The organism is Flavobacterium chuncheonense, assembly GCF_042686145.1.
GTDB classification, from domain to species: Bacteria; Bacteroidota; Bacteroidia; order Flavobacteriales; family Flavobacteriaceae; genus Flavobacterium; species Flavobacterium chuncheonense.
In genome coordinates this window covers 346029-403699 of record NZ_JBHUPC010000012.1, presented here as the reverse complement: position 1 = coordinate 403699, position 57671 = coordinate 346029, and the positions used below count along the sequence as shown (strand labels likewise).

Annotated in this window: 59 protein-coding genes (2 of these 59 cut by a window edge); 30 read left to right on the top strand and 29 right to left on the bottom strand. The window is 34.9% G+C overall.

Annotated features, from left to right (window positions below):
* Positions 1–169, bottom strand: partial view of a TIGR02757 family protein gene (locus ACFS5J_RS05740; protein WP_379811103.1) — the 5' end (the start) only. 596 nt of this gene lie to the left of the window's left edge; 169 of the gene's 765 nt are visible here — the first part of the coding sequence; its start codon is at positions 167–169; the stop codon falls past the left edge of the window.
* Positions 166–834 carry an ABC transporter ATP-binding protein gene (locus ACFS5J_RS05735; RefSeq protein WP_379811102.1) on the bottom strand — a complete coding sequence of 223 codons (669 nt, stop codon included), beginning with the start codon at positions 832–834 and terminating at the stop codon, positions 166–168. Before ACFS5J_RS05735 ends, ACFS5J_RS05740 begins: the two co-directional genes overlap by 4 nt.
* A gap of 118 nt (positions 835–952) precedes the next feature.
* Between ACFS5J_RS05735 and msrA the strand changes: the two genes are divergently transcribed.
* From msrA to ACFS5J_RS05710, 5 genes are all read left to right on the top strand, one after another.
* On the top strand, positions 953–1594 hold the full coding sequence (gene msrA / locus ACFS5J_RS05730; protein ID WP_379811101.1) for a peptide-methionine (S)-S-oxide reductase MsrA: 642 nt from the start codon (positions 953–955) through the stop codon (positions 1592–1594).
* Between the two features lie 51 nt (positions 1595–1645).
* Positions 1646–1957, top strand: coding sequence for a hypothetical protein (locus tag ACFS5J_RS05725; protein WP_379811100.1), 312 nt, complete (start codon positions 1646–1648; stop codon positions 1955–1957).
* 485 nt (positions 1958–2442) lie between these two features.
* Positions 2443–4098 carry an alpha/beta hydrolase family protein gene (locus tag ACFS5J_RS05720; protein ID WP_379811099.1) on the top strand — a complete coding sequence of 552 codons (1656 nt, stop codon included), beginning with the start codon at positions 2443–2445 and terminating at the stop codon, positions 4096–4098.
* A 7-nt stretch (positions 4099–4105) separates the two neighbouring features.
* Positions 4106–4285: a hypothetical protein gene (locus tag ACFS5J_RS05715; RefSeq protein WP_379811098.1), complete on the top strand. Its 180-nt coding sequence runs from the start codon at positions 4106–4108 to the stop codon at positions 4283–4285.
* A 68-nt stretch (positions 4286–4353) separates the two neighbouring features.
* On the top strand, positions 4354–5403 hold the full coding sequence (locus ACFS5J_RS05710) for an alpha/beta fold hydrolase (RefSeq protein ID WP_379811097.1): 1050 nt from the start codon (positions 4354–4356) through the stop codon (positions 5401–5403).
* A 43-nt stretch (positions 5404–5446) separates the two neighbouring features.
* Here ACFS5J_RS05710 and ACFS5J_RS05705 read toward each other — a convergent pair whose 3' ends face one another.
* From ACFS5J_RS05705 to ACFS5J_RS05680, 6 genes are all read right to left on the bottom strand, one after another.
* Positions 5447–5773, bottom strand: coding sequence for a DUF6787 family protein (locus ACFS5J_RS05705; protein ID WP_379811096.1), 327 nt, complete (start codon positions 5771–5773; stop codon positions 5447–5449).
* Positions 5774–5780: 7 nt separating this feature from the next.
* A complete protein-coding gene (locus ACFS5J_RS05700; protein ID WP_379811095.1) occupies positions 5781–6209 on the bottom strand; it encodes a DUF6146 family protein in 429 nt (142 codons plus the stop codon).
* A gap of 74 nt (positions 6210–6283) precedes the next feature.
* Positions 6284–6910: a DUF937 domain-containing protein gene (locus tag ACFS5J_RS05695; protein WP_379811094.1), complete on the bottom strand. Its 627-nt coding sequence runs from the start codon at positions 6908–6910 to the stop codon at positions 6284–6286.
* 41 nt (positions 6911–6951) lie between these two features.
* Complete coding sequence (locus ACFS5J_RS05690; protein WP_379811093.1) at positions 6952–7908, bottom strand: D-2-hydroxyacid dehydrogenase; 957 nt, start codon at positions 7906–7908, stop codon at positions 6952–6954.
* 37 nt (positions 7909–7945) lie between these two features.
* A complete protein-coding gene (gene serC, locus ACFS5J_RS05685; RefSeq protein ID WP_379811092.1) occupies positions 7946–9022 on the bottom strand; it encodes a 3-phosphoserine/phosphohydroxythreonine transaminase in 1077 nt (358 codons plus the stop codon).
* A 137-nt stretch (positions 9023–9159) separates the two neighbouring features.
* A complete protein-coding gene (locus ACFS5J_RS05680) occupies positions 9160–10218 on the bottom strand; it encodes an acyl-CoA reductase (protein ID WP_379811091.1) in 1059 nt (352 codons plus the stop codon).
* A gap of 62 nt (positions 10219–10280) precedes the next feature.
* Between ACFS5J_RS05680 and ACFS5J_RS05675 the strand changes: the two genes are divergently transcribed.
* The 11 genes from ACFS5J_RS05675 to ACFS5J_RS05625 all read left to right on the top strand — a co-directional run bounded on the left by ACFS5J_RS05675 (position 10281) and on the right by ACFS5J_RS05625 (position 27271).
* Positions 10281–10631: a 4Fe-4S binding protein gene (locus ACFS5J_RS05675; RefSeq protein ID WP_379811090.1), complete on the top strand. Its 351-nt coding sequence runs from the start codon at positions 10281–10283 to the stop codon at positions 10629–10631.
* A gap of 59 nt (positions 10632–10690) precedes the next feature.
* Positions 10691–11854 carry a hypothetical protein gene (locus ACFS5J_RS05670; protein ID WP_379811089.1) on the top strand — a complete coding sequence of 388 codons (1164 nt, stop codon included), beginning with the start codon at positions 10691–10693 and terminating at the stop codon, positions 11852–11854.
* Between the two features lie 110 nt (positions 11855–11964).
* Complete coding sequence (gene ychF, locus ACFS5J_RS05665) at positions 11965–13059, top strand: redox-regulated ATPase YchF (RefSeq protein WP_379811088.1); 1095 nt, start codon at positions 11965–11967, stop codon at positions 13057–13059.
* Positions 13060–13142: 83 nt separating this feature from the next.
* On the top strand, positions 13143–13679 hold the full coding sequence (locus ACFS5J_RS05660; protein ID WP_379811087.1) for an NADPH-dependent FMN reductase: 537 nt from the start codon (positions 13143–13145) through the stop codon (positions 13677–13679).
* 109 nt (positions 13680–13788) lie between these two features.
* Complete coding sequence (locus tag ACFS5J_RS05655; protein ID WP_379811086.1) at positions 13789–15642, top strand: DNA topoisomerase IV subunit B; 1854 nt, start codon at positions 13789–13791, stop codon at positions 15640–15642.
* A gap of 12 nt (positions 15643–15654) precedes the next feature.
* Positions 15655–18357 (top strand): DNA gyrase/topoisomerase IV subunit A, encoded by a 2703-nt coding sequence (locus ACFS5J_RS05650; RefSeq protein WP_379811085.1) that lies wholly within the window; start codon positions 15655–15657, stop codon positions 18355–18357.
* Between the two features lie 60 nt (positions 18358–18417).
* Positions 18418–18981, top strand: coding sequence for a helix-turn-helix domain-containing protein (locus tag ACFS5J_RS05645; protein WP_379811084.1), 564 nt, complete (start codon positions 18418–18420; stop codon positions 18979–18981).
* A gap of 80 nt (positions 18982–19061) precedes the next feature.
* Positions 19062–21587, top strand: coding sequence for a heavy metal translocating P-type ATPase (locus ACFS5J_RS05640; protein WP_379811083.1), 2526 nt, complete (start codon positions 19062–19064; stop codon positions 21585–21587).
* Between the two features lie 3 nt (positions 21588–21590).
* Entirely contained in the window at positions 21591–23861 is a 2271-nt protein-coding gene (locus ACFS5J_RS05635; protein ID WP_379811082.1) for a multicopper oxidase domain-containing protein, read from the top strand.
* A 163-nt stretch (positions 23862–24024) separates the two neighbouring features.
* Positions 24025–25479, top strand: a complete 1455-nt coding sequence (locus ACFS5J_RS05630; RefSeq protein WP_379811081.1) for an alkaline phosphatase PhoX — start codon at positions 24025–24027, stop codon at positions 25477–25479.
* A gap of 1 nt (position 25480) precedes the next feature.
* Positions 25481–27271, top strand: coding sequence for a cytochrome c peroxidase (locus tag ACFS5J_RS05625; RefSeq protein ID WP_379811080.1), 1791 nt, complete (start codon positions 25481–25483; stop codon positions 27269–27271).
* A 35-nt stretch (positions 27272–27306) separates the two neighbouring features.
* Here the strand turns inward: ACFS5J_RS05625 and ACFS5J_RS05620 are convergent, their stop codons facing one another.
* The 7 genes from ACFS5J_RS05620 to ACFS5J_RS05590 form a co-directional block, all read right to left on the bottom strand.
* Positions 27307–28077, bottom strand: a complete 771-nt coding sequence (locus ACFS5J_RS05620; RefSeq protein ID WP_379811079.1) for a TerC family protein — start codon at positions 28075–28077, stop codon at positions 27307–27309.
* A gap of 11 nt (positions 28078–28088) precedes the next feature.
* Positions 28089–28460, bottom strand: a complete 372-nt coding sequence (locus tag ACFS5J_RS05615) for a DNA topoisomerase IV (RefSeq protein ID WP_379811476.1) — start codon at positions 28458–28460, stop codon at positions 28089–28091.
* Between the two features lie 44 nt (positions 28461–28504).
* Positions 28505–28738 carry a DUF6095 family protein gene (locus ACFS5J_RS05610; protein ID WP_379811078.1) on the bottom strand — a complete coding sequence of 78 codons (234 nt, stop codon included), beginning with the start codon at positions 28736–28738 and terminating at the stop codon, positions 28505–28507.
* On the bottom strand, positions 28738–29205 hold the full coding sequence (locus ACFS5J_RS05605; protein WP_379811077.1) for a hypothetical protein: 468 nt from the start codon (positions 29203–29205) through the stop codon (positions 28738–28740). The genes ACFS5J_RS05610 and ACFS5J_RS05605 overlap by 1 nt, the downstream gene beginning before the upstream one ends.
* 12 nt (positions 29206–29217) lie before the next feature.
* On the bottom strand, positions 29218–30036 hold the full coding sequence (gene murQ, locus ACFS5J_RS05600) for an N-acetylmuramic acid 6-phosphate etherase (RefSeq protein ID WP_379811076.1): 819 nt from the start codon (positions 30034–30036) through the stop codon (positions 29218–29220).
* A gap of 119 nt (positions 30037–30155) precedes the next feature.
* The gene (locus ACFS5J_RS05595) at positions 30156–30866 is read right to left on the bottom strand and encodes a ZIP family metal transporter (RefSeq protein WP_379811075.1); all 711 of its coding nucleotides are present in this window, start codon (positions 30864–30866) and stop codon (positions 30156–30158) included.
* A gap of 1 nt (position 30867) precedes the next feature.
* Entirely contained in the window at positions 30868–31632 is a 765-nt protein-coding gene (locus tag ACFS5J_RS05590; protein ID WP_379811074.1) for a class I SAM-dependent DNA methyltransferase, read from the bottom strand.
* A gap of 138 nt (positions 31633–31770) precedes the next feature.
* Here ACFS5J_RS05590 and ACFS5J_RS05585 point away from each other — a divergent pair, with 138 nt between their 5' ends.
* From ACFS5J_RS05585 to ACFS5J_RS05575, 3 genes are read left to right on the top strand one after another with little or no spacing between them, the layout of a single operon-like run.
* Complete coding sequence (locus ACFS5J_RS05585; protein WP_379811073.1) at positions 31771–32940, top strand: THUMP domain-containing class I SAM-dependent RNA methyltransferase; 1170 nt, start codon at positions 31771–31773, stop codon at positions 32938–32940.
* A 20-nt stretch (positions 32941–32960) separates the two neighbouring features.
* Entirely contained in the window at positions 32961–33200 is a 240-nt protein-coding gene (locus tag ACFS5J_RS05580) for a hypothetical protein (RefSeq protein ID WP_379811072.1), read from the top strand.
* Between the two features lies 1 nt (position 33201).
* Complete coding sequence (locus tag ACFS5J_RS05575; protein ID WP_379811071.1) at positions 33202–33768, top strand: RDD family protein; 567 nt, start codon at positions 33202–33204, stop codon at positions 33766–33768.
* Between the two features lie 64 nt (positions 33769–33832).
* On the opposite strand, the gene ACFS5J_RS05570 is transcribed toward ACFS5J_RS05575, so the two are convergent.
* The 4 genes from ACFS5J_RS05570 to rlmD form a co-directional block, all read right to left on the bottom strand.
* On the bottom strand, positions 33833–34864 hold the full coding sequence (locus tag ACFS5J_RS05570) for a glycosyltransferase family 9 protein (protein ID WP_379811070.1): 1032 nt from the start codon (positions 34862–34864) through the stop codon (positions 33833–33835).
* Positions 34865–34974: 110 nt separating this feature from the next.
* Positions 34975–35685: a DUF6048 family protein gene (locus tag ACFS5J_RS05565; protein ID WP_379811069.1), complete on the bottom strand. Its 711-nt coding sequence runs from the start codon at positions 35683–35685 to the stop codon at positions 34975–34977.
* Complete coding sequence (locus ACFS5J_RS05560) at positions 35657–36157, bottom strand: DUF6452 family protein (protein ID WP_379811068.1); 501 nt, start codon at positions 36155–36157, stop codon at positions 35657–35659. The genes ACFS5J_RS05565 and ACFS5J_RS05560 overlap by 29 nt, the downstream gene beginning before the upstream one ends.
* Positions 36158–36164: 7 nt before the next feature.
* Positions 36165–37580 carry a 23S rRNA (uracil(1939)-C(5))-methyltransferase RlmD gene (rlmD, locus tag ACFS5J_RS05555; RefSeq protein WP_379811067.1) on the bottom strand — a complete coding sequence of 472 codons (1416 nt, stop codon included), beginning with the start codon at positions 37578–37580 and terminating at the stop codon, positions 36165–36167.
* 71 nt (positions 37581–37651) lie between these two features.
* Between rlmD and ACFS5J_RS05550 the strand changes: the two genes are divergently transcribed.
* The gene (locus tag ACFS5J_RS05550; RefSeq protein ID WP_379811066.1) at positions 37652–38200 is read left to right on the top strand and encodes a DUF1697 domain-containing protein; all 549 of its coding nucleotides are present in this window, start codon (positions 37652–37654) and stop codon (positions 38198–38200) included.
* Between the two features lie 104 nt (positions 38201–38304).
* The gene (gene rocD / locus ACFS5J_RS05545) at positions 38305–39549 is read left to right on the top strand and encodes an ornithine--oxo-acid transaminase (protein WP_379811065.1); all 1245 of its coding nucleotides are present in this window, start codon (positions 38305–38307) and stop codon (positions 39547–39549) included.
* Positions 39550–39603: 54 nt separating this feature from the next.
* Here rocD and ACFS5J_RS05540 read toward each other — a convergent pair whose 3' ends face one another.
* From ACFS5J_RS05540 to rsfS, 8 genes are all read right to left on the bottom strand, one after another.
* Complete coding sequence (locus ACFS5J_RS05540; RefSeq protein WP_379811064.1) at positions 39604–40176, bottom strand: uracil-DNA glycosylase family protein; 573 nt, start codon at positions 40174–40176, stop codon at positions 39604–39606.
* Positions 40177–40188: 12 nt separating this feature from the next.
* Positions 40189–40962, bottom strand: coding sequence for a superoxide dismutase (locus ACFS5J_RS05535; protein WP_379811063.1), 774 nt, complete (start codon positions 40960–40962; stop codon positions 40189–40191).
* A gap of 5 nt (positions 40963–40967) precedes the next feature.
* A complete protein-coding gene (locus ACFS5J_RS05530; RefSeq protein WP_379811062.1) occupies positions 40968–41249 on the bottom strand; it encodes an acyl-CoA-binding protein in 282 nt (93 codons plus the stop codon).
* On the bottom strand, positions 41250–41900 hold the full coding sequence (locus ACFS5J_RS05525) for a phosphatidylserine decarboxylase family protein (RefSeq protein WP_379811061.1): 651 nt from the start codon (positions 41898–41900) through the stop codon (positions 41250–41252).
* Positions 41890–42693, bottom strand: coding sequence for a phosphatidate cytidylyltransferase (locus ACFS5J_RS05520; protein WP_379811060.1), 804 nt, complete (start codon positions 42691–42693; stop codon positions 41890–41892). Before ACFS5J_RS05520 ends, ACFS5J_RS05525 begins: the two co-directional genes overlap by 11 nt.
* A gap of 1 nt (position 42694) precedes the next feature.
* Positions 42695–43300, bottom strand: coding sequence for a lactate utilization protein B/C (locus ACFS5J_RS05515; RefSeq protein ID WP_379811059.1), 606 nt, complete (start codon positions 43298–43300; stop codon positions 42695–42697).
* Positions 43301–43400: 100 nt separating this feature from the next.
* On the bottom strand, positions 43401–45335 hold the full coding sequence (ftsH, locus tag ACFS5J_RS05510) for an ATP-dependent zinc metalloprotease FtsH (RefSeq protein WP_379811058.1): 1935 nt from the start codon (positions 45333–45335) through the stop codon (positions 43401–43403).
* An 8-nt stretch (positions 45336–45343) separates the two neighbouring features.
* Positions 45344–45715: a ribosome silencing factor gene (gene rsfS, locus ACFS5J_RS05505; RefSeq protein WP_379811057.1), complete on the bottom strand. Its 372-nt coding sequence runs from the start codon at positions 45713–45715 to the stop codon at positions 45344–45346.
* A 94-nt stretch (positions 45716–45809) separates the two neighbouring features.
* Here rsfS and ACFS5J_RS05500 point away from each other — a divergent pair, with 94 nt between their 5' ends.
* Together ACFS5J_RS05500 and ccsA are read left to right on the top strand one after the other, a co-directional pair.
* Positions 45810–46541, top strand: coding sequence for a biotin--[acetyl-CoA-carboxylase] ligase (locus ACFS5J_RS05500; RefSeq protein WP_379811056.1), 732 nt, complete (start codon positions 45810–45812; stop codon positions 46539–46541).
* A gap of 98 nt (positions 46542–46639) precedes the next feature.
* Positions 46640–49777, top strand: a complete 3138-nt coding sequence (gene ccsA / locus ACFS5J_RS05495; protein ID WP_379811055.1) for a cytochrome c biogenesis protein CcsA — start codon at positions 46640–46642, stop codon at positions 49775–49777.
* A gap of 30 nt (positions 49778–49807) precedes the next feature.
* Here the strand turns inward: ccsA and ACFS5J_RS05490 are convergent, their stop codons facing one another.
* Complete coding sequence (locus tag ACFS5J_RS05490; protein ID WP_379811054.1) at positions 49808–50182, bottom strand: potassium channel family protein; 375 nt, start codon at positions 50180–50182, stop codon at positions 49808–49810.
* A 106-nt stretch (positions 50183–50288) separates the two neighbouring features.
* Here ACFS5J_RS05490 and ACFS5J_RS05485 point away from each other — a divergent pair, with 106 nt between their 5' ends.
* Entirely contained in the window at positions 50289–50876 is a 588-nt protein-coding gene (locus ACFS5J_RS05485) for a glutathione peroxidase (RefSeq protein WP_379811053.1), read from the top strand.
* On the opposite strand, the gene ACFS5J_RS05480 is transcribed toward ACFS5J_RS05485, so the two are convergent.
* Complete coding sequence (locus ACFS5J_RS05480) at positions 50877–51374, bottom strand: GNAT family N-acetyltransferase (RefSeq protein ID WP_379811052.1); 498 nt, start codon at positions 51372–51374, stop codon at positions 50877–50879.
* Positions 51375–52183: 809 nt separating this feature from the next.
* Here ACFS5J_RS05480 and menD point away from each other — a divergent pair.
* The 6 genes from menD to priA all read left to right on the top strand — a co-directional run.
* Entirely contained in the window at positions 52184–53836 is a 1653-nt protein-coding gene (gene menD / locus ACFS5J_RS05475) for a 2-succinyl-5-enolpyruvyl-6-hydroxy-3-cyclohexene-1-carboxylic-acid synthase (RefSeq protein WP_379811051.1), read from the top strand.
* Between the two features lie 88 nt (positions 53837–53924).
* A complete protein-coding gene (locus tag ACFS5J_RS05470) occupies positions 53925–54269 on the top strand; it encodes a DUF2853 family protein (RefSeq protein WP_379811050.1) in 345 nt (114 codons plus the stop codon).
* 107 nt (positions 54270–54376) lie between these two features.
* Positions 54377–55234: a carboxylating nicotinate-nucleotide diphosphorylase gene (nadC, locus tag ACFS5J_RS05465; protein WP_379811049.1), complete on the top strand. Its 858-nt coding sequence runs from the start codon at positions 54377–54379 to the stop codon at positions 55232–55234.
* A 3-nt stretch (positions 55235–55237) separates the two neighbouring features.
* Positions 55238–56164: a YihY/virulence factor BrkB family protein gene (locus tag ACFS5J_RS05460; RefSeq protein WP_379811048.1), complete on the top strand. Its 927-nt coding sequence runs from the start codon at positions 55238–55240 to the stop codon at positions 56162–56164.
* A 43-nt stretch (positions 56165–56207) separates the two neighbouring features.
* Positions 56208–56753, top strand: a complete 546-nt coding sequence (locus tag ACFS5J_RS05455) for a chalcone isomerase family protein (RefSeq protein WP_379811047.1) — start codon at positions 56208–56210, stop codon at positions 56751–56753.
* A 93-nt stretch (positions 56754–56846) separates the two neighbouring features.
* A protein-coding gene (priA, locus tag ACFS5J_RS05450) for a replication restart helicase PriA (RefSeq protein WP_379811046.1) crosses the window boundary here: on the top strand, positions 56847–57671 show its beginning. The gene runs 1626 nt beyond the window's last position; the window shows 825 of its 2451 coding nt (coding positions 1–825); it begins with the start codon at positions 56847–56849; its stop codon lies off the right edge, out of view.

Sequence of the window (57671 nt, the reverse complement as noted above, 5' to 3'; positions counted from 1 at the left end):
TTTTGCGATTGCCCCAAGCAATAGTGGCGGCAAGGAAACCCGAAATTTCAATATCTTCTTTTAATGAAAATTGATGTGGTATTTGTATAGGATCACTTTCAATAAAATTAGGATGATTATAAAGGGCTACTTTTTCATCGAGAAATTCTTTTAATTCCGACTGTTTCATGCATGATCCATTATACTACCATCAACCATTACCAATTTGCGATCAGCCATATTGGCCAACTCTTCATTGTGGGTAACGATTACAAAAGTTTGCCCAAACTCATCGCGAAGTTTAAAAAACAATTGGTGCAAATTATCAGCAGAAACAGTATCCAAGTTTCCAGAAGGTTCATCGGCAAAAATTACAGCCGGTTTGTTGATTAAAGCACGAGCAACGGCAACACGTTGTTGTTCACCTCCCGATAATTCGCCAGGTTTATGATTAATGCGGTGCGAAAGGCCAAGGTATTCCAAAAGCTTTTTGGCTTCAACTTCCACTTCGTTTTTATTTCGATTGGCAATAAACGCAGGAATGCACACATTTTCCAAAGCCGTAAATTCCGGTAAGAGTTGGTGAAATTGAAAGATAAACCCAAGGTGTAAATTTCGAAATTTCGACATACTCTTATCGTTCATCCCCAGTATGTTTTCGTTGTTAATGGTCAATTGGGTACCATTTTCAACAGTAGGTTTGTCCAAAGTGCCCAAAATTTGCAGTAAGGTGGTTTTTCCAGCTCCTGAAGCTCCAACAATAGCTACGATTTCACCTTTTTTTATGTGTAAATCAACACCTTTTAATACGTGTAAATCGGCATAGTACTTGTGTAAATTGGTAGCGTTTATCATAATCTTAATTTGTACAAAGAAACAAAGTTTTTTTGTTATAATTACCTTAAATGTTAGTTAAACAACATCCATTTATCTTTGTACTTCGTAAATTAGTGGTAGTAAAAAAGGCATGATGATGAAAGCAATTATTATACTATCTTTATTTTTCTTTAGTTCCTGTGAATCGCAGGTAAAGAAATTTGAATCGAAACCATTTAAAGAACCTATAAAAGTAAATATGGAAGCAAACAGAGAGGTGGCTACTTTTGCTGGTGGCTGTTTTTGGTGTACGGAAGCTATTTTTTTAGAAGTCAAAGGAGTTGAATCGGTAACATCAGGTTATATAGGTGGGACAATTCCAAATCCTACGTATAAAGAAGTCTGCACGGGTACTACCGGACATGCCGAAGGAATTCAAATTGTATACAATCCGCAAGAAGTACAATACGAAGATTTGCTGGAGATTTTCTTTGGTACGCACGACCCAGCAACTTTAAACCGCCAAGGTGCTGATGTGGGGACGCAATATCGCAGTGAAATTTTTTATTATTCGGCAGATCAAAAGGATAAAGCTGAAAATTACATCCAGCTAATTGAAAAGGAGGGGTTGTATGCTAAACCAATAGTAACTCAGGTATCAGCAGCTACAAAGTTTTATCCTGCAGAAGACTATCATCAAAATTATTACAATGAAAATGCTACGCAAGGGTATTGCCAAATGGTTATTGCGCCCAAACTGGAAAAGTTGCGTAAATATTACAAATCCAAACTGAAATAATTTTGGCATTGCATTTGTAACGATTTGAGCAACAACTTTACAAAACGATAAATGAGAAACGAAATACAAACACCTACAGTCCAACAGCAAAAAGCAACGAAAAGAAACAAACTAATTTTGAGTATTTTATTTGATGCTATTGGTATGGTTTCGTATTTGATTCCGGTTGTAGCGGAAACTATTGATGTTGTTTGGGCGCCTATAGCAGGTTTGTTGCTGGTAACCATGTACAAGGGCACAAAAGGGAAAGTGGCCGGAATTATTGGTTTTATTGAGGAAATAATACCAGGTTTGGACTTCATTCCTACTTTTACTTTAACGTGGATTTATACGTATCTGATTAGCAAAGAAAATAACAATTGAAAAAGTGGCTTTTGAGCCACTTTTTTGTTGAGGTATTTCGTGAAATTTTCGTTGGAGAATGTTTCCAATTGACCAAATGGAATTAAATGTTCTTATTCGTATAAATCGGTATAAACTTTACCAGGATAATTGTCATTTTTTTTTTACGGTCATTAACAGCTTTGAATACATCTTCATTGAAATATTTTTAATAGATTTTATTTTTTAAAAAAAAGTTAAATAACTAATATTTAATCTATTATAAAAATTAAAATTACTAAATTTATATAACTTTTCCTGCTTTTAAATCTAAAAGAAGGAAAGTATACTTCCCTCTATCATAAACATTTAACAAATCTATATTTTATGAATTGGATTAAAATTAATGATTATGAAAAAAATAGTAGTATTATGTTTAATTCTTATTTCTATTGATACTAGAGCACAAGAATACATCACCCCCCCCCCCAAAAAAAAATAGCATTACAGCCAAAAATATCCCTGATATGAAGGCAAAAGAATTTGAAAAGATGATTGCAGAAATGGGAGAGGATCCATTCGGTGATAGCTATTATTTATTAGGAATTGATAATCATGAAAATGTAATAATTGTAAAAAACCGGAACGAAATTTTAATTAAAAAACTAGATAGTAATAGTTTTAAGTCTTTCAATAAAAAAATATCGGTAGATGCTAATCAAACTTTTTTAACCAATCAACAAAAAAGTCTTTTTATACGAAAGGAAGGAAGTGAAGAAACCTATAAACTATACATTAATGATTTTGCTCTAGATTCAACATACGCGGCCTATGAGCCAAAAGAAAGGGTTTTTAGTTTCCTTGTAGCAAAAGATAATTCATTTGCATTGGTTTTTGAAATAAATACCCCAACTAATGATGGTACCCTTTATAAACTGTATTTAAATAAAGAAAAGCAAATTGAAAAAATATGTGATTTAGAGGGATTTAATTGGTTGCAACAAATGGATGAAAATAAGGAGTTTGTTTACATTTTAAATTCTAAAAATGCAAATGAAGGTAGATTACTTAAACTTAACTTAAATACCGCTCAAATAGTAAATGTATATAAAGAAGAAATTAATAATAATTGCTATCAAAATTTGAATGCTAACAATTTTAAATTATTTTCAAGTGGTGAAAGAGCATTATATACAAGAACTGGACATAAAGGATTAACAAAAGAATTTATCGCACTTTGGGAAGTAAATACCAAAACAGGTAAAAAAATAAGGTTATCTCCTGAAGTAATGGGAAATGTTAATGAGTTTGACCTTACAGAAGATGAAAATCAAGTTGTATTTGTGGTTGACTTTGCAGGTAAAAGAACTTTATATTCCTTTGACTTACAGTTACGAAAACTAAAAACATTATACGATAAGTTCCCAATACTCAAAAGGAATAAGTCATTTTTGTTGAATAGGAGAACTAAGGAAATATATTTTATAAGCTATAATAATGGCATCATGCAATTAAATGAACTCGATATTATTTCGGGTGAAATATCAACATTAGTACAATCAGAAAAAGCACCAATTGAAGATCAGGTGCTATTAGAAGAATTCATTTTACCAGTTGAGGATAAAACGATAGGGGTTATGCCGGGAATTCCATGTTTCCTTTATTTGCCTAAAGAAACGACAAATACAAAATTACCAGTATTTGTTAATTTTCATGGTGGACCATCGGAACATAGGGAAGCACTTCCTAAGAGTCCTTTATTCAAAGGAACTGCAGATTTGGTAATGAACTACCGTGGATCAACCGGCTATGGCGTGACATATGAAAAAGCCGATGATGGCTTTAACCGCCACAAGCAAATAGATGATTTAAAATACTTATATGAATGGATTAAACAGGACCCTAGATTAGATGAAAATAAAATAATTCTATGCGGTGAAAGTTGGGGAGGGTATATGGTTATGGCAACGATGACGCGATTTCCAGATTTATTTTATGGTGGATTTTCAAAAAATGGAGTCTCTGATTTGACATCCATATCGACCAACGATTATTTAATTGGAACAATGCGCGCAGAAATTGGCGATACAAGTAATCCTGAAATGCTAGAATACCAAATTAAGAATTCCCCCTGTAACTACGGTGGTAAGATAAAAAAAACCATTATTAATAGTACAAGGTAAAGAAGATGTGAGAGTACCTATAGAAAATGCAAAAAAAATGATTCAATCAATAGAAAAAAACCAGGGAAGCGTTAGTTACATATTATTTGGAGGTGGACATCATGCAGGGAGTACAAATGAAGAGGATAGTTACATTAATTCTGCAATGTTGTTTTATTTCATGGGTTTGATTGACAATCAAAAATAATGGTTTTTGATTTCGTAACATACTTGACCAATTTTGTTTATTAAATTTAAGTACTAAAATTTATTGAAATGAATAAATACAATTATTTTACACTATTAGTTCTTTTTCTTTTTACATATTCTTGTAAACAAACTAAATATGAAATTAAAAGCGAAAGTAAATTTATTCAAGTTAAGGGGATTAAAACACATTACTTAGATTTTGGTGGAGATGGTTTACCTATTATTTTAGTGCATTCTGAAGGTTGGGATGCAACAACTTACAAAGATTTTGGTCCCAAGTTAACAAATAATAATAGGGTAATAGCAGTTACCAGACCGGGATATGGAGAATCAGAGATAAGTAGTTACAAAGTCGAAAATCAAGGAGATCACTTGATTGCTTTTGCAGATGTACTAGGAATCGATAAAGCTGTATTTATTGCAAATTCATCAGCATCGAAAGAATTGACATATCTGGCTGAAAACTATCCGAACCGATTGGCGGGAGTAGTGTATTTAAGTGGGCCAGTAGCTCCATGGGGTGATGTTTCACTGGAAGATCCATATAAAGCATTTGAAATGTACGGAAGAGCTAGTCCTGTTGCAAATTCAGAAAAAAATGATAGGGAAACTATAACGCTAGCTAGAATGGAATATCGTCCAAAACATTATGATTCCGATTCCATTCAAATTGACGTTCCTGCTCTTGTTATAGCGGCTAATAATGGTAGAGAAGGTAATGAAAAAGGGGTTGCGGCATTGGTCTTTGTGGGGTCTCCTTTGATGGATGAATTAAGGGAAACGTTTCCACCCTCTTCCCTGAAAAGGCATCTTGACCTTATAGCAAAAGATTCTGTTTACAGAATTACAGAATTAAATAAGATTCAAGACTCAATTGCACGGAATTACTTTTTTAAACTAGCTAGTGATACTAGTTTGCAAAGAAAAGTTCTCGAATTTCATTTGGAAAAAGTTTATCCTGTAACCCTAGAAGCACAAGACAAATTGATGAAGGCCTATGGTCAAAATTTAAAACTCGTTCGATTAGATGTTCCTCAGATAATCGGATATGAGTATAGAGATACCCCCGAACTTATTATTCTTCCAATTAAAAGTTTTTTAAAGGATTTAAATTAAAATTAGCGCCATCATAGGACCACATCTCTGTATAAAATATTTTTTAGGATTCTATTTTACTATCAATAAAATCAGCTATAAAGCCCAGTTTCATTCGGAATAACATCTTTTTTTCAAAATTCCAGAAAAAATGAAATTGCCCAAACAAGGTTCCAATTAGCACTAGAAGGACTTGATACACTGGGAAGATGATGAGTAAACGTAAGGGCCAATAGAGCCAAAGACTAAGATTTTCTTTTGTAATTCCTAAAAAACCAGTAACTGGTTTTGATAAGTAGGCTGCGGTTGAACCTGTAATAGCAAATACAATAAAGATAATTGTAAGTTGCCAATTGCTGTTGATATTCCAGCGGTCTTTTAATTTATTCATAGGGCTATTATCGAGCTTGGAATCCTCCAAGCTGTTGCTTATGCGTTTGTTGGAAATATACTAAATAATTGTAAAGCATGTAGTTTACTTCGTAACCGTAATCAATATTCGGTTGGTAATCGATAGCCATTTCATATAAATTGGCGTTGTATTGTGAAGGGGAGTATACTCTTCGGTTCCATTCAGTAACCCACACTCTGTTACGAGCTTCTAAGTAGGATTGCGAATAAAATCCTCTGGGACGGGCTTGTCTATTAAACCACATCGAAAATCCTGAGTCAATTATAAAAACTTCATATTCTATTTCGTCATTGGCAATACGAATGGTATCGCTTTCCAATTTAGGTTGAGTATTAGATACCTTAGTATTAGAAGTTGAGGTACACGAAAGAATAAAAGCGAATGAGACTGTTAATATGAAAAAATAATTTTTCATGGTTTTAATTTATGAGATAAAGATAAAAAAAAGCGCTGAAACTTTCAGCGCTTTTAACATATCGTAATGTGATGTTATTTTCCAAAAATACCACCCAAAAGGCCACCAAGTCCACCTTTTTTATCGGTAACAACCGAAATAGCATCGCTAACATCTACTTTTCCATCACCATTTTGGTCCAAAACAGAAGATAGTATATCACCTCCTGCATTATTCCTGCTAGTCATGTCAGTCAGTAATCCGCCTAGTAAACCACCCAAATCAGAAGTGCTTGACACGTTTTTGTTTTGCGTTTGCTTTCCAATATATCCCATGATTATAGGAGCAAGCATGGGTAAAACTTTTGCGATAATAGAAGTACTTACTCCAGTTTTAGAACTAATACCGTTTTCCACAGCCGATAGGTTGTCACCCAATAAATGATTTAAAATTTTGTTACCATCGGAAAAATCACCACCATTTAAAAAACCACCTAAATTTTCTAAAATACTTCCATTGTGCTTTCCATTGGTTAAAGCACCTAATAATCCAGAAGCATTATCGCCAGAAAGCATATTGCCTTGCATGGCACCTAACAATTCAGGTACACTTGATGATACAACATTAGTTGCTTCAGTTGTGCTAATTCCCGTTTGATTACTAATGTTACCTATAATTTGTTTGCCTAAGTCGCTTTGAATAAGATCTAAAATACCTGCCATTTTTTAATTTTAAGAATTGTTAATTTTTAAATATACAAATATTAATTAGTTTTCAACAGACTGATGATTTGATCGGCAAGTTCTGTACCAATTCTGTCTTGCGCTTCAATAGTAGCAGCGCCAATATGCGGTGTTAGTGAAATTTTTGGATGCATTAATATTTTCATTTCCGGTGTAGGTTCATTTTCAAAAACATCCAGTGCAGCAAATAGTACTTTTTCTTCGTCCAATGCCTCAACTAAAGCTACTTCATCAATAACTCCACCACGAGCAGCATTCACAATTCCGACATCTTGTTTCATCAATTGTAATTCATGGCGACCGATTACATATTCGCTTTGTGCTGGTGTATGTAAGGTTATGAAATCCGCATGTTTTAAAAGGTCTTCCATAGGCTCTGTCATTATGGCTACGTTTATAAATTGGCCGTTGTAGAAATCGACTCTTATAGCTGCTTCACCTACATATTTATCAGACGCAATAACTTTCATCCCTAATCCTAATGCAATTTTAGCAACAGCTTGACCGATACGTCCAAAACCAATAATACCTAAAGTTTTACCTCTTAGTTCAATTCCATTTGCGTACGCCTTTTTCAATCCGTTAAAATTGCTATCTCCTTCTAGTGGCATAGTTCTATTGGCATCGTGTAAAAAGCGAGCACCCGAAAACAAATGAGCAAAAACCAATTCGGCTACTGACTCTGAAGAAGCAGCTGGAGTATTGATAACGTGTAAACCTTTTTCACGTGCGTAATTAACATCGATATTGTCCATGCCAACACCACCGCGACCAACAATTTTTAGGCTAGGGCAGTTGTCGATGACGTCCTTTCGAACTTTTGTTGCACTTCGCACCAAGAGTATATCAATTTTGTGCGTGTTGATAAAATTGATCACTTGCTCTTGTGCTACTTTCGTGGTAATTACTTCAAAACCTGCTTTTTCTAACTTTTTGATACCGCTATCCGATAATCCGTCGTTTGCTAATATTTTCATTTTAATACGATAGAAAGGCTAATGCTTTTCTCTGATTTTAATTAATTATTCTTTTTTCAAATTCTTGCATGGTAGCTACTAATACTTCCACACTCTCAATTGGCATAGCGTTATAAATAGAAGCTCTATAACCGCCAACAGAACGATGTCCGTTTAACCCGCTAATATTTGCCGATTGCCAAAGTTGGTCAAAAGTTTCCTTATGCTCAGGATTAGCCAAGGTAAAAGTAACATTCATAAGAGAGCGATCGGCCTTGTTGGCAACCCCTTCAAAATAAGGATTGCGATCTATTTCGGTATAAAGTAAATTCGCTTTGGTTTCGTTTAGTTTTTCAATTCCTGCAATGCCTCCTTTACTTTTTAACCATTGTAAGGTTAATAAAGATGTATATATAGCAAATACAGGCGGTGTATTGTACATGCTTTCTTTTGCAATATGTTGTTGGTAGTTCAAGATATTAGGAATGGTTCGATTGTTCTTACCTAAAATAGCTTCTTTTACAATGATAAGTGTGGTTCCTGCTGGCCCCATGTTTTTTTGCGCCCCTGCATAGATTAAGTCAAATTTTGAATAATCCATTGAACGGGAAAAAATATCCGAACTCATATCACAAACTACAGGTGCTTTCGTGCTAGGGAAAGTTTTCATTTGTGTGCCGTAAATGGTGTTGTTCGAAGTACAGTGGAAATAGTCGGCATCAGTTGGGATAGTATAATCAGTTGGGATGTAGTTGTAATTTTTTGGTTTTGAGGAAGCAACAATCACTGTTTCTCCAAAATCTTGGGCCACTTTCATGGCGCCATTAGCCCATACCCCGGTATCTAAAAAGGCAGCTTTTCCGCCAACTTGCATTAGATTTTGAGGGACTCTTAAGAATTCTAAACTAGCACCTCCTTGTAAAAATAACACTTGATAACCTTTGTTTTCAAGGTTAAGTAATTCTAGTACCAATGCTCTAGCTTCTTCCATAATAGCAACAAACTCTTTACTACGATGTGAAATTTCAAGTATGGATAAACCTGTATTGTTTAAATTGAGAACGGCAGCCGCCGCTTTTTCAAATACTTCAGTTGGAAGAATAGAAGGTCCAGCACTAAAATTGTGTTTTTTCATCAAGTAATAGATTAGTTGTTATCGTTAGTAAAACACAAATTTCGGGAATATGGTTGTACTAACGACAATTTTTTCAATAATAATCATTGTTGAGTTATCAACAAAATTACGATATTTTAGATTTTTTTATAACAATTTTAAAGACTTGTCAAAAACGAAAGGGTATCTACTTCATCGGCATAATCCCAAAGTTTTGGTAACTGTGTTTGACCAAAACGAACAGAGTTTTCAATAATAGGGTCTGATACAATACATTGAATTTGATTGCGTTCCGAGGTAATCTTATTTTGTAAATTTTCAAGCGTATCGTAATATTCGTAAAATACCGATGAAATAGGAGATGAGTAACTTGAATCTTCTTTTAAGGTTAAAAAGCCATTATCAAGAATTTTAAAATCACTCATTAAAAATACCGCTTTGTTGTAGTCATAATTGTTAGCGTATTTTTCATATTTAACAATATCTTGGTATTCAAACATAGCTTGGAAAAAGGCTTTAAAATCATAACCTTTAGGAACAAATAGTTTAGAGACATTGCGACATCCCAGTCCAAAATATCTGAAAATATCCTCTCCCAAAAGAATTAAATCTTCAGCCGATTCGTTACCCGTTAATACCGCTATAGAGTTTCTGTTTTTACGAATGATACTCGGTTTGTCTTTGAAATAATATTCAAAATAACGTGCTGTATTGTTGCTTCCAGTCGCAATTACGGCATCAAAATTTTCTAATTTTCCTTCTACAAAGGTAATTTTTGAAGCCAATCGTTCATCAAGTTGGATAAGATATTCCGCTATAAATTTGATCAATTGTTGATCATTAGATGAAGTTTTAACTAGAGCGTTATGTCCTGCCAGGAGTACGCATATAAAATCGTGAAAACCAACAAGTGGGATATTTCCAGCCAATATTAATCCTATGTTTTTGGGTGTTTCTTGGTTAAAAGTGTAACGACTTAACCATGTATTTAAATTATCTTCCTGAAAAGCTGTAGCCCAAGATTGTATGGCGAAGTATACGTTTTCAGGTGTAAACCAACCGTTGTGCGATTGTGATAATGTTATTAATTCCGTAAATTTATCATAAAACAAGTCATTATTCTTTACTGTTTCAATTTGGGTAGTAGTGTTGAGTTGGAATTGACTTAAGAAACGGCCCAATTCAATAAAACTATTTTTTATTTCATTTTGTAACATTCTTGACTTGTTTTTAAAAGGTTTACATTGTAATTTTGTGCAAAATTAAAAATAAAAACGCTATGGCAATCAAAATAACGGATGAATGTATCAATTGTGGCGCTTGTGAGCCAGAATGTCCAAATACAGCAATTTATGAAGGTGCTGATGATTGGCGTTGGAAAGATGGTACAAAATTGACGGGTAAAGTAATTTTGCCAGATGGTACAGAAGTAGATACTGATGCCGCTCAAACACCTCTTTCAGATGATTTATATTACATTGTTCCAGGAAAATGTACAGAGTGTAAAGGTTTTCATGAAGAACCTCAGTGCGCTGCGGTTTGCCCTGTTGATTGTTGTGTGCCCGATGACGAACATATAGAGGCTGAAGAAATCTTATTAAACCGACAATCGTTTTTACATAACGAATAACATATAAAAGCATTCAATTTTGAATGCTTTTTTTTATATTTAGCCTTAAAATACAGCTTATGAAGAGAAAAATACTTTTATTCTTATTGTTTTTAGGGCCATTTGTTTTTTCACAGTCTCGTGAAATAAAAATCATAGTCATCGATATCGATACACAAACCCCAGTAGATGAGGTTACAATTACGGCGCTTAAAACCAGACAAGGTTTTTTAACCAATGCAGAAGGTATTGCAAATTTTGTTTTGGATAAACCTTCCGATTTGGAATTTTCCCATTCTTCTTACAAAGAGATTATCGTCAAATCGGCTACTTTAAATCAAAAACTAAATATCGTTTATTTAGAGAGTAAAACACAACAATTGGAGGAGGTGGTTTTAACCAAAGAACATCCCCAAGAAATTTTAAAAGAGTTGGTAGAAAATTCTATCCGAAAGATTACGGTTCCTGCTAATTTAAAAGTGTATTTGCGTGAATTTTATAAAAAGAACGATGAATATGTTTTTTTTAATGATGGCTTGTTGAATTTTCAAATTTTAGGCGATTATAAAAATCTAAAAACAGACATTTTAGTAGAACAGAATCGAACAATCGGTTTACTGGAAGGGGATATTGATCCGGATGTTTTAGGATATAATTTGAATAACATTATTGAAAACTATTACCAATTCAGATACCTTGGAGAAGTTTTGGATCAAAAAGCATTGAAACTCTATGATTTTCAAGTGAAGTCGTACCCTTTGAACCAGGATTTGTTAATTATCAAAGTGGTGCCTTATTTGGAATCAAAAGGGGTTTTGTCAGATTTTCAAGTGTTGTACAATACCAAAAAGAAAATCATTTTAGAAGTTAGTGCTGTGATTTCCCAAGTGCGTCTAAAGTTGATTGAAGAATTATCGCACAATAGGAATAAGGTGTTTAAACTTTCGTTTAAGAACACATTTAACGATGATAAAGGCTTTTATTATTTAGCCAATTCTAAAGAAATAATTGGCTTTTCTAAAAAAATAAAAAACGAGTACAATAAAATTGAAGTGTTGAACAATATGGTGGTAACCAATTTTGATAAAAAGCCTTTCAAGTACAATGATAATAATATTTTTAAGGATAAAACTTTAATCAATAAGAAGTCTACTGTGTTTACCAATTATTGGGATTTTGAATCGGGTTTAGTGCCTACAACAGAGGAAAAAACAATCTTAGATTTGTTGGATGTTAAAAATTAGTGGGCTTTTAAAAATGTGCGCTTAATTGAAGCTAATAATTAATTATATTTGCACACTCAAAAAAAGACATTAACCGTTAGCAGTAAAGTGCTAACCGTAAACTAATAAGAATGAAAGCAGGAATTGTAGGATTGCCAAATGTTGGAAAATCAACACTTTTTAATTGTTTGTCAAACGCAAAAGCACAAAGTGCTAACTTTCCGTTTTGTACAATTGAACCGAATATTGGAGTGGTAAATGTACCAGATCCAAGAATTGCGCGATTAGAAGAGTTGGTAAAGCCAGAGCGTGTTCAAATGGCAACTGTTGATATCGTAGATATTGCAGGTTTGGTAAAAGGAGCAAGTAAAGGAGAAGGTTTAGGAAACCAATTCTTAGGAAATATCAGAGAATGTAATGCTATTATTCACGTTTTACGTTGTTTTGATAACGATAATATCGTTCACGTTGATGGTAATGTAAATCCAATTCGTGATAAAGAAACGATTGATATTGAGTTGCAGTTGAAAGATTTGGAAACAGTTGAAAAACGTTTAGAAAAAACAAATCGTGCTGCTAAAACAGGAAATAAAGAAGCGCAAGCAGAAAAAGCGTTATTGGATAGAATCCGTGAAACTTTATTGCAAGGAAAATCAGCGCGTACAGTGGTAGCGCAAAATCAAGATGAGGAAGCCTTAATGGAAGAATTCCAATTGATTACTTTAAAGCCTGTTTTATACGTGTGTAACGTCGATGAAGCTTCTGCAGTTTCTGGAAACCAATACGTAGAACAAGTTCGCGAATTGGTAAAAGATGAAAATGCTGAAGTAATTGTACTTTCGGTTGGTGCTGAAGCAGATATTACAGAATTAGAGAGTTACGAAGAGCGTCAAATGTTCTTACAAGATTTAGGTTTAACAGAACCAGGTTCTGCAGTTTTAATTCGTGCAGCTTACAAATTGTTAAACTTACAAACGTATTTTACGGCGGGAGTGAAAGAAGTACGTGCTTGGACGATTAAAATTGGTGACACTGCTCCAAAAGCAGCGGGTGTTATCCATACCGACTTCGAAAAGGGATTCATCCGTGCTGAGGTAATCGCTTATGAAGATTTTTCAAATTTTGGTTCGGAAGCAAAAGTAAAAGAAGCAGGAAAATTACGAGTTGAAGGTAAAGAATACATTGTAAAAGATGGAGATGTAATGCACTTTCGTTTTAACGTGTAATGTATTAAAACACATAAGAAAAGGCGATTTCTGTTCAGATTTCGCCTTTTTTGTTTATTTTTAGTTTCAAATAGACTTAAAATATGAAAATTGTAGCCTTTGCTGGAAGTAATAGTAAAAATTCAATCAATAAAAAATTAGCAACCTATGTTGCGCATTTGTTTGAAAATACCTCGGTAGAAATTCTTGATTTAAACGATTATGTCTTACCTGTTTTTGGAGTAGATATTGAAAAGGAAATAGAACAACCCGAATCAGCGACACAGTTTTTAAATAAAATCGCTACAGCGGATTTATTGGTAGTCTCTTTAGCGGAGAACAATGGAAACTATTCAGTAGCTTTTAAAAATATTTTTGATTGGGCTTCACGTCAAGAAAAGAAGGTTTTTCAAGAAAAGCCAATGTTGCTGATGGCAACTTCACCGGGAGGTAGAGGAGGAGCTACCGTACTTGAAATTGCTAAAAATGCATTTCCTCGTTATGGTGCTCAAATTCAAGCTACTTTCTCCTTGCCTTCATTCAATGAAAACTTCGATTTACAATCCAATTCGATATCAAATCCCGAACTGGACAAGCAAATTAAAAACCTTGTGAAAACCTTTTGGGAACAAGAAAACTAAGTTTTTAAAAATCAGTTTTTTAAATAAATTATCTTAATAACTTTATTAAGCAGCTATTTCATTTTTTGTCGATTTCCTTTATATTAGCACAAAATCCGATACACAACATATGTTAGAGCAAAATCAATATACCGAAGACAATATACGTTCACTCGATTGGAAAGAGCATATCCGTATGCGCCCTGGAATGTACATTGGAAAACTAGGTGATGGTTCGTCTCCAGATGATGGTATTTATATCCTTTTAAAAGAGGTTATGGATAACTGTATCGATGAATTTGTAATGGGAGCAGGAAAAACCATCGAAGTAACCATTAAAGATAAGCTAGTTACGGTTCGCGATTACGGACGTGGTATCCCATTAGGAAAAGTAGTTGACGTAGTATCCAAAATGAATACGGGAGGAAAGTACGATTCCAAAGCCTTTAAGAAATCGGTAGGTTTAAATGGGGTCGGTACCAAAGCGGTGAATGCCTTATCCAATTACTTTCGTGTAGAATCGGTTCGCGATAACCAACAAAAAGCAGCAGAGTTTTCAGCAGGTAATTTAACTATTGAAGAAGAAATAGTAGATACAACTAAGCGTAAAGGAACAAAAGTGTCTTTTATTGCGGATGATACTATATTTAAAAATTACAAGTATCGTAATGAGTACATCATTAAGATGCTTAAAAACTATTGTTACTTAAATCGTGGTTTGACGATTTATTACAATGGTGAAAAATACGTGTCAGAATTTGGATTAAAAGATTTATTAGAAGAGAATATTGCGGAAGAAGATATGGTGTACCCAATCATTCACCTAGAAGGGGATGATATCGAGGTAGCGATTACCCATAGTAAATCACAATATTCGGAAGAATATCATTCGTTTGTTAACGGTCAAAATACCACACAAGGAGGGACACATTTAGGGGCTTTTCGTGAAGCAGTAGTCAAAACAGTAAAAGAGTTTTACAATAAAAATTTTGAGGCTTCTGATATCCGAAAATCAATAGTTTCGGCTATTTCAGTAAAAGTTGAAGAACCCGTATTTGAATCGCAAACCAAAACAAAATTAGGGTCAACGGATATTGGACCAAATGGACCTACGGTACGTACGTTTGTCAACGATTTTGTAAAAACCAATTTGGATAACTTTCTCCATAAAAATCCAGAAGTTGCGGATGCTTTGTTGCGAAAAATTTTACAAGCAGAGCGGGAGCGTAAAGAGTTGTCAGGAATTCGAAAATTAGCAAAAGACCGTGCCAAAAAAGCCAGTCTACACAATAAAAAATTACGCGATTGTCGTGTACACTTAACGGATGCAAAAAATCCAAGAAGTTTAGAAAGTACCCTTTTTATTACCGAGGGAGATTCGGCTTCGGGTTCAATTACCAAGTCTCGTGATGTCAATACCCAAGCAGTATTTAGTTTGCGTGGGAAGCCGTTGAATTCGTATGGCATGACCAAGAAGATTGTATACGAAAACGAAGAATTCAATTTATTACAAGCAGCCTTAAATATTGAAGAAGATATGGGCGATTTGCGTTACAATAACATTGTAATTGCAACCGATGCCGATGTCGATGGGATGCACATCCGTTTGCTATTAATAACGTTCTTTTTACAGTTTTTTCCAGAATTAATCAAAGATGGACACTTGTACATTTTACAAACACCATTATTCCGTGTGCGTAACAAAAAAGAAACCATCTATTGTTATTCGGAAGAGGAACGTATTAATGCAATTGAAAAATTAAAACCAAAACCGGAGATCACCCGATTCAAGGGATTAGGAGAAATTTCACCCGATGAGTTCAAACATTTTATTGGGGAAGACATACGTTTAGACCCAGTAATGCTAGACAAAGCAACTTCAATTGAAACCTTATTGGAGTTTTACATGGGGAAAAATACACCCGATAGACAAGAGTTTATTATCAATAATTTGAAGGTTGAATTAGATGTTGTAGAAAAATAGTTATACGCCATTATGAACGAAGACGAAGAAAACATCATCCCAAACGAAGACGATACAAATCAAGAACTAAATAATTCAAGTAAACAAGACGGTTTTGATGACATTAGAACATCAGGGCATAATTTTTACGAGAATAACGAAAATCCAGAGGATACCATTACCAAAGTAACAGGTATGTACAAGGATTGGTTTTTGGATTATGCATCATATGTAATTTTAGAACGTGCGGTTCCGGCTATTGAAGATGGATTCAAACCCGTACAACGTCGTATCATGCATTCTATGAAAGAATTGGACGATGGACGTTACAACAAAGTAGCAAATATTGTTGGGCACACCATGCAGTATCATCCACATGGAGATGCCAGTATAGGTGACGCTATGGTCCAAATTGGACAGAAAGACTTGCTGATTGACATGCAAGGAAACTGGGGTAATATCCTTACGGGGGATAGCGCTGCAGCTTCTCGTTATATTGAAGCACGTATTTCAAAACTCGGACACGATATTTTGTATTCACCAAAAGTTACAGAATGGGGTGTATCCTATGATGGTCGTCGAGCGGAACCCATTAATTTACCGGTAAAATTCCCGTTGTTGTTGGCACAGGGAGCAGAAGGTATTGCAGTAGGTTTATCAACGAAAGTTTTACCACACAATTTCAACGAATTAATAGATTGCTCGATAAAAGTTTTAAAAGGAAAATCATTTACCTTATATCCTGATTTTCCTACTGCAGGTATTGCAGATGTATCCAATTATAACGATGGTATGCGTGGCGGACGCGTGCGCGTGCGTGCCAAAATCAGTCAATTGGATAAATCGACTTTAGTCATTACGCAAATCCCTTTTTCAACCAATACATCCACATTGATAGATAGTATTTTGAAAGCCAATGAAAAAGGAAAAATTAAAATTAAGAAAATTGAAGACAACACTGCGGCAGAAGTTGAAATTTTAATTCACCTTCCAGCAGGTGTTTCTCCCGATAAAACCATTGATGCATTGTATGCGTTTACCGCTTGTGAAACATCAGTAGCTCCTCTAGGTTGTGTGATTGAAAACCACAAACCTCTGTTTATTGGCGTTTCCGATATGTTGAAAATTTCAACACATAGAACGGTTGATTTATTAAAACGGGAATTGGAAATCCAATTGGACGAATTGGAAAACAAATGGCATTTTTCAACGTTAGAAAAAATCTTCATTCGAGAAGAGATGTACATCGACTTTAAGTTGTATTCTGATAAAGAGTCACTTTTTGATTACATGTACAAGCGTTTCGAACCATTTGTAAAGAGTTTTGTGCGTGATATTAACGATGACGATTTACAGAAATTAACGCAAATTCCAATGATTCGTATAACACGATTTGACTCGGATAAGGCGGATGAAGCTATAGCGAAGTTGGAAGGTGAAATGGAGCAAGTAAAATACGATTTAGAGCATATCATTGATTATACCATTGCATTTTTTACCAAATTAAAAGAAAAATACGGTAAAGGTCGTGAGCGTCAAACGGAATTGAGAAGTTTTGACACCATTGAGGCAACGAAGGTGGTGTTGCGTAATACAAAACTGTACGTAAATCGAGAAGAAGGCTTTATAGGAACAGCATTGAAGAAAGACGAATATGTTGCCGATTGTTCGGATATTGACGATGTAATTGTATTCCTTCGCGATGGGAAAATGGTTATTACCAAAGTAGACGATAAAAAGTTCATTGGTAAGGATATTATACACATTGCTGTTTTCGATAAACAGGATAAACGAACGATTTATAATGTAATGTATCGCGATGGTAAGAACGGGCCTACTTTTGTGAAGCGTTTCAATGTTTCGGGGGTAACACGGGATAAAGAATACCATTTAACGCAAGAAAAGCCTGGAAGTCAGATATTGTATTTCTCAGCCAATCCAAATGGAGAAGCGGAAGTAGTAACCATATTACTGCGTCAGGTGGGTAGCGTTAAAAAATTAAAATGGGATCTTGATTTTGCCGATGTCTTAATTAAAGGACGTGGTTCCAAAGGAAATACCGTTTCAAAATATCCAATCAAAAAAATCGAACTGAAAGAGAAAGGAATTTCAACTTTGCGTCCACGTAAAATTTGGTTCGACGATACCGTGCAACGTTTGAATGTCGATGGAAGAGGGGAGTTATTAGGAGAGTTTAAACCAAATGACAGGTTGTTAATTATCAACCAATCGGGGAAATTGAAAACCATCATTCCAGAGTTGACAACCCATTTTGATGAAGATATGATTGTACTGGAAAAATGGAAACCAACTAAACCGATTTCGGCTATTTATTACGATGGAGAGAAAGAGCGTTACTATGTAAAGCGCTTCTTGATTGAAAATGAAAATAAAGAAGAAACGTTTATTTCAGAGCATGAAAAATCACAATTGGAAATTGTATCGACCGATTGGCGACCAGTGGCCGAAGTAATATTTGCTAAAGTCAAAGGTGTTCAAAAGGAAACCATTCAAGTGAATTTAGAAGAGTTTATTGCGGTAAAAGGGATCAAAGCACTAGGAAATCAATTAACAACCGATAAAATACGCCAAATTAATCTTTTAGAACCTTTACCTTTTGAAGAACCGGTTGAACCAGAGCCGGAGAAAATGGAAGTAAAGAATGAAGAGAATTTATCGGATGATATCAAAACCGATTTGGATGACGACGGACAAATTACCCTAAGTTTAGAATAAAAATTAAAAATCCTGCTTTTTGCAGGATTTTTTGTAATTTCAAAGTGTGAAGGATTTACTATGAATAAGTTATACATAAAAAATATGGTTTGCAACCGCTGTGTAATGGTGGTACAAAACGAAATTGAAAAATTAAATTTTCCAATAAAAGAAATTAGTCTAGGAGAAGTAATCTTACAGGAATCCATTTCGGAAGAGGAAAAAAAAATAATCGCAGAACAATTAGAGCGTTTCGGATTTCAATTGTTAAGTGATGAAAATAGTAAGATAATTGAAAAGATTAAGGCAACTCTAATTGATTTGATTCAAAATAAAAACAACGATATAGCCATTAACGTATCGGATTATTTGCAAGATAAACTACATCATGATTACAGTAAATTAAGTAACCTGTTTTCTGAAATTGAAGGATTGAGTATTGAAAAATACTTTATCAATTTAAAGGTGGAGAAAATTAAGGAGCTTATCATTTACGATGAATTATCGCTTTCGGAAATTGCCGATTTGTTGCATTATAGCAGTAGCGCACATTTGAGTAATCAATTTAAAAAAGTGACGGGTTTCACACCTTCTTATTTTAAGAAGATGAAAGGCAACAAACGTACACAATTGGACAAACTGTAAATGTTGTAAATCCTATCCATAATTGTGTAATTTTTTTGGTGTAGTAATTTCGAAATTTGTAGTATCAAAAAGTTCAAATTATGACACATCAGCATACAATAGAAGGCGTTACATGTTCAGGTTGCGTAAACACTGTAACGGAACGTTTGTCAAAATTACCTGAAATTACTTCGGTTGAGGTGAATAAAGAGGACAAACGTATCACACTTAGCATGACAAGTCATGTTACATTGGATAGCTTACAAGAAGCTTTAGGAGGTAAGGAGAGTAAATATCAAATTTCGTTATCCAAAAGTGAAGAACACGACGAGGCAAAAGTTAAAAGTTGTTGCTCGGTAACACCTAAAGAAAACCACACGCACAAGCCAAAATTTAACATTCCAGCAGGAAAATATTATTGCCCCATGTATTGTGAAGGGGATAAAATGTATGACAAACCTGGCGATTGTCCGGTTTGTGGAATGGACCTTGTCAAACAACCCGAGTTGGTTGTGAAAACACAATACACATGTCCCATGCATCCTGAAGTAATTTCAGATACTCCGGGAAACTGTCCCAAATGCGGTATGGATTTAGTTCCGATGCAACCAAAAGATACAGAAGAGGACAAAACCTATCAGCAGCTATGGCATAAAATGAAAATAGCCTCGTTGTTTACCATTCCGGTTTTTATTATTTCCATGTCCGAAATGATTCCAAATAATCCGTTGTATCAAATTATGGATTTGGAAAAACGGAATTGGGTACAATTGATATTAACCATTCCGGTTGTTTTTTACGCATGCTGGATGTTTTTTGAACGCGCATGGCGATCCATAGTAAATTGGAATTTGAACATGTTTACGTTAATCGGTATCGGGACTGGAGTAGCATTTTTATTTAGCATAGCAGGTTTAGTATTTCCAGATGCTTTTCCAGACGAATTTAAATCCCATAGTGGAACAGTACATTTGTATTTTGAAGCTACAGTAGTAGTATTAACTTTAGTCTTATTGGGGCAACTTCTGGAAGCCAAAGCCCATTCCAAGACAAGTGGAGCCATTAAAGAATTGTTGAAATTGGCTCCTTCAGAAGCTACTATTGTAGTAGATGGTGTCGATAAAAGGGTTTCCATTCATGATATTCAAAAAGGCGATATTTTGCGCGTGAAGCCTGGTGAAAAGGTAGCAGTTGACGGGACAATTACTGATGGCCGTGCGACCATCGATGAATCGATGATAACTGGCGAACCAATTCCTGTTGAAAAAGCTGTAGCCGATAAAGTGAGTTCGGGAACGATAAACGGGACAACCTCATTTTTAATGGTAGCCGAAAAGGTAGGAGCAGAAACGCTATTATCGCAAATTGTGCAAATGGTAAGTGATGCCAGTCGTTCAAGAGCACCGATACAAAATTTAGTGGATAAAATTTCCAGGTATTTTGTACCCATAGTAGTTGGGATTTCCATCATAACATTTATCATTTGGTGGCAATTTGGTCCCGATCCAAAATTAACGTATGCACTTGTGAATGCAATCGCTGTTTTAATCATTGCTTGCCCGTGTGCACTTGGTTTGGCAACACCTATGTCGGTTATGGTAGGGGTTGGTAAAGGAGCAAAATTAGGAGTGTTAATTAAAAACGCGGAAGCCATTGAAAAAATGGATAAAATAGATGTTTTGATTACGGATAAAACGGGAACGCTTACGGAAGGTAAACCTTCAGTAGAGAAAGTGGTAGTACAGCAAGGGGATGAAAAAGAAGTATTGGGTAAAATAGCCGCCTTGAACCAACAAAGCGAACACCCTTTAGCAAAAGCGGTTGTGGCATTTGCTATGTCAAAAGCGGCTGTTTTGCAAAATGTAGCAAACTTCGAATCCATAACGGGTAAAGGAGTAAAAGGTGTTGTCGATAATGAAGTTGTGCTTTTAGGAAACAAAGAATTATTGAAACAAGAAGGTATTCAGAATTTTGAAACCATAGAAAAAGCGGTGGTAACAGAACAAAAGCAAGGTAAGACAGTGTCTTACATAGCTGTAAATCATAAAGTAATAGGTTATGTTACCATTACAGATGCTATTAAAAAAACCAGTGTTGAAGCCATACAAGAGTTGAAACACCAAGGAGTTGAAGTAATAATGCTAACAGGGGATAATGAAAATACAGCAAAGAGCGTAGCTGCTGAATTACAAGTATCCGATTTCAAAGCCAATTGTTTACCACAAGATAAATTAGAATATATAAAGAAATTACAAATACAAGGAAAAGTTGTGGCTATGGCAGGTGACGGTATCAATGATGCTCCGGCATTAGCACAATCGGATATTGGTATTGCAATGGGAACAGGGACAGATGTGGCTATTGAAAGTGCAAAAATAACGTTAGTAAAGGGAGATTTAGTAGGAATCGTAAAGGCTAAGAATTTGAGTCATGCCGTAATGCGTAATATCAAGCAAAACTTATTTTTTGCTTTTATATACAATACTATTGGAATTCCATTAGCAGCAGGCGTATTATTCCCATATTTTGGCATACTATTATCACCTATGATTGCCGCTTTAGCGATGAGCTTCAGCTCGGTTTCGGTAATTGCAAACGCGTTGCGATTACGCAACATAAAAATATAAAGCATGAAACATTTTTATGTAATTGCAATACTTATGGTTTCGCTTTCGGTCAAAGCGCAAAACATTGTACGGTATGATTTACATGTAAAGGATACTATCGTTAATTTTTCAAATAAAGAGAAGATGGCGATTGCGGTAAATGGTCAAATTCCTATGCCAACTTTAACGTTTACCGAAGGCGATATTGCAGAAATACACGTATACAATCATTTGAAAGTAACAACTTCCTTGCATTGGCACGGATTGTATTTACCCAACAAAGAAGATGGTGTGCCTTTTCTAACACAGATGCCAATTCAACCAGGAGAAGAGTTTGTTTATCGATTTCCAATTATACAGTCGGGGACCCATTGGTACCACAGTCATAGCGGGATGCAAGAGCAAATCGGGATGTATGGAATGTTAATACTAAAGAAAAAGCAGAACGATCCAACTTTTAGAACAGGTATTGACGATATACCTCAAGTAAATGTGATGTTGAGCGAATGGACCAATTATAATCCGATGAACATACAACGAATGTTGCGAAATGGTACCGATTGGTTTGCTATAAAAAAAGGAGCAACACAAAGTTATGCAGAGGCCATTCGCGAAGGTCATTTTAAAACGAAAATTACCAATGAGTGGAAGCGAATGTTGGCAATGGATGTTAGTGATGTTTATTACGATGCTTTTTTGTTAAATGGAAAAGCCGAAAGTGAATTAGCGCAGTTCAAAGCGGGTGATAAAGTACGCTTGCGAATCGCAAACGGCGGAGCCTCTTCCTATTTCTGGCTGCAGTATGCAGGAGGTAAAATGACGGTTGTGGCTAATGATGGTAATGATGTGTTACCTGTTGAAGTAGATCGTTTGATTATAGGGGTGTCTGAGACCTACGATGTAGTGGTTACCATTCCGATGAACATGTCTTATGAATTTTTAGCAACAGCAGAAGATAGAACCAATACAACTTCATTATTCTTGGGAAGTGGGCATAAAATGAAAGCAGATCGTTTACCCCGTTTGAAATATTTTGAAGGGATGCAAATGATGAACGAAATGATGAATGCAAACGGTACTATGAATGACATGGGAATGAAAATGAGTTTTCAAAAAATGGATATGAATGCAGTAATGTACCCTGAATTAGCCAAAAAGAAACCAGAAGTATCTCAGGATAAAGAAGAGAATATAGAGATGGATCATAGTAAAATGGAGCATTCAAAAATGCAAATGGACAATGCAAACGAGGCACATAAAAAACACAGTTCGGATTCCAAATTGAAAACATTAAACTATGCGATGTTAAAATCGCCACAACCAACCAGTTTACCAGAAAATACTCCAATTAGAGAATTGCGATTGGAACTTACAGGGAATATGAACCGTTATGTATGGAGTATGGATAACAAGGTAATGTCGGAGACCGATAAAATTTTAATTAAAAAAGGAGAGGTGCTTCGTATCACATTATACAACAATTCGATGATGCGTCACCCTATGCATTTGCACGGACATGATTTTAGAATTTTAAACGGGCAAGGCGATTATGCTCCATTGAAAAATGTACTAGATATAATGCCCATGGAAACAAACGTTATTGAATTTGAAGCAAACACTGATGGTGATTGGTTCTTCCATTGTCACATTTTATATCACATGATGGCGGGGATGAATCGTGTTTTTAGTTATGAAAATTCTGCGCCAAACCCATATTTACCGAATAAGGAAAAAGCCTATAAAATACTGCAATCGGAAAGCAATCGATTTTATTTTAGTGCTGAAAATGATTTTGCAACCAACGGAAACGATGGAAAAATGGAATGGAACAATACCCGATGGCGCTTGGCAACAGAATGGCGTTTGGGGTATACAGACACCAATGGATATGAATCTGAAACGCACATAGGAAGATATATCGGAAAAAATCAATGGTTGATGCCTTTTGTAGGTTTTGATGCTCGTTATCGAAAGTTGGATTCTGGAGAAATTGAAGAAAATCTTTTTAGACAAAAAAGTACAAAAGATAAACGAATCCAAACGAGTCTTGGTTTTGCGTATACTTTACCGATGTTGGTAACTTTTCAAACAGAAATCTATCATGATGGTAATATTCGCATGCAGTTGATGCGAGAAGATATTCCAGTTTCCAAACGTTTACGAATGGCTTTTATGGTAAATACCGACAAAGAGTATAGTGCAGGATTGAAATATATTATGGGTAAAAATGCAGCTTTAGCTACACATTATGATAGTGATATGGGATTTGGTTTTGGGGTAACACTTAATTATTAAAGTCTTTTTTTATGTGTATTTCAGTTTTCTAAGGTTAAGTTAATCAAAAGTTTACATCCTAACATTTTAGTAAACTGTAGTTGTGTTTTTAGTAATACGAGGATTACATTTTTTTTACATACTGTAGATAGTTTTGGCGTAGTAAAAAACCAAACTATTATTTATGAAAACAAATTTTAAAGCCTTATTATTACTTACCTTATCAGGAGTAATAGTGTCGTGCAATCAAGATGATGATACAACAACGACTACAAACGAAACAGAATTAAAGCCTGTATTAGCAAATCATACTGTAACGCCAGCCTTTTTAGCGAAGAAGCCAGGTTTTGAAAATTTAGAAATTTACGGAATTTTAAGTTCAGAAGATCAATTAGTAGATTCTCCAGAATTTGTTTACGGTTCAATGGCAGACGGAATGGGCTTACTTAAAAATAGTGATGGTACTTTTTCATTGATTAACAATATTGAAGCCGATTATTCTATTGCGCGTATTTCGTTTGATAAAACCTTTAAACCAGTAAAAGGAGAATATATTTTAAATGCAGCTGCTACAGCACGTACAGCACAATGTTCAGGTTCGTTAATTACTCCAGAAGAGCACGGATTTGGTCCATTATTCCTTTCAGGAGGAGAGTGGGGAGGAGCTTCAAAAGGGGTTTTTGCAACGGATCCTTTTAAAAGTGCTGAAAATGCTGAATTGGCTACGATGTTACCTGCTCTAGGGCAATGGTCTACAGAGAATGCTGTGGTTCTTGGTAAAGATGCTTATCCAAATAAAACAATCGCTTTCATTGGAGATGATACAAGTGATAATGCAATACCTTCTGGTCAATTGGCAATGTATCTAGGAAATCGTGGTGATTTAGCAGGAGGAAGCTTATACGGTTTAAAAGTAACACAAGCAGGTGTCAATTATGAGATGGATATGCAAGAAGGTGTTTCGTATCCAGTAGAATTTGTTGAATATACAGAAAGAACATTAGATGAGTTGGAACAAGAATCTCGTGATAAAGGGATAATGGGATTCTCTCGTGTTGAGGATATCGATTACAGAAAAGGATCAGGATCGGCTAACAGAGAAGTGTATTTTGCAGTAACAGGAAGAAAGAAAACCGCTTTAACAGGTTTAGGTTCATTCTACGGACGTATATATAAAGTGGTTTTAGATGCAAACAATCCATTACAAGCAACTATTACCTGTGTTTTAGATGGAGATAATTTAACAGGTGTAGCAAAAGCATTCCATAGTCCAGATAATATCGTTGTAACAAAAGATTACGCTTATATCATGGAAGATCCAAACGGATACCCCGATACAGCTGATAAAACGCACTTTGCAGCATTGTACCAATACAACATAAACACAGGAGCGTTAAAAGTAGTTTTAGAGTGTGATCAAAATGCGGCACAAAACGCTGGTTACGGTTCCGCTACAGATATGTGGGAGTTAACGGGGATGATTGATGTTTCGGACATTATTGGTATCGAAGGGAGTTTCTTAATTTGTACACAAAATCACGGTTGGGAAAATGCAAGCTTTACTGATGCTCAAGCAACTACCACTACAGATAGTAATGAAGGAAGTGTATTGTATCTTATTAAAGGTTTAGAAAGATAATATGATTAGAAGGTTAGAAATCATAGATGTTAAGGCTGTATTTTTTTGCAGCCTTTTCGTTTTTTTAGTAAGCTGTAAAAAGGAACCTGTTTATGATGAGGTTACAGCATTTACGCAATTGGAAGAATATTTTAAAAAAGAAATAAGCAATACGTATGAAAGTTTAGATGCTTTAAACAAAGCACAATTGCTATCCGAAAAAAAGGCTTTGTATTTAGAGGCTCGCTTACACTTTAAAAAGTTAGAACCGATTTTAGCTTTTGTCGATTCGGAGAATTACAATTATCTGAACCAGCCTAATATTTTAAAAATCGAAGAGGAAGATTTTACCGATATTAAAATTAAAAATCCAACAGGTTTTCAAGTAATGGAAGAGTTGTTGTTTGATGAAGTGGTTGATAAGGTAGAGCTGCATACACAAGTAGCAACAACCAGTACACGTTTGAAGTTTTTGCATAAAAACCAAACACTAAAGTTTTTAAAAAAGCACCACATCCTTTGGATGCTTAGAGATGCAGTAAACCGTATTGCGTTAACAGGAATTACAGGCTTTGATTCTCCAGTTTTGGAACATTCGTTAACAGAGGCGCAAACGGTTTACGCTTCATTAAAGGAAATTTTACATGTATTTGAAAAGGAATTTACCAATAAAGAGTTGCTTAAAAAATGGGATACACATTTGGATAAGAGTGTTTCGTTTTTAGGAAATTCAGATTTCAAAAGATTCAATCGTTATGTGTTTCTAAAAGACTATACCCAGCCAACTTTAGAAATTTGGAACCAAACCGTTTCGGATTGGAAAGTGGTTTTTCCGTTCAAGCAGGCGATTAATTATGATGTCGATAATTTGTTTTCAGATAAAACCTTTAACATCAATTATTTTACCAATCAAAAAGGTGATCCAATTGCAGAAGCTAAGGTAGCATTGGGGAAAAAACTCTTTGAAGACAATTCATTGTCACATGATAAAAGTATAAGTTGTGCAACTTGTCACAAGCAAGAATTGTATTTTACAGATGGATTAGCAAAATCTCCTGGAACAACCCGAAATTCACCAACGTTGTTTTACGCTGCACTACAAAAGGGTTTTTTCCATGATAAGCGAACGGGGACTTTAGAAGGACAAGTAATTGATGTGATAAATAATCCAAATGAATTTCATCTTTCGTTAAACGATTTGGAAAAAAGAGTTATGGAAAATCCAAGCTATCAAGAGGCGTTTTCAGCAACTTACGGTAAAGCAATAGACAATCACCTTATACGAAATGCTATTGCCTCGTATATTATGGCATTAAATCCATTTAATTCCAAATTCGATTTAAACATGCAAGGTCTTGAAAATACTTTGACAAGTAGTGAAATTAATGGTTTTAACCTTTTTACGGGTAAAGCAAAATGTGCTACCTGTCATTTTGCACCCTTGTTCAACGGATTAGTACCCACCGCTTTCAAAGAGTCAGAAATGGAATTAATAGGGGTACCACAATCAAAAGACACGATTAAGGCCAAAATAGACAGTGATTTAGGAAGATATAATGTATACCAAACCGAACAGCGAAAATTCTTTTTCAAGACACCTACGGTGCGTAATATTGAGAAAACGGCACCTTACATGCACAATGGTGTATATACTACACTTGAAGAAGTTATTGACTTTTATGATAAAGGAGGTGCGGCAGGTTTAGGAATTGATTTGGAATACCAAACTTTACCAACAGACAAACTCAATTTGTCGGCTCAAGAAAAAGCAGATTTAGTAGCTTTTTTAAAGACCTTAACCGATAAAATCTAAGGATAAAAAAATCCCGCCAAAAGCGGGATTTTAATTTATTTCTTTTTTCGCATTTTCATATTTAAAAACTCAACGGTTAGTGAAAAGGCAATAGCAAAATACAGATAACCTTTTGGAACGGCTCCTACATGTTGTCCTGCTAGTTCAGCGTGAGATAAGTGCATACTTTCTGTGATTAACATGAATCCAATTAAAATTAAGAACGCCAATCCTAAAATTTGGATGGAAGGGTTTTTGTTTACAAAGTTTCCAACCGGAACAGCAAACAACATCATAATGCCTACGGAAATGACAACGGCAGTTACCATGATAGTAAGGGCGCCTTCTAGTCCATTAGTCATACCTACAGCCGTTAAAATACTATCGACAGAGAAGATTAAATCGATCATCAAAATTTGACCAATAACACTCGCAAAGCTTGTAGAGGCACCTGTTTTAATTTCTTTTTCTTCTTCACCTTTATGATCTACTTTTTCGTGTATTTCTTTGGTACTTTTATAAATCAAGAATAATCCACCTAAAAGTAGAATCATAGCTTGTCCTGTTATTTCTGCGGAAAACCAACCAAAGTCAAAACTGAACCAAGGGGCTTTCATAGCAATCAATAAGGTAATACCAAATAATAAACCAATACGCATAAACATGGCTAAGAAAAGCCCTATTTGTGTTGCTTTTTTTCTTTTTTCCTCGGGTAATTTTCCCGTTACTATAGAAATAAAAATAATATTATCGATACCCAATACAATTTCTAAAAATGTAAGTGTTAATAATGCAATCCAAGTATCAGGTTGTAAAAAGATTTCCATTTAATTAAGTTTTAATTGAGTTTAATAACTGTTCCTTTTTGTTTGTGCGTTTCACCCACAAACGAATATTCAAAATTGTAACCGGTAGCCGTAGTAGTTAAAATTTTCATTTGTACTGCTTTCTTCTCAGCTCTGTTTTTTGGGTGTATTTTTTGTAAAATAAACTCGCAATCGTTTACCCAACGAACGGATGAAGTATCGGTTTTACCTCTGAAAGTTTCAATTTGAAGCGTTTCAGTTCGTTCAAAAACAGATTTTTCAACAGTACCATCAATTTCCTGAGTAAATTCAAATTTTCCCGTTTTATAATCGGTACAGTTGCGTTCTTGTTGGTAGCACGCTGTTAGAAGTAAAGGGATTCCCCAAAATATTTTTTTAAACATCATGATGATTTTGTATGGTTATAAGAGGCTTTATTAAATACTTACTAAGTGTTTTTATCCCCATCAAATAAACTCTTAATAATGGTGTTAATACCTTTAAAAATTAAATACATTGCAAAAGCACAAATGATAATTCCAAGCCCTAAAACAAATGGGTATAAAGGATTTTCTTTGTTTTTAAACGAACTATTGATAACAACAGGACCGATAAAAAGCAGGGGTAAAGCACCTGATAAATAGCGAATGCCTTTAGCCAATATTTTTCTGTTGGTAGCCATTAAAAAGTAAGATTTAAGCCTACGCCATTTCGGTTGGAAATCAATTTTACATCGTAAATTAATCCCAATGGATGACGCTCAGCAGGTTGGTCTTCGTTGTACAATTCGATACTTTTTGTAATTCGTTTTTTATTGCCCGATAAAAGAGGAATAGAAACCGCTGCAACGCCAAGTCCTGCAAAAGTTAAAGCTTGTGGATAATCACGGTTTTCAGTCGTAAGTCCCATAACAGCATCTGCAACACAAAGTCCAATACCACTCGCTAGAAATACACCACCAATAGATTGTCTGGTTTTTGCCTTTTTATAAAGCTGTAAGGCTTCCGGTTTTGCAGCCAATACTTTTTTGATATCGTGCTTGTAAACCAATGAATCTTTTACATAAAACTTATTGTCCTCTATTTTTATTCTTTGCGCAAAAGTCAATCCTGTTGCAAAAAGACATAATGCCAATAGTAATTTTTTCATTTATATGTTCAGTTAGTTGTTTTCGTTGTAAAAGTTGACCGCTTTTCGAACGCTGCCATGGTCAGCTAGAAGGGCTTGGGCTTCTTCATAACCTACACCAATTTCGTCCATGATCATTTTAACACCTCTATCAACAAGCTTGTTGTTGCTCAATTGCATATCAACCATTTTATTCCCTTTCACTTTACCCAATTGAATCATGGTAGCAGTTGAAAGCATATTCAAAACAAGCTTCTGTGCAGTGCCAGCTTTCATGCGGCTGCTACCGGTAACAAATTCGGGACCTACAACAACTTCAATAGGGAATTGTGCTGTTGTTGCCAAAGGACTACCTTGATTGCAAGTAATACAACCGGTAATGATGTTATTTTGGTTGCACTTTTCCAATCCGCCAATGACATATGGAGTAGTGCCTGATGCTGCGATACCCACAACAACATCCTTTTCAGAAATATTCCATTCTTTTAAATCCAACCAAGCTTGGTTGGCATCGTCTTCTGCATTTTCAACAGCTTTACGAATAGCCGTATCACCACCTGCAATCAATCCAATAACTTGATCAAAAGGAACACCAAAAGTAGGAGGGCATTCTGAAGCGTCCACTACACCCAAACGACCAGAAGTACCTGCGCCAATATAGAACAAACGGCCACCTTGTTTCATCTTAGAAACAATTTGGGTTACTAAAGTTTCAATTTGTGGTAAGGCTTTTTCAACAGCATAAGGAACCGTTTTGTCTTCGTTGTTGATATTAGCAAGCAATTCCGTAACCGACATTTTTTCCAGATGTTGGTAGTTAGAAGCTTGTTCTGTAGTTTTGGTAAAGTTCATTCACTGCTTTTTATAACAAAGTAGCTAAATTACAAAGTTTTTTTGGTTTCCGGTCTATTTTTGTAAGGCTTTAAAAGGTGTTTTTAGTGGATATTTACCACAAAAGCAGTATTGAGACTTTACATGAAATAAGCCAAAAGAATTCCCAGTACTATTACGCTTAATTTGGCCAAATTGAACTTATGACCTTCACTACTTTCAAAAATAATGGTAGAAGAAATATGGAATAAAATTCCGATTACAATACCTGATATTTGCGTATAGAAGTGGCTCAAGAAACCAAGATTTTCTGACAGATAGGTTCCTAAAGGTGTCATAAAAGCAAAAAGCATCATAAAAAAGAAAATGGCTTTTTTACTCAAGGCTGAATGGCTAAAGAAAGTAGTTAAAATTATTGCAATAGGGAAGTGGTGAATGGCAATTCCATACGCCAAATGATTATGATTACTAATCGGCATACCTTCCAACAAAGCATGCAAACACAAACTTAAGAACAGTAGCCACGGCATATTGTTCATTTTATCATGACTGTGAACATGTCCGTGTTCAGCTCCTTTTGAGAAATATTCCAATATAATCTGGAATACAATACCAATCATGATGAAAGCACCGATTGGACTGTCGTGATGGTGATGGTGATCTTCAGCATGGTGCAAATTCGATTCATATACTTCAGGAAGTAAATGCATTACCGTTAAGGATAATAAAAATGCACCACTAAAGGCAAGTAATAATTTTAGATTTTTTTTGTTTTTTGGTCGTATAAACAAAGCAATACCATAACCTAAAATAACAGCAATAAGAGGTAAAATATAAATACTGTAATCCATATTATTTGAAAATCATAATTAGGCGTTCCGAGTTGTTTTTATAGAATTTTTGCAATTTATAATTACCAAAAATATCCAATAGATAAATGCCAGCATCTTCCATCATTTTTTCAAAATCGGCTAAGCGTAAGGCTTGTACTCTTTCTGTAAAATGGAAGTCTTGACCGTTATCGGTAAAATTGATTTCTTTAAAAATATGATTGTCCTTCACGTAACGTTTGATGTGAAAAGTGATACCGTCTACAATTTTAGTTTCTTCGGGAACCAGGTTGTCAATAATATAATCAACATTCATAAAATCAATACAAGCAAACCCCGTTTCATTTAAACTGTTATGAATGGCTTGAATGGTTTTTAAATTGTCAGCATCATCATCAAAATAACCAAAACTGGTAAATAAATTGAAAATAGCATCGTATTTTTCATCACAAGTTTGGCGCATATCATGCACTTTGAAATGTAAAGTTGGGTTGGCTAATTTTGAAGCTTCAGCAATACTATTTTCCGATAAATCAGCACCAGTTACATCATAACCTAAAGAGTTTAAATAAATTGAATGACGTCCTTTTCCACAAGCCAAGTCTAAAATGCGAGCATTTTCAGGTAAATTCAAATACTGCGTAAGATTATCCATAAAGTGTTGGGCTTCAGTATAATCTCGATCTTTGTATAAAATATGGTAATAAGGAGTGTCAAACCATGAGGCGTACCAATTGTTCGTGTTTGACAAATCGTTTTGAGGAAATGGATTTAGGTTTTCAGACATTTATTCTTAATCAATGAATTCGTCTTGCAAATTTAGTGTATTTTTGCACTTAAATTCTACTTTTTCCAAGATATACAATTGGAATTTTAGAATTTATTAAATTTTACAATTGATTTTGTAACAGACCTTGATATTGCGATGGAAAATTTTAAAATGGTAGCCAAAACCTTATTTGGCTTTGAAGAATTACTAGAGAACGAACTAAAACAATTAGGAGCTCAAAATGTAGAAAAAGGGACTCGTGTAGTTAGTTTTGTAGGGGATAAAGGCTTTATGTACAAGGCTAATTTAGCATTGCGTACAGCACTTAAAATTTTAAAACCGATTAAGACCTTCAAAGCATTCAATGAAAAAGGATTGTATAACGGTATTCAAAGTATTGATTGGTCGGCCTATTTAAACGAACACCGAACGTTTGTTGTAGAGACTACTTTGCATTCGGAGCATTTCAATCACAGTCAGTTTGTGGCATTAAAATCAAAGGATGCTATTGTAGACCAGTTTCGTGATGCTACAGGTAAACGACCAAATATTGATAAAGACTTTCCCGATTTGCGCATTCATGTTCATATCGATCGTGATTTAGTTACGGTTTCTCTGGATACTTCAGGAGAATCACTTCACCGAAGAGGATATAAAACGGCAACTAATATAGCACCTATAAATGAAGTTTTAGCAGCAGGAATGTTGTTGCTTTCGGGTTGGGATGGTACCAGTCATTTTGTGGATCCGATGTGTGGTAGTGGAACAATTTTGGCAGAAGCCGCGATGATTGCATGTAATATCCCAGCAAACATTAACCGTAAAGAATTCGCTTTTGAGCGTTGGAACGATTGGGATAGTGAATTATTTGATACTATTTTAGAATCCTTGTTGAAGAAAACACGAGAGTTTCATTATACCATCACCGGTTATGATAAGGCACCAAGTGCAGTAGCCAAAGCGAAAGATAATATAAAAAATGCTAATTTAGACGAGTATGTTTCCATTCGTCAAGCCAATTTCTTCGAAACGGAAAAAATGAGCGAGGGGCCATTACACATGGTATTTAACCCGCCTTATGGAGAACGTTTGGATATCAATATGGAGCGCTTCTATAGAGAAATTGGCGATACCTTAAAACAAAATTATCCCAATACAAATGCATGGTTTATTACCGCTAATTTAGATGCATTGAAGTTTGTAGGTTTAAAACCAAGTAGAAAGATTAAACTTTTTAATGGTAAATTAGAGTCACGTTTGGTTAAGTATGAAATGTATGCAGGTAGTAAGCGTACGAAGTTTCAGAACAATGACAAATCCGAATAATAATTTTAGAACTTAAAGAGATGTTACAAAACAAAAAGATAAAAGCATTTTTATACAATTTGCTGAGTTTTATAGTAATTTATGTACCGGCTATGTTTGCTATTCAGCAATTTACACCATTGCAAGGTTTTATGGTTTCAATAACGGCTTTTGCAATTTCTATAGTATTAGGTCCCAAATTTCAATTTGTAGAAACTAGAGATGGCGGTAAAATCTTTATGAAATGGGTTTTTGTAAAAGGAATTAAAGAAGTAAAATAAGATGCTGAAAATTTCTGAATTAAAAGAAGAAAGAAGTAGAACAATTTATTATGTAGACGAATTTGGTGATAGGGTTCGTGATGTGGAGGAGTATATTACCAATTATAGAATTAAAACAGTGAAGACTGCTCCAAGATTTGGACATTTCTTTGTTGATTCAATTTTTTTTCAAGTTCTTATAATCTCATTTCAGTTTCTAATTGGTTTTTTTAGTTTAATATTGGATGGAATCGGAATTTCAACTATTTATATTCAGTATTATGGTTCACTTTTTTTGCTTTTAGGTTATCCTTTAATGTATTTTATTTGTGAATTTTATTGGCAACAAACGCCAGGGAAGTTTTTAACGGGTAATGTAGTAATTGACGAGTATGGAAATAAGCCAAACTTAAAGCAAATCGCTGCAAGATCTATTTTTAGATTGATTCCATTTGATGCTCTTTCTTGTTTGGGAGATGATTATAGCTATGGATGGCATGATAGATGGTCTCAGACATATGTAGTACCAAAAGAAGAATTACTAAAAATAAAACAGCTTCAAAAGGAACAAATGAACAATCCTGTATAATTAGATTTCATAAAAAAAGCTCCAATTTAGAGAATTAAATTGGAGCTTTTTTTGTTTTAAAAAATTATAATCGATTTTTAATTTCTTGAATAATTGCTTTTTGCGAAAAGTCATTGGTATTTAAACTGCAATTTTTGTTTCCATAAGGTTCATAGCGTGATGGGTCGGTGATATGGAACAGACCAATGGTTGTAGTACCACTAGAAGTTGATAAATGCATCATGCCACTGTCAGCACCAATGAATAATTGGGTGTTAGCCATAAAAGCTGTTATTTCACGAATGTCTTTACTGTAGTAAGTAGGCGCTTTAAATTGAATTTGCGATACGTTTTCAACAGGTAGAATTTCTACAATATTGTAATCTTTAAATTCAACTAGCATATCCGCATATAATGAATTCCACCATTCTTCAGAATAACATTTGGCACCGGTAGCAAAAGTAAATAGCGCAATAGTAGGTTTTTCAGGATTTGCTATAATTTGATTTAATTTCGTTTTCCCTGTTTCAATTTCTGTTTCTGTAAGGTTTAATGCTAAAAGCGGAATGTTTTTTTGAGTAATTTTTTTACCGGATTGTTCCAGGTATTCCCAGAAATTATAAATGGAGAACTTTGCAAAATGTTCATAATCGGGAAGATGAGCATATGGATTGTTTTTGATTTCTCCATAAAATTTAAAAGGAGCACGTGCAACAGTAGTAGCTAATCTTCCAGAAGAGGAGCCTTTGTTGGTATTGATAACCAAATCGTATTTTTTAAAGCTCAGTTGGAACCAAGTTTTAAAATATTGGAAAAGTTCCTTAAAATGTTTTTTTGGTAAGCATAAAAATTGATCTACGTTTGGAGCGTTTTCAAATACGGCTTTGGCAACTGTACCTTTTACAAATAAATCGATTTTACTATCTGGAAATTGTTTTGATATTTCCGCTATCAGTGGGGTAATAAGTATAGTATTTCCCAATCGGTGGTTCGGACGTATAACCAGTATTTTTTTTGGATTGGAGTCCGGTTTTAAAAATTGGTTTTTACCAATGTTTTTAGTTAAACCTTTCGTTAGTTTTCTTCGGTATGTATTTATTCTGGCTAAAGGGGTCATTTTTTTAATTATGAGATTAGCCAAAAGTACAAAAAAACATATGCCAACAAAGTATTATTTTGTTTTGTTGCCTTTTCCAAACATTACAATAGGCTTTTTTGTGACAGAAGTTATTCTTTCTTTTTGTAAATAGGTATAAAATAACTTAAACTGTAATTGAAACCTGCGCCAAATTTACCATCATAAGTGCGATTGAAACCTGGAATGTATAAATTGTCAAATCCGCTAGGCTTTTTATCAGAAGTCAGATAATTAAGACGTACCGAAAATCCCAAATAGAGGTTATTGAAGATTTCAGCCTTGATACCGCCAATAATTTCAATCCAAGTGGCATTCAATCCGCTAAATTTTTGACTAGTTGTAATTTCATTTTCACCATAATAATTGGTGTAAGTACCTTCTGCTATTGGATAGGCTTGGAAAATTTTATACGAATTCAAGGTATGGTCAAATGAACTAAAACCAACGCGAACACCTGTATATATCATGTTTTCCATATCTAGCCAATTTTCAAAGGCATTGTAATCAAATCCAATTTTTAAATAGTTGCCTTTGGTAGTGAAGTTCAAACGGTCGTCATCTACGGTTTTTTCTTCATTGCCAAATTCACCTGCTATGTAAAACTTCTTTGATAGGCGATAATCTCCTACAATTTCTAACCCTCTATAATGGTTATCGTATAATGATTTTGTAAGACGATGTAAATCAACACCAACTCTTAAGCCGTAACGTTGTGGGTATTTTGAAATCGTATCTTGTGCATTTCCAACAATGGAAAATAAAACAACAAGACTAAAAGTAAATTTTAATATGTGTTTCATTTTCATCTATTATTGAAGGTTGTGCAATTGTAATATTTTGTATCCAGTTATCGGTGTCTGTAGTTAATACAGCCCCTTCTGTAGAGTCGAGTTCAAAAGTAGTTTTGAAGCCACAAGCTCTCGACACATACGTTTCTAAACGCATATAGTTAAAGGTAATCTCGTCACTGTTGTCGTTTGTAGTGTCTTCATCAGTGCCATTTTGAACAAACTGAATTACGGTAGTATCTTGAAAGGTTTTAAGTGGAAAAATAATTTTACTAACATTTGAATAGGAAAAACCTGACTCTTGTCCTGTAGCAATCACACCCAAATTGGTAACATTCTTTACTTCACCTGTAGTAGTGTCGTAAAATTCGATAACCAAATTAGGAGTAGTGGGGGTACCTTCAGCACAAATATCGTCTTTTTCACAATTCCAGAAGGAAGCCGAAAGAACGATAGAAAGTGTTAGTAAAATGTATTTTTTCATGTATTAATTAGTTTCTTTTTTCTAATAAAACAACATTTTCCACATGGTGTGTTTGTGGAAACATATCAACTGGTCGTACACGAGTTACACGGTACATTTCGTCAAGTAAAGCCAAATCACGCGCTTGTGTTGCAGAATTACAACTTACATAGACTACTTTTTCAGGAGCAATTTTTATAATTTGCGCCACTACATCTTTGTGCATACCATCCCGTGGTGGATCGGTTATAATAACATCAGGGTGACCGTGAGTTGTAATGAAAGCATCGTTGAACACATTTTTCATATCCCCTACGAAGAACTCACAATTGGTAATGTTGTTGCGTTTTGCATTTTCTTTTGCATCAGCAATTGCCTCTGGTACTGCTTCAACACCAACTACTTTTTTCGCTTTTTTCGATACGAATTGTGCAATAGTTCCAGTTCCAGTATACAAATCGTACACCAATTCTTCTCCAGTTAAACCTGCAAATTCGCGGGTAATTTTATACAGTTCGTAGGCTTGTTCAGAATTGGTTTGGTAAAATGACTTCGCATTAATGCTAAAGTGTAAACCTTCCATTTCTTCTAAAATATAGTCTCTTCCTTTGAAAAGTTTAATATCTTGATCATAAATGGTATCATTTGGTTTACCATTAATCACATAAAGCAACGAAGTGATTTCAGGGAAACGTTCCGCAATGAAGTTTAACAACAATTCACGTTTGGCTTTATCTTCCTTGAAAAACTGAATGAGAACCATGATCTCTCCTGTTGAAGCTGTACGAATCATTAAAGTTCGCAACAACCCTTCGTGATTACGAGCGTCAAAGAACTCCAAAGCATTGGCTACTGCGAAATTTTTGATTTCGTTTCGAATAGCATTCGATGGATCTTGTTGCAAGTGACATTTTTCAATATCTAATATTTTATCCCACATTTTTGGAATATGGAATCCTAAAGCATTTTTATGTTCAAACTCTTTCCCCGATTTTATTTCTTCGTCAGTCATCCAACGGGCATTGGAGAATCCAAATTCCATTTTATTACGGTAGAAAAATTGCTTTTCCGAGCCTAAAATAGGTTCGAAATCCGGCATGTCAATTTTGCCAATACGTTTTAAGTTGTTGTATACTTCTTGATTTTTATAAAACAATTGCTTTTCGTAACTCATGTTTTGCCATTTGCATCCGCCACAGGCACCAAAATGGTCACATACCACATCAACGCGGTCTTCTGAAAATTCATGAATAACAGTAGCTTTTCCTTCGTAGTAAGCCTTGCGCTTTTTCGTCGTTTGTACATCTACAACATCTCCGGGTACTACATTTGGAATAAAAATTACTTTTCCATCAGGAGCCTTTGCTACTGAAACGCCTTTTGCACCAGCATCAAGGACTTTTACGTTTTCGAATACGATTCGTTCTGTTCTCTTTCTTCCCATAGCGCAAAAATAAGGATTGTTCGTGGTATTTAATAAAATATTTTACTTTTATAGCAAATTCAAAAATACAAATGAAAACACATTTAGCATTACTTAGAGGGATTAATGTTTCGGGACACAACATGATGAAAATGGACACTTTGAAAAGCGCCTTAGAAAATTACGGTTTCAAAAACGTAGAAACCTACATTCAATCGGGTAATGTTTTTGTGGATACCGATGAAACGAATGCGGCGAGTGTTGGTTTTCAAATCAAACAAGAGATTTTCAAAGTCTTTGGATATGAGGTGCCGGTTGTTGTAATAGGTATGTCAGATTTGGAGGCTTGTTTTGCCAATAATGCATTTCTAAAAGCTTCAAATGTCGATACTAAAAAGTTGTATGTGGCTTTTATATCAAAGGAACTTTCGGCTGGTGCGATGAACGATTTAAAGATGAGCCAAGTAAAACCAGATGAAGCCCAAATTGACGGAAATAAAATTTTTATCCAGTATGCTATTGGAGCAGGTAAAACACGTTTTGATCAAAAGTATATAGAAAAAAAACTAAATGTTACAGCTACCATACGCAATTGGAATACTGTAACAAAACTCTTGGAAATGTATAAAGAAAGGAGCTAAGCCTTTTTGAAAGCTCTGTATTAATTTATATTTTTGTAAACGACGGATGATTTCTCTCCGATTGAAGAAGGAATTGCGATTTTTTAAAGCAAAAAAATATCAAAATGTCAGTTTTAGCAAAAATGAGTTCAGCGGAAGCAATTCAGTTAGAGGATAAGTATGGTGCACATAATTATCATCCACTACCAGTAGTTTTAAGTAAAGGAGAAGGTGTTTATGTATGGGATGCAGAGGGTAAAAAATATTACGATTTTTTATCAGCCTATTCTGCAGTAAATCAAGGACATTGTCATCCTAAAATTGTTGGGGCAATGGTGGAACAAGCACAAACGTTAACATTGACTTCGCGTGCTTTTTACAATGATAAATTAGGGGTGTACGAAGAGTATATAACCAAAACGTTTGGTTTTGACAAAGTACTACCTATGAATACTGGGGCAGAAGCAGTTGAAACCGCTTTGAAAATCTGTAGAAAATGGGCGTATGAAAAGAAAGGTATTCATGAAAATGAAGCGCAAATAATTGTTTGTGAAAACAACTTTCACGGGAGAACAACAACGATTATCTCTTTTTCAAATGATGAAAATGCACGTAAGAATTTCGGACCTTACACGGCAGGATTTATAAAAATTGCCTACGATGATATTGAGGCATTAGAAAAAGCATTGACTTCATCAAAAAATATTGCTGGTTTTCTTGTAGAGCCTATTCAAGGAGAAGCTGGGGTATACGTGCCAAGTGAAGGATATTTGGCAAAAGCTAAGGCGTTATGTGAAGCAAATAATGTTTTGTTTATTGCAGACGAAGTACAAACAGGAGTTGCAAGAACAGGGAAATTATTAGCAGTACAACACGAAGACGTACAACCAGATATTTTAATTTTAGGAAAAGCATTGTCAGGTGGTGTTTATCCAGTATCGGCAGTTTTAGCAAATGATGCTGTAATGAATGTTATCAAACCGGGGCAACACGGTTCTACTTTTGGAGGTAACCCAATCGCAGCTGCTGTGGCAATCGCAGCATTAGAAGTGGTTAAAGAAGAAAAATTAGCAGAAAATGCAGAAAGATTAGGACAATTGTTCCGTTCGGAATTGGATAAGTACATTCAAACGTCATCCATTGCAACTTTAGTGCGTGGAAAAGGTTTGTTGAATGCTGTAGTAATTAACGATACAGAAGAGAGTGATACAGCTTGGAACATCTGTTTGGCATTGCGTGATAACGGTTTATTGGCCAAACCAACGCATGGTAATATCATCCGTTTTGCACCACCTTTGGTAATGAACGAAGAACAATTAATGGATTGTGTTTCGATTATTGTAAAAACGTTAAAGCAATTCGAAAACTAATCGTTATATCGAGAATAATGGCAACACCCGTTCACTTTTGAATGGGTGTTTTTTTTAGTATAAAATCGATTTTACTTTGGATTGAAGCACAGGTACCACTTTGGTTTCAAACCATTGATGTTGTTGCATCCAAAAGCGATTCCGAGGTGAGGGATGTGGTAGTACAAAAAAGTCGGGTAAATATGCTTCGAAATGCGCAACTGTTTCTGTAAGGTTTGATTTTACTGAAGTCTTCAAATAGTATTTTTGGGCATATTGCCCTATAAGAAGTGTGAGTTTTAAATCGGGCATTTCTGAAATGATTTTGTCGTGCCAAAGTGGAGCACACTCTTTACGTGGTGGTAAGTCACCCGAATTGCCTTTGCCGGGATAACAAAAGCCCATAGGTACTATCGCTATTTTGGTTGCATCATAAAAGATCTCTTCCGAAAGTTGAAGCCAATGGCGTAATTGTTTACCACTAGCATCGTTCCACGGAATTCCGGTTTGATGAACTTTAACCCCTGGAGCTTGTCCGATAATTAGAATTTTAGCCGTTCTACTAATTTGAACAACAGGATTAGGTCCAAGCGGTAAGTGTTCGGAACAGTGGGTACATTGTAATATTTCGTGGTGTAAGGATTGCATAAAAAAAATCCGCTACATAGGCGGCGGATTTATAGATTTAATTTTAGAATAGCGTTCGGAAATTTTTTTCCAATTGATAATATCGAAAAATGCATCCACATATTTCTTTCTGTTGTTTTGGTATTTCAAATAATAAGCGTGCTCCCATAAATCCAATCCTAAAATGGGTTTGCCTTTTACAGCAGCATCGAACATAAGTGGGTTGTTTTGATTTTGCGTTGTAGTGATTACAAGTTTTCCTTCTGGAGTCACAATTAGCCAAACCCAACCAGAACCAAAAAAGGTATTGGATGATTTTTTAAATTCCACTTCAAAGTTGTCGTAAGAACCAAAATCCGTTGTGAACGCTTGCATTAATTCTTCTGAAGGTTTTTGATTACGATCTTTACTCAATCCTTCAAAAAACAAATGGTGATTGTAGTAGCCTCCTGCATTGTTTTTAAGATCAGAGTCAATATCGTCAACTATGGCCAATAACTGGGTAATGGATAAATTCTCTTTTTTTTGAGCAGCAACTATGGTGTTGAGTTTGTTAGCAAAACCCAAATAGTGTTTGCTAAAGTGAATTTCCATAGTTCTGGCGTCAATGGCGTTTTCAAACGCATTAAAATCATAAGGAACTTCAATTAACTGAAATTTTCCTTCTGCTTTGAAATCTTTAGGACTCGAACTAGTAGCTTCTAGAGTAGCCGACTCTGGTTCAGGAATAGCAACTCTTACCAAATTGCTATTATCTTTACATCCTAATAAGGATAGAAAGGTTAAAGCTGTAATGAAAAATCGCATAATGATTACAAATTACGTTCTTTCAACAATTGATTAATGATAGCAATGTATTCTTCTTTGGCTTGGTCAATGGTTAAGTGTTTAACCTGCATCCAAGCATTAAGTTTGAAAGCATTTCGTAAATCTAAATTGTTATTTGATGCAATAGGATTTATTTTACCACTTGTAGCTTGTTTGTAAAGGCCATACAATACCAACTGCATATCCTGCGGTACCGATTCTTGTGGTATTCTATTGGCATTTTCAAATGCCTCATCAAATAAAGTATCTAAATCTTTTTCAGTCATTTATTTTTTGCAAATAACAGTTTTAGCACCAATAGCTTTCTGACCTAATTTTACATCAACTTCAGTACCTAAAGGTAAATAAATATCCACTCTCGAACCAAATTTAATAAATCCAGCGTCTTTTCCTTGTATAACGCGCATGCCTTCTTCGGCATAATTTACAATACGTCTTGCCAATGCTCCTGCAATTTGACGGTACATAACTTCACCGTAAATTCTATTGTTGATAACAACTGTAGTACGTTCGTTTTCTTCACTAGCTTTGGGATGCCATGCAACCAAATATTTACCTGGGTGGTATTTGCTGTATTTTACAACACCATTTAGCGCGTAACGCGTTACGTGAACATTTAACGGTGACATGAAGATCGAAACCATTAAACGTTTGTCTTGGAAATATTCGGGTTCGTAAACTTCTTCAATAACAACTACTTTTCCATCTACAGGTGCTAAAATGTGGTTGTCACTATTGTCAACCGGTCTTTTTGGATTTCTGAAAAATTGTAAAACCAGCACAAGTAAACCTATGGCTAAAACAATTAAAATATTTCTTAACCATGAAATGCTAATAAAAGCATCACTTACAAAGATAATTCCAACAACAATTAATAATGTGATGAAAATAATTTTGGCACCTTCTTTATGAAACATAATTTAAAATTAAATAAAATAAATATATAAATGGAACTACAAATATAATACTATCCAATCGATCTAAAATACCGCCATGTCCAGGCATGATATTTCCGCTATCTTTTACTCCTGCAACTCGTTTGAACTTGGATTCAATCAAATCGCCTAATGTACTGAAAACACCAACTATTAATCCAATAATCGTCCAAATAAAAAGCGACGCATGTGTGAAATATTTGGCGATTACAATACCGCCAACTATAGCAAATACAATTCCGCCAATAAATCCTTCTATGGTCTTTTTAGGGGAAATACTTGGCAGTAATTTGTGTTTTCCAAAGTTTTTGCCTACCAAATAAGCAAATGTATCATTGATCCAAATTAATATAAAGATACTAATTAAAATTTTTGGATTGTAACCTTTGACACCCATGGGAACTTTGGTTAAAATGATAAAAGGGAATATGATGTAACCAAATAAGGAAAGGTATTTTAAAAAAGGAGTAAGGGTTACGGCTTTTTTGTCAAACAAAAAGTAAACCAATACAAGTGAAGTGAGTATAGTAACGGCAGTAAGCGAAGTATCTACAAAAGGGCTGTAAGTAGAATTGTAAAATACAGCGTAAAGTGCTAGTGCAGTAACCGTTGGGATGATAAAATTTACAGCGATAAGTTTTGAAAATTCAAAGGTGGCAATTGCTAAAAACACACCAAATAAAAGATTGAAACTTTCCTTGGAATACAAGATGCAGGATAATAGCAATAAAATGTAAACGGCGCCCGAAAGCGCTCTTTTTAAAGTTTCATTCATTCTAAAGATCTTCAAGTAAAAGAAGGTACAAGTTTTTGTGGCAACTTCCGTAATGTAAAAAGTCTTCTTCTTTTACTTTTTCAAAGTATTTAATAGTTGTAATGTTGGTTGGGATTTCTTTATCATATTTATTTTTGATAAAGCGTAAACCTTCACTTTTATTACCTACAAGTTGGCTTGTAGTAGCATAAACTACCATATTAATCGGTAGTTCATTTGGTTTGTAATGTTTGAATTGATTGGAGGAAAATAGGATAGATCCCTCATCAGCAATTAAATTTTCACACGAAGAAAAGATGAAACTAGGGTTTTTAGGATTCTGATACGTCAATTTATTCTCGTCAAGGAATAAATTTAGGCGCGGCTCGAAACAAATAACATCTCTTTCAAACCAATCGTTCTCTTCTAAAATGTTAATGAAATTTTCTTTTACCTCCTCTAAGTTTTCACAATAGATGAACTTCCCGCCATTTTTTTTAAAATGGTAGGTGAACATTTCGTCTATAGGTAATTTAATATCAGGCGTGTAAGGGCTTTTTTCTTCTTTTTTTTCTTCGCCTTTTGAATTATCACTAGAGTTTCCAAAAATTTTTCTAAAAAGACTCATGTATTTTTAGGAGGTGTTTTTATAGTTTGATTCAAAGATAAAAAAAATCTTAGCTCAAAAAATGAAATGAGCTAAGATTTTTATCTAAAGTTGAATTTATTTATTCGATTATAGTTTCCGGTAAGTTTTCGTCAATTTTCCCAAAAGGTCTTTTTCCAAAAATGGCTTCCAAATCGTCTTTGAAAATCACTTCTTTTTCAATAAGAATATCCGCCAAGGCAACCAATTTATCTTTGTTGTCTTTTAAAAGCTGAATAGCCCTTTGGTATTGGTTTTCGATTAATGCTGATATTTCAGTATCAATGATTTTAGCAGTATCTTCTGAATATGGTTTTGAAAAACTATATTCACTTTGACCCGATGAATCGTAATACGTGATATTTCCAATCTTGTCGTTAAGACCGTAAACGGTAACCATAGCTCTTGCTTGTTTGGTTACTTTTTCCAAATCACTTAATGCTCCAGTAGAAATTTTATCAAAAATTACTTTTTCAGCTGCACGTCCACCCATAGTGGCGCACATTTCGTCAAGCATTTGCTCTGGACGAACAATCAAGCGCTCTTCTGGTAAATACCAAGCGGCACCCAAACTTTGACCACGTGGTACAATAGTTACCTTTACAAGTGGAGCAGCATGTTCAAGCATCCAACTTACAGTAGCGTGACCTGCTTCGTGAATAGCGATAGCTCTCTTTTCTTCTGGGGTAACAATTTTATTTTTCTTTTCAAGTCCACCTACAATACGGTCAACCGCATCAAGGAAATCTTGTTTGTTTACCGATTTTTTGTCTTTACGAGCTGCAATTAAAGCGGCTTCGTTACAAACATTGGCAATGTCAGCACCTGAGAATCCAGGAGTTTGTTTGGCTAAAAATTCAGTATCCAATTCTTCCGATTTTTTAATCGGTTTCAAGTGAACTTCAAAAATTTCTTTACGTTCTCGGATGTCTGGTAAGTCAACATAAATTTGACGGTCAAAACGACCAGCACGCATTAAAGCTTTGTCTAAAACATCCGCTCTATTAGTTGCTGCTAATACTATGACATTAGTATTGGTACCAAAACCATCCATTTCGGTTAACAATTGGTTTAAAGTATTTTCACGTTCGTCATTTGATCCAGACATGTTATTTTTGCCACGAGCCCTTCCTACAGCATCAATCTCGTCAATAAAGATGATAGCAGGTGATTTTTCTTTAGCTTGTTTGAACAAGTCGCGAACACGAGAAGCACCAACTCCTACAAACATTTCAACGAAATCAGAACCAGAAAGCGAAAAGAAAGGTACTTTTGCTTCGCCGGCTACTGCTTTGGCTAATAAAGTTTTACCAGTACCCGGAGGGCCTACTAATAAAGCTCCTTTTGGAATTTTACCCCCAATAGAGGTGTATTTTTCCGGATTTTTCAAGAATTCTACAATTTCTTGAATTTCTTCTTTAGCACCTTCAAGTCCCGCAACATTTTCAAATGTTACTTTCACATCGTTCTTTTCGTCAAATAGTTTGGCTTTTGATTTTCCAATGCTGAAAATTTGTCCGCCACCACCTCCAGCGCCGCCAGACATTCTTCGCATCATGAAAATCCAAAGTCCTGCTATTAAAATGAAAGGTAAGAAAATCGATAAGATTTCACCCCAAGCACTATCCGGCTCTTTCTCATAGTCGTCAATTAAACCTTTCTGACTAGCCTCTTGTAAGTTTTTTTCAAATAACTCGTCATTACCGATTTCAGTAAAGTAATGCGGTCCTTTTACGTTTAATTTTCCAAAAACATCATTCTTTACCGCCTCATGTGATTTGTTTTGTAAAGCCGATTCTTTTAAATAAACGGTAGCTTTACTTTTGTTGAAATCAACTTTAGCAACTTGGTTAGAGTCTAAATATTGGTGGAATTTTGACAGCGTAATAGGTCTTGGGTTGTTTAAATCAAACCCACTTCCGAAAACTGAAAAAAGCAATAAAGCTCCAAGAATTACACCGTAAACCAACCAAGGGCTGATTTTGAATTTTGGATTTTGATTATTTTCTTTTGCCATAGCGTTTTTTAATATTTGCTTTGAATAGAAGTGATTTTAGCATCACCCCAAAGGTTTTCAATGTTGTAGTATTCACGTATGTGTTTTTGGAATACATGTACAACTACGTTTACGTAGTCCATTAAAACCCATTCACCATTTTCTGTTCCTTCAACATGCCATGGTTTTTCTTTTAATTCTTTAGAAACAGCTTTTTGTATGGAATTGGTAATGGCGTTTACTTGAGTGTTAGAATTTCCATTACAAATTACGAAGTAGTCACAAACAGTGTTGTCAATTTCTCTTAGGTCTAGAATATCAATATCTTCTCCTTTAACGTCCTCAATCCCCTTTAAGATATTCGCTAATAAATCGTCGTTACTTGTGGTATTATTTGTCATTTAATATTTTTAAGTTTATGCAAAGTTATCATTTTTTGTGTTTAATTTTGAACCTTAACATAAGATTAAAACTAATTTGTCACATTTTTTCAAAATGAACATCATCAAACTCAATGCCATTGCTTCAACAAATAGTTTTTTAAAAGAATTGTCAGTTGCTCAAAAAGTCGAAAATTTTACAATTGTTGTAACGGATAATCAAGTGCAAGGAAGAGGACAAAGAGGGAATACTTGGGTTACGGAATCGGGTAAAAACTTAACGTTTAGTATGTATGTGGGCGATTTTGATTTTAATCAATATGGTTTTTTTCTCCTTAATATTCTTGTCCCTATTGCGATTGTAGAAGTACTTCAAAAACGACAAGTTCCGAATGTGGCCATTAAATGGCCGAACGACATTTTGGCAGAAAATAAGAAGATAGCTGGGATTTTAATTGAGAATAGTTTTAAAAGTACCAATGAAATCAGTTCAGTTATCGGTATAGGACTTAATGTGAACCAACTCTTATTTGAAGATTTACCACAAGCTTCTTCTCTTTTAGCTTTGACTGGAACAGTTTCGGATCGGGATGAACTTTTGGAACAGATTGGTAAACAGATAAAGGATAAAGTTGAAAGTTTAGGTCAATTTTCAAAAGAAACATTGTGGAATGCGTATCATGACTTGCTTTTTAGAAAAGATAAACCTTCTACCTTTTTAGATCGCAACAACCAACATTTCGTTGGTATCATCCGTAAAGTGACAGAGGAGGGCTTGTTGCAAATAGAATTGGAGGATGAAGTATTCGTAAATTTTGAGACCAAACAAGTGAAATTATTGTATTAGTGATACTGTTTCTTAAAAATGGGTAAAGCTTTGTTAAACTTATTTAAAAGTTTTTCTTTTTAAGTACATTTGTAGCCGTTAAAAAATTTACCCCTAAAATGGATAAAAAAATATACGCTTTTTTGTTTTCAACACGATTAATGGCTGTCTTGTTCTTGGTTTTTGCTTTTGCTATGGGAGCAGGGACTTTTATTGAGAACGAATACAATACCGAAACAGCGCGAATTATGATTTACAATGCTTGGTGGTTTGAAGCCATCATGGTAATTTTTGTAATCAACTTTATTGGAAACATTAAGCGTTACCAATTGCATAAAAAAGAGAAGTGGACTACACTAGTATTGCACTTGGCTTTTATCTTCATCATTATCGGAGCTTTTGTAACACGTTATATTAGTTACGAAGGGGTAATGCCAATTCGTGAAGGAGAATCTTCAAATGTGATGTATTCCGACAAAACATACGTGACAGCATTTGTCGATGGGGAGTATGAAGGGGAAATGAAAAGGTTAACCTTTGAAGAAGGTTTGTATCTTTCATCTGTTACAGATAATGATTTTTCAATCAAAGGACAATTCAATAAAATTCCTTTCGAAATTGTATACGATAATTTTATCATGAATGCAACGCAGTCTATCGAAGCAAACGAGGATGGTGTTTTGTATTTGAAAATGGTAGAATCAGGGGATGGAAGCCGTCACGAACACTTTTTAAAGGAAGGAGAAGTACAAAACATTCACAACGTACTTTTTGCTTTCAATAAGTTTACGCAAGGTGCTATCAACATCACGCACATGGAAGGGGCTTATTTAATTCAAACGCCTTTTGAAGGAAACTTTATGCGTATGGCCGATCAAATGAAAGGAGAGGTCGTAAAAGATTCGGTTCAGCCGTTAAACTTACGTTCGTTATATAATGTTGCTGGTTCGCAATTTGTATTTCCAGATCCAGCGATTAAAGGAGCGTTGACCTATGTGTCGAATAACGATTTTAAAGACAAACAAACCGATGATGCTTTGGTGGTAACCATCAAATCACAAGGGAAAGAAGAAAAGCTTACCTTGCCAGGAGCAAAAGGAAAACAAGGAGTACCACAAAGTATTACAGTTGGAGCTTTAGATTTTACCCTATTCTTTGGAAGTAAAGTGTACGAGTTACCGTTTAGTTTGAAATTAGACGATTTTGTGGCCGATAAATATCCAGGTACCGAAAAGAGTTATGCAGCTTTCAAGTCAAAATTGGAAATTCAAGACACCGAACGAAATACCACGTTTAAAGACAGTGTGTTCATGAATCATATTTTAGATTACAGAGGCTATCGTTTTTTCCAAGCGATGTTTGATCCAGATGAAAAAGGTACAATCTTATCGGTGAATCATGATTCATGGGGAACCAACATTACTTATGTAGGGTACTTCTTATTATACTTAGGATTGATTTTAATTTTATTCGATAAAAAATCACGTTTTGGTGATTTGAAAAAGAAATTGGAAAAAATTAAGTTGAAAAAAGCGCAACTATCTGTTATTGCTTTGTTGCTTTCATGGGGTGCTTTTGCACAAGACCACAACCATCAAACGGAAACGGATAATGCGAAAGTTTTAGAGTTCATTCAAAAATACAAAGTATCGCCAGAGCATGCAGATGTTTTTGGAGAAATGGTCATCCAAGATGCAGGTGGACGTATGAAGCCGGTAAATACTTTCTCATCTGAATTGTTGCGAAAAGTATCGAAAAGTGATACGTATGAAGGGATGAATGCCGATCAGGCGTTTATTTCGATGACGCAGTTTCCACAATATTGGTACAACCTTCCAATTATTTATTTAAAAAGAGGTAACGATAGCATTCGAAAGATTGCGGGCATTGAAAAAACAGCAAAATATGCTTCACTGGTAAACTTCTTTGATGAAAAAGGAAGTTATAAATTGTCGCCATTTTTGGATGAAGCCTATCGTGCTGCCATTCCAAATCAGTTTCAAAAAGATTTTATTGAGGTGGACAAACGCGTAAACCTATTGTATTCCGCATTGAGTGGTGAAATCATGCGTGTTTTCCCTTTGCCAAATGATGCGAATAACAAATGGTTGTCGTACTTAGAAATCAACCAGCCTACAGGCACGGTTTTGGATACGGTTAAAAACATATTGCCATTTTATTTGGATGCCGTGAATAAAGCATCACAATCAGGTGATTATACTTTGCCAAATAGTTTGTTAAAAGGGTTGAAAGATTACCAAGGGAATTATGGTGCTAAAGTAATGCCTACAGAACAAAAAGTTAAAGCCGAAATTACTTATAACAAATACGACATTTTCAAGCGTTTGTACTATTTGTATATGTTAGCAGGAGTGTTAATGTTGGCTTTTGCAATAGTGCAATTGTTTACAAGTTCCAAAGGAATCAAATATACGGTAAATGCTTTCTACGGCTTGATTATTTTCTTTTTCGGATTGCATACACTAGGCTTAATGGCACGTTGGTACATCTCAGGTCATGCACCGTGGAGTGATGCGTATGAGAGTATGATTTATGTAGCTTGGGCAACAATGTTATTTGGTATTGTGTTCGGTAGAAAATCAAAATTGACAGTAGCTTCTACGGCCTTTGTAGCATCAATGATTTTAATGGTGGCACACTGGAACTGGATGGACCCAGCGATTTCAAATCTGCAACCAGTATTAAATTCGTATTGGTTAATGATTCACGTTGCGGTAATCGTGGCAAGTTACGGTCCGTTTACCTTGGGAATGATTTTAGGTATAGTAGCCTTATTCTTAATGTTGTTTACAACGGAAGCGAATAAAGAGCGAATGAAATTAGCAATTAGCGAATTGAGTTATATCAACGAAATGGCTTTAACAGTCGGATTGGTAATGTTAACCATCGGAAACTTCTTAGGAGGACAATGGGCAAATGAAAGTTGGGGTCGTTACTGGGGTTGGGACCCAAAAGAAACTTGGGCGTTAATCAGTATTATGGTGTATGCTTTTGTAATTCATGCGCGTTTGGTACCCGGTTTACGTGGAAAATGGATTTACAATGTGTTTAGTGTATTTGCATTCTATTCGATTTTAATGACGTATTTCGGGGTGAATTTCTACTTGTCAGGGTTGCATTCTTATGCAAGTGGTGATAAAGTGGTAACACCTACTTTTGTATACGTTTCAGTAATCAGTGTGATCATATTAAGCGTACTATCCTACTTCAAGTATCGCAAACATTATAAAAAATAGGCATAAAAAATAGGCATAAAAAAAGAGCGCTCATTGCGCTCTTTTTTTATTGCTTTTTTTAGAAGTATTGGCAAAACCTTTATTCTTTAAAATTTCTTTTTTCTCTCGATAACGCATATACGTGTAGTGGTGTTGTATGGTATTCACAAAACTTAAAATCATTCCAATACCCACAACAATATACAATACCGTAAACATTTTTCCCATATTGGTCTGTGGCGCAAAATCACCAAAACCAATGGTGGTCAAAGTAACGACCGAAAAGTAAAACGAATCAATCAAACTCCAGCCTTCCAAATAGTGATAGGTAATGGTTCCAGTGAGAATAATTAATAAAGTCGTAATCAACAAATCACGATATTCGTCATCTTGTAAAAACGATATGATAGTGCGAAAAAAGAACATAGTCAATAGTTTAGTGGTGTCTAAAGTTACAAATTTATGTTTGATTTTAGATTTGTTTAACCCCAGTTGTACGAATAATGCTGTATATTTGAAATAAAAAAAAAGAATGAAACAGATATTCCGATTGTTACTTTTTGCCCTTACGGTAATAGGGTGTAAACAACAAGAAAACCTAAACAAAAAACTAGAAGTAAACGATACAACTATGGAAAGAGCCTCTATTCACCAGTTTTCAGTAGAAGATATTGAAGGCAATACCTTTGATTTTGCTACGTTGTCTGGAAAGAAAATTATGGTAGTCAATACCGCTTCAAAGTGTGGGCTAACACCACAATACAAACAACTAGAAGAAGTATACGAACATTATAAAAACAACAATTTCATTATTGTGGGTTTTCCAGCCAATGATTTTATGAGTCAAGAGCCAGGAACAAACGAAGAAATTGCTACTTTTTGCGAACGCAATTACGGCGTAACCTTCCCAATGATGAGTAAAATTACCGTAAAAGGAAAAGAAATGCACCCGCTTTACCAATTCTTAACACAAAAGCAGAAAAATGGTATTGCAGATAGCGAAGTGGAATGGAACTTTCAAAAATACCTGTTGAACGAGAAAGGCGAATTGGAGTTAGTTGTTTCCCCACGTACTTTACCAAATGATGAAATGGTGATCAACTGGATTGAAGGAAAATAATTACAGCATTAATTGCATAAATACCGAATCGAGCCAACGGTCAAATTTATAGCCCGATTCTTTGATAATACCCACGGTTGTAAAACCAAACTTTTCATGAAACGCCACACTACCTTGATTTTCGGAATCGATAACCGCAATCATAGTGTGGCGTTTTTGTGTTTTTGCCAACTCGATTAGGTGCGAAAGTAACAAATGCCCTATTTTATGCCCCTGAAAATCGGGGTGTACATACACCGAATGTTCTACCGTAAATTGATACGCCTCCCGAAAGCGAAAAGCACCAAAATATCCAAAACCGACCACCTCATTTTTGGGGTTTATCGCCACAATAATGGGATAGCCTTTTGCAAGGTTGTCTTCAAAAATAGTAGACTGTTGTGCTAAACTTCTCGTGTTATAATCGTACAAAGCGGTAGAATGAAGGATATTGTAATTGATAATATCCAAAATAGCAGCACAATCCTCTTTTTCATACGGGCGTATCGTGAACAACATAGCGATGATTTTAGTGTAAAGATAACAATATTTTATAGGATTTTTTATCAGAAATTCCCTCCTTGAGTATACTGAGGGAGGTGTTTTTTTACACTTTTTTCAATTAATTAAAGCTCGACTACAGATTTCTAAGCCGTTTTTAGTATTGTAGTGAATAGTGGATTTAATTTATGGACAGTTCAATCGGTTTTAGAATCTAAAGTTGTACGAGGAATTCCCTCCACGAGGAGGGTTAGGGAGGTGTTTTTTTATAGCTTGTCCCATTGAGAATTATTTGTAATTACAATAGTGGGATTTCGCATTTGTTCTAAAACAATTTGTTAGTATTTCAATTAAAAAATCAAATTTTAACAAAAACTACAGTAAATCTGTAATCTATTTCTGAATTATTTTTTTATATTTGAAAAAACATAAAGCGCCATACGAAGTTTTTTTGCGGACCTGTTTTTAATTCAAGTGTATTTGGTAAGGAGTAATTTTTAATTTGGGTTGCTAATAATGTTCTATAATAAAAGCAAGGAAGCTTGCTTTTGCAAAAGCGTGTATTTTTTTAATCATTTTTGTTATTATTATGTTGGAAAGGCAGTGGGAAACCACTGTCTTTTTTTTGATCATTTTTTATCCAATAGATAAAGCATGGATAATGCATGGGTAGTGCATGAAAACGTTTAGTACAAAATGGAGGTATTGGAACAGCTATAAAAGTGTTTTTTAAAACGAAATTAAATTAGCGACATATTTTTTGCGGCCGACTTTCATATCGTCACTACTTTGTATCTTTGTTCTTCGGAAACTTAGTTCAAAACAACATGATATATCCCAAAATTCCTTTAGCACAAAGTCTTATTGAAATTTGTAAAGAAAAAGGAATACAACATATTGTAATTTCTCCCGGTTCGCGTAATGCACCACTCACCATAGGTTTTGCCAATAATCCCTTTTTTACTTGTTACAGTATCGTTGACGAGCGTTGTGCAGCCTTTTTTGCAATGGGGATGGCACAGCAATTGCGCCAGCCTGTGGCTGTAGTTTGTACCTCCGGTTCTGCTTTGTTGAATTATTACCCTGCGGTAGCCGAAGCTTTTTACAGTCAAATTCCGTTGGTGGTTTTAAGCGCCGATCGTCCGCATGATAAAATCGACATCGGGGATGGACAAACCATTCGACAAGAAAATGTATTTGCCAATCATTCGCTTTTCAATGCCAATTTATCGGAAGAAGCTTCTTTGGAAAATGATACCTTAATCAACGAGGCTTTGAATACAGCATTAACCCAAAGTGGTCCCGTGCACATCAATGTGCCTTTTGAGGAACCATTATACGATACAGTAGAAGCGTTGTCAGTTGTTCCTAAAATTGTACCGCCTACCGTTGTGGAGACTCCTTTTGAACTTACCGATGCGCATTTGGAAATTTGGAATACCGCTAAGCGAAAATTAATTCTAGTAGGCGAGTTGTTTCCCAATACTGTTGAGGCTGCAATAATCGAGCAATGGGCAAAAGATGAGAGTGTGGTCGTACTGACTGAAAAAACGTCAAACTTGCACCACCCAACGTTTATTGCTAAAATCGATACCTTAATTACGCCTTTTACAGATGCTGATTTTGATAAGTTCCAACCGGAAGTGTTACTGACCTTTGGAGGAATGGTGGTGTCAAAGCGTATCAAAGCTTTTTTACGACGTTTTACGCCAAAAGCGCATTGGCACATCGATACTTTAAGAGCTTATGATACTTTTGGATGCTTAACCGAACATTTTACAACGACACCGAATGCTTTTTTTAAGGCCCTTTTGGTTAAAAGTAAAGAGGTTTCGAGTACATATAAATCGGATACTTTAACCATATTTAACGATCGAAAAACAAAACACCAAGCTTATGTTTCGGGTATTCCTTTTTCCGATTTCAAAGCTTTTGAAATTATAAGTAAGAAGTTGCCACAAAATAGCCAGTTGCAAATGAGTAACAGTTCGGCTATTCGTTATTTGCAACTAGTAGATGTACATGCTAGTGTATCGGTATTCTGTAATCGCGGAACAAGTGGTATCGATGGAAGTACTACAACCGCAATAGGGGCGGCTGTAGCTACAGCTACGCCAACAGTTTTGGTAACAGGTGATATCAGTTTCTTTTATGATAGTAATGCTTTATGGAACAATTATATTCCGGCAAATTTTAAAATCATCTTAATCAACAATGGTGGAGGAGGTATTTTTAGAATTTTACCCGGACATAAAGAAAACGCTACGTTTAACACCTATTTTGAAACGTCTCACGGCTTAACCGCTGAGCATTTGGCCAAAATGTTCCATTTCAATTATGCTGTTGCTAAGGATGAAGCAACATTGGAAACACAATTGCAGCAATTTTTTACAGAAAATGATAAGCCTATGATTTTAGAAGTTTTTACACCAGAGAAAGTAAACAACACAATTTTATTAGATTATTTCAAGAATTTATAATTAATGATAAATTAATGTTGGTTTTTTATTGGTTTTAGGTAAATATTGTTAAATTTGAAAGTATTGAACAACCTTAAAAAACACTATTATGAGTAAAAGAGATGAATTAATTGTTAAGTACGCTGCAGATTTAAAAGAGAAATGTGGTGTTACAGCCGATATGGATCTTCTAACTGCGGTTACTGTTGGTTGCGGACCTTCTATATACAATGCCGATTCGTCAACAGTTTCAGGAACTGATGAGAAAGAGTTAGCAACGGTGAAAAACAATTTTTTAATCAAAAAGCTAGGATTAAAAGACGGACCAGAATTGGATGCAGCTATTACAGCCGTTATTGACCAATATGGAAAATCAAATAAAAATAAGTACAGGGCAGTATTTTATTACTTACTAGTGAAACACTTCAAAAAAGAAGCGGCTTATTCAAAATAATTGGGACACAGTACCCTTTTAAAAATCCCGATTATAGCGGGATTTTTTTGTTTTAACATTTAAAATATACAACGGATTGCCTACCTTAGCAATTCAATTTTAAGCATATGATTTCAGAAGCACAATTTAAACACGAATTAGATTTAATTATTAGCAATGCTATACGTGAAGACGTAGGAGATGGTGATCATAGTTCACTAGCTTGTATTCCCTCAGATGCAGTGGGGAAAGCAAAACTATTGGTGAAAGATGAAGGGATAATTGCAGGTGTTGAATTTGCTAAAATGGTTTTTGCTTATGTTGATGCCGACATGAAAGTGGAAACTTTGATTCAAGATGGCGAAAGGGTGAAATATGGCGATATTGTTTTTTATGTGGAAGGGCGTTCGCAATCCATTTTAAAAGCAGAACGCTTGGTGTTAAATGCGATGCAACGTATGAGTTCTATAGCAACAAAAACACACGTTTATGCGGATTTGTTAAAAGGTACTGATGCGAAGGTTTTGGATACGCGCAAAACGACTCCAGGTATTCGCGCTATTGAGAAATGGGCGGTTAAAATAGGAGGTGGTGAAAACCATCGATTTGCCCTGTACGATATGATTATGTTGAAAGACAATCATATTGATTTTGCAGGAGGTATCACCAAAGCAATAGCCAAAACACAACAATATTTAAAAGAAACCAATCGTGATTTGAAAATAATTGTAGAAGCTCGCGATATGAATGAAGTACGTGAGATACTACAATCGGAAGGTGTTTTTAGAATTTTATTGGACAATTTCGATTATGATACTACTCGCGAAGCGGTGGCTTTAATCGGTTCAAAATGTTTAACGGAATCTTCGGGGAATATCAATGAGAAAACCATTCGTCAATATGCAGAATGTGGTGTCAATTATATTTCATCAGGAGCGTTAACACATTCGGTGTACAATATGGATTTGAGTTTAAAAGCGATGTAATACATGTCGGAAAATATAGAGAAAAAGCTTAATAAAATACCAGTTGTAAAACAATTGGTGGCCTTTGCAAAAGGGATATCGTTGCGTTCTTTAGAAGGATTGTCGTTGTATGATATTCTAGAGATGTATGTTTTGGGTATTTTAAAAGGAGCATTCTCTTATAGAGCAAGTGCGGTTGCCTTTAGTTTTTTTATGGCCTTGTTTCCGTTTGCCTTATTTATTTTAAACTTAATCCCTTTTATTCCTATTGATAATTTTCAAGGCGATTTCTTAACGTTCGTGGAGCAAGGAGTTCCACCCAATACGTTTGAAGCTATTGAAGCAATTATTCAAGATATTTTGAATAACAGTTACAAAAGTTTACTTTCTTCAGGTTTTATATTATCTATTTTTTTAATGACCAATGGTACAAATGCTATTTTAGGAGGCTTTGAGATGTCAACTCATATTACCATAACGAGAGGGTATTTTAAGCAGTATTTTGTAGCCTTGTTAATTTCACTCACCTTATCCTTTATCTTGATTTTTACTGTAATAGCAATTGTTTTTTTTGAGGTCTTAATACAGAAGTTTAAGCATCGTGGTTTGATAAATGAGGATATTTATTTGATAGAGTGGGGACGTTATTTATTTGTTGTTTTAATGGTCTTGATGACGACCTCTATACTGTATAAATTTGGAACTCGAGAAACTAAAGGCTTGTCTTTTATCAGTTACGGGGCTATTTTTACAACTATTTTAATTATTGTCAGTTCCTTTATTTTCGGTATATACGTGGAAAAATTTGCACGGTATAATGAGCTTTATGGATCAATTGGTACACTTCTTGTGTTAATGTTTTACATCTGGATTAACTGTATGGTACTTTTACTAGGATTTGAATTAAATGCTACCATTAGTAAATTGAAAAGAAAAAATTTATATATTTAGGGGTGAATAATTAATTAGTATTGCTATGAAAAAAATGTTTTTAATGCTTGTGTTACTTATTACGGGAGTTTTTTCGAGTGTAGCACAAAAGGAAGTTTCTGGAGTTAAAGTTTCAGATAAATTAACTTTTCAAGGTAAAGATTTTGTTTTAAATGGAGTGGGTGTTCGAGAAAAGTACTGGATTGATTTGTATGTAGGGTCGTTGTATTTACCCAAAAAAACCTCAGATGCCAAAACAATTATTAATAGTACAGATGGTGCTATTATAAATTTAAATATTGTATCTGGGATGATTACTTCCGAAAAAATGATGACTGCAGTGAATGAAGGTTTTGAAAAGTCGTTGAATGGCAAAACAGAGCCAATGAAAGATAAAATTGCGAAATTTGAATCTTTCTTCAAAGAAAAGATAAACAAAGGGGATCAATTCATAATTGCCAATTTACCAAATGAAGGGGTTACGGTTTATAAAAATGGTGTTAAAGTGGGAGTTATTGAAGGACACGATTTTAAAAAAGCACTTTTTGGAATTTGGTTGTCGGATAAACCTGCCGATAAGGATTTAAAAGCCGCAATGTTAGGCTTGTAATATAATTATAATTTTGTGTGTCAAACGTTCCCTTTTGGGGACGTTTTTTTTAATTCATTTTTTGAGAATTACTTTTTAAAGTATCTTTGTTTTATGCTGTATTTCGTAGAAGTGGTTTTGCCATTGGCAGTAGCTAAAAATTTCACCTATCAAGTTTCAGAAACAGAATTCAACTACATTCAAATAGGAATGCGGGTGGCGGTACCTTTTGGTAAAAGTAAAATTTATACTGCACTCGTAATCAACAAGCATAACAATCCACCGCAATTGTACCAAGCAAAGGAGATTCATCAAATTTTGGATGAGAAACCGGTTGTTAATGCGAAGCAGATAAAGCATTGGCAATGGTTAGCATCGTATTATATGTGTTCACTGGGAGAAGTGTATCGATCGGCTTTACCATCAGGGTTGATGCTAGAAAGTGAAACAATTATTTCAGCTAAAACTGATGCAGTTGTGGTTAGTGACGAATTAAAAGATGATGAGTATTTAATTTACGAAGCTTTACAGCGTCAGTCTTCCATTTCTATACAGGAGATTATTAAAATTTTAGGTAAGAAAACGGTTTTACCGGTTATCAATGCAATGCTCTCAAAAGGAGTGTTGGTATTGCAAGAAGAGGTGAGTGAAAAATACAAACCCAAGTTGGTTAAATACATCAGATTGCACGAACAGTTTCTGCAGCAAGAACAACTGGAATTGTTATTGGAAGAACTTTCAAGGGCAAAGAGACAAAAGGAATTGGTGTTGCATTATTTTCAGCTTCAAGCAAAAGATAAAAAGCCTATTACGGTTAAAGCTTTACAAGAAATTTCAGGAACTTCAATAGGGGTAGTCAATGCTTTGGTACAAAAAGAGATTTTTGAAACCTATTATTTAGCAGAGGATCGGGTGCGTTTTGAAAAAGAAGCAGATAGT

What these genes read in the sequence shown, in the direction of transcription:
- ACFS5J_RS05735 (WP_379811102.1), bottom strand. Translation starts at nt 834, where the DNA reads ATGATAAACGCTACCAATTTACACAAGTACTATGCCGATTTACACGTA.
- msrA (WP_379811101.1), top strand. Translation starts at nt 953, where the DNA reads ATGAAAGCAATTATTATACTATCTTTATTTTTCTTTAGTTCCTGTGAA.
- ACFS5J_RS05725 (WP_379811100.1), top strand. Translation starts at nt 1,646, where the DNA reads ATGAGAAACGAAATACAAACACCTACAGTCCAACAGCAAAAAGCAACG.
- ACFS5J_RS05720 (WP_379811099.1), top strand. Translation starts at nt 2,443, where the DNA reads ATGAAGGCAAAAGAATTTGAAAAGATGATTGCAGAAATGGGAGAGGAT.
- ACFS5J_RS05710 (WP_379811097.1), top strand. Translation starts at nt 4,354, where the DNA reads ATGAATAAATACAATTATTTTACACTATTAGTTCTTTTTCTTTTTACA.
- ACFS5J_RS05705 (WP_379811096.1), bottom strand. Translation starts at nt 5,773, where the DNA reads ATGAATAAATTAAAAGACCGCTGGAATATCAACAGCAATTGGCAACTT.
- ACFS5J_RS05700 (WP_379811095.1), bottom strand. Translation starts at nt 6,209, where the DNA reads ATGAAAAATTATTTTTTCATATTAACAGTCTCATTCGCTTTTATTCTT.
- ACFS5J_RS05695 (WP_379811094.1), bottom strand. Translation starts at nt 6,910, where the DNA reads ATGGCAGGTATTTTAGATCTTATTCAAAGCGACTTAGGCAAACAAATT.
- ACFS5J_RS05690 (WP_379811093.1), bottom strand. Translation starts at nt 7,908, where the DNA reads ATGAAAATATTAGCAAACGACGGATTATCGGATAGCGGTATCAAAAAG.
- serC (WP_379811092.1), bottom strand. Translation starts at nt 9,022, where the DNA reads ATGAAAAAACACAATTTTAGTGCTGGACCTTCTATTCTTCCAACTGAA.
- ACFS5J_RS05680 (WP_379811091.1), bottom strand. Translation starts at nt 10,218, where the DNA reads ATGTTACAAAATGAAATAAAAAATAGTTTTATTGAATTGGGCCGTTTC.
- ACFS5J_RS05675 (WP_379811090.1), top strand. Translation starts at nt 10,281, where the DNA reads ATGGCAATCAAAATAACGGATGAATGTATCAATTGTGGCGCTTGTGAG.
- ACFS5J_RS05670 (WP_379811089.1), top strand. Translation starts at nt 10,691, where the DNA reads ATGAAGAGAAAAATACTTTTATTCTTATTGTTTTTAGGGCCATTTGTT.
- ychF (WP_379811088.1), top strand. Translation starts at nt 11,965, where the DNA reads ATGAAAGCAGGAATTGTAGGATTGCCAAATGTTGGAAAATCAACACTT.
- ACFS5J_RS05660 (WP_379811087.1), top strand. Translation starts at nt 13,143, where the DNA reads ATGAAAATTGTAGCCTTTGCTGGAAGTAATAGTAAAAATTCAATCAAT.
- ACFS5J_RS05655 (WP_379811086.1), top strand. Translation starts at nt 13,789, where the DNA reads ATGTTAGAGCAAAATCAATATACCGAAGACAATATACGTTCACTCGAT.
- ACFS5J_RS05650 (WP_379811085.1), top strand. Translation starts at nt 15,655, where the DNA reads ATGAACGAAGACGAAGAAAACATCATCCCAAACGAAGACGATACAAAT.
- ACFS5J_RS05645 (WP_379811084.1), top strand. Translation starts at nt 18,418, where the DNA reads ATGAATAAGTTATACATAAAAAATATGGTTTGCAACCGCTGTGTAATG.
- ACFS5J_RS05640 (WP_379811083.1), top strand. Translation starts at nt 19,062, where the DNA reads ATGACACATCAGCATACAATAGAAGGCGTTACATGTTCAGGTTGCGTA.
- ACFS5J_RS05635 (WP_379811082.1), top strand. Translation starts at nt 21,591, where the DNA reads ATGAAACATTTTTATGTAATTGCAATACTTATGGTTTCGCTTTCGGTC.
- ACFS5J_RS05630 (WP_379811081.1), top strand. Translation starts at nt 24,025, where the DNA reads ATGAAAACAAATTTTAAAGCCTTATTATTACTTACCTTATCAGGAGTA.
- ACFS5J_RS05625 (WP_379811080.1), top strand. Translation starts at nt 25,481, where the DNA reads ATGATTAGAAGGTTAGAAATCATAGATGTTAAGGCTGTATTTTTTTGC.
- ACFS5J_RS05620 (WP_379811079.1), bottom strand. Translation starts at nt 28,077, where the DNA reads ATGGAAATCTTTTTACAACCTGATACTTGGATTGCATTATTAACACTT.
- ACFS5J_RS05615 (WP_379811476.1), bottom strand. Translation starts at nt 28,460, where the DNA reads ATGTTTAAAAAAATATTTTGGGGAATCCCTTTACTTCTAACAGCGTGC.
- ACFS5J_RS05610 (WP_379811078.1), bottom strand. Translation starts at nt 28,738, where the DNA reads ATGGCTACCAACAGAAAAATATTGGCTAAAGGCATTCGCTATTTATCA.
- ACFS5J_RS05605 (WP_379811077.1), bottom strand. Translation starts at nt 29,205, where the DNA reads ATGAAAAAATTACTATTGGCATTATGTCTTTTTGCAACAGGATTGACT.
- murQ (WP_379811076.1), bottom strand. Translation starts at nt 30,036, where the DNA reads ATGAACTTTACCAAAACTACAGAACAAGCTTCTAACTACCAACATCTG.
- ACFS5J_RS05595 (WP_379811075.1), bottom strand. Translation starts at nt 30,866, where the DNA reads ATGGATTACAGTATTTATATTTTACCTCTTATTGCTGTTATTTTAGGT.
- ACFS5J_RS05590 (WP_379811074.1), bottom strand. Translation starts at nt 31,632, where the DNA reads ATGTCTGAAAACCTAAATCCATTTCCTCAAAACGATTTGTCAAACACG.
- ACFS5J_RS05585 (WP_379811073.1), top strand. Translation starts at nt 31,771, where the DNA reads ATGGAAAATTTTAAAATGGTAGCCAAAACCTTATTTGGCTTTGAAGAA.
- ACFS5J_RS05580 (WP_379811072.1), top strand. Translation starts at nt 32,961, where the DNA reads ATGTTACAAAACAAAAAGATAAAAGCATTTTTATACAATTTGCTGAGT.
- ACFS5J_RS05575 (WP_379811071.1), top strand. Translation starts at nt 33,202, where the DNA reads ATGCTGAAAATTTCTGAATTAAAAGAAGAAAGAAGTAGAACAATTTAT.
- ACFS5J_RS05570 (WP_379811070.1), bottom strand. Translation starts at nt 34,864, where the DNA reads ATGACCCCTTTAGCCAGAATAAATACATACCGAAGAAAACTAACGAAA.
- ACFS5J_RS05565 (WP_379811069.1), bottom strand. Translation starts at nt 35,685, where the DNA reads ATGAAACACATATTAAAATTTACTTTTAGTCTTGTTGTTTTATTTTCC.
- ACFS5J_RS05560 (WP_379811068.1), bottom strand. Translation starts at nt 36,157, where the DNA reads ATGAAAAAATACATTTTACTAACACTTTCTATCGTTCTTTCGGCTTCC.
- rlmD (WP_379811067.1), bottom strand. Translation starts at nt 37,580, where the DNA reads ATGGGAAGAAAGAGAACAGAACGAATCGTATTCGAAAACGTAAAAGTC.
- ACFS5J_RS05550 (WP_379811066.1), top strand. Translation starts at nt 37,652, where the DNA reads ATGAAAACACATTTAGCATTACTTAGAGGGATTAATGTTTCGGGACAC.
- rocD (WP_379811065.1), top strand. Translation starts at nt 38,305, where the DNA reads ATGTCAGTTTTAGCAAAAATGAGTTCAGCGGAAGCAATTCAGTTAGAG.
- ACFS5J_RS05540 (WP_379811064.1), bottom strand. Translation starts at nt 40,176, where the DNA reads ATGCAATCCTTACACCACGAAATATTACAATGTACCCACTGTTCCGAA.
- ACFS5J_RS05535 (WP_379811063.1), bottom strand. Translation starts at nt 40,962, where the DNA reads ATGCGATTTTTCATTACAGCTTTAACCTTTCTATCCTTATTAGGATGT.
- ACFS5J_RS05530 (WP_379811062.1), bottom strand. Translation starts at nt 41,249, where the DNA reads ATGACTGAAAAAGATTTAGATACTTTATTTGATGAGGCATTTGAAAAT.
- ACFS5J_RS05525 (WP_379811061.1), bottom strand. Translation starts at nt 41,900, where the DNA reads ATGTTTCATAAAGAAGGTGCCAAAATTATTTTCATCACATTATTAATT.
- ACFS5J_RS05520 (WP_379811060.1), bottom strand. Translation starts at nt 42,693, where the DNA reads ATGAATGAAACTTTAAAAAGAGCGCTTTCGGGCGCCGTTTACATTTTA.
- ACFS5J_RS05515 (WP_379811059.1), bottom strand. Translation starts at nt 43,300, where the DNA reads ATGAGTCTTTTTAGAAAAATTTTTGGAAACTCTAGTGATAATTCAAAA.
- ftsH (WP_379811058.1), bottom strand. Translation starts at nt 45,335, where the DNA reads ATGGCAAAAGAAAATAATCAAAATCCAAAATTCAAAATCAGCCCTTGG.
- rsfS (WP_379811057.1), bottom strand. Translation starts at nt 45,715, where the DNA reads ATGACAAATAATACCACAAGTAACGACGATTTATTAGCGAATATCTTA.
- ACFS5J_RS05500 (WP_379811056.1), top strand. Translation starts at nt 45,810, where the DNA reads ATGAACATCATCAAACTCAATGCCATTGCTTCAACAAATAGTTTTTTA.
- ccsA (WP_379811055.1), top strand. Translation starts at nt 46,640, where the DNA reads ATGGATAAAAAAATATACGCTTTTTTGTTTTCAACACGATTAATGGCT.
- ACFS5J_RS05490 (WP_379811054.1), bottom strand. Translation starts at nt 50,182, where the DNA reads ATGTTCTTTTTTCGCACTATCATATCGTTTTTACAAGATGACGAATAT.
- ACFS5J_RS05485 (WP_379811053.1), top strand. Translation starts at nt 50,289, where the DNA reads ATGAAACAGATATTCCGATTGTTACTTTTTGCCCTTACGGTAATAGGG.
- ACFS5J_RS05480 (WP_379811052.1), bottom strand. Translation starts at nt 51,374, where the DNA reads ATGTTGTTCACGATACGCCCGTATGAAAAAGAGGATTGTGCTGCTATT.
- menD (WP_379811051.1), top strand. Translation starts at nt 52,184, where the DNA reads ATGATATATCCCAAAATTCCTTTAGCACAAAGTCTTATTGAAATTTGT.
- ACFS5J_RS05470 (WP_379811050.1), top strand. Translation starts at nt 53,925, where the DNA reads ATGAGTAAAAGAGATGAATTAATTGTTAAGTACGCTGCAGATTTAAAA.
- nadC (WP_379811049.1), top strand. Translation starts at nt 54,377, where the DNA reads ATGATTTCAGAAGCACAATTTAAACACGAATTAGATTTAATTATTAGC.
- ACFS5J_RS05460 (WP_379811048.1), top strand. Translation starts at nt 55,238, where the DNA reads ATGTCGGAAAATATAGAGAAAAAGCTTAATAAAATACCAGTTGTAAAA.
- ACFS5J_RS05455 (WP_379811047.1), top strand. Translation starts at nt 56,208, where the DNA reads ATGCTTGTGTTACTTATTACGGGAGTTTTTTCGAGTGTAGCACAAAAG.